General features: G+C 71.0%; 56 protein-coding genes, 1 tRNA gene and 1 pseudogene (1 of these 58 running past the window's edge). 38 read left to right on the top strand and 20 right to left on the bottom strand.

Annotation, left to right across the window (positions count from 1 at the left end):
* The 5 genes from ABZS51_RS25740 to ABZS51_RS25720 form a co-directional block, all read left to right on the top strand.
* Positions 1-128 carry the 3' portion of a SigE family RNA polymerase sigma factor gene (locus ABZS51_RS25740; RefSeq protein ID WP_355445802.1) on the top strand. The gene continues 415 nt to the left of window position 1, outside the view, so the window shows 128 of its 543 coding nt (coding positions 416-543); its start codon lies beyond the left edge, outside the window; it ends in the stop codon at positions 126-128.
* Complete coding sequence (locus ABZS51_RS25735; RefSeq protein WP_355445799.1) at positions 125-1144, top strand: permease-like cell division protein FtsX; 1020 nt, start codon at positions 125-127, stop codon at positions 1142-1144. Before ABZS51_RS25740 ends, ABZS51_RS25735 begins: the two co-directional genes overlap by 4 nt.
* A gap of 95 nt (positions 1145-1239) precedes the next feature.
* Complete coding sequence (ricT, locus tag ABZS51_RS25730) at positions 1240-2085, top strand: regulatory iron-sulfur-containing complex subunit RicT (protein WP_355445813.1); 846 nt, start codon at positions 1240-1242, stop codon at positions 2083-2085.
* Positions 2086-2190: 105 nt separating this feature from the next.
* A complete protein-coding gene (locus tag ABZS51_RS25725; protein WP_355445797.1) occupies positions 2191-3639 on the top strand; it encodes an alpha/beta hydrolase in 1449 nt (482 codons plus the stop codon).
* 86 nt (positions 3640-3725) lie between these two features.
* Positions 3726-3799: transfer RNA gene (locus ABZS51_RS25720), tRNA-Thr, on the top strand.
* 80 nt (positions 3800-3879) lie between these two features.
* Here ABZS51_RS25720 and ABZS51_RS25715 read toward each other — a convergent pair.
* The 5 genes from ABZS51_RS25715 to ABZS51_RS25695 form a co-directional block, all read right to left on the bottom strand.
* Positions 3880-4485: a GNAT family N-acetyltransferase gene (locus tag ABZS51_RS25715; protein WP_355445795.1), complete on the bottom strand. Its 606-nt coding sequence runs from the start codon at positions 4483-4485 to the stop codon at positions 3880-3882.
* A gap of 184 nt (positions 4486-4669) precedes the next feature.
* Positions 4670-4978 (bottom strand): hypothetical protein, encoded by a 309-nt coding sequence (locus tag ABZS51_RS25710; RefSeq protein ID WP_355445792.1) that lies wholly within the window; start codon positions 4976-4978, stop codon positions 4670-4672.
* A gap of 123 nt (positions 4979-5101) precedes the next feature.
* A complete protein-coding gene (locus tag ABZS51_RS25705) occupies positions 5102-5413 on the bottom strand; it encodes a hypothetical protein (RefSeq protein WP_355445789.1) in 312 nt (103 codons plus the stop codon).
* A 187-nt stretch (positions 5414-5600) separates the two neighbouring features.
* On the bottom strand, positions 5601-6782 hold the full coding sequence (locus tag ABZS51_RS25700) for an FAD-dependent oxidoreductase (protein ID WP_355445787.1): 1182 nt from the start codon (positions 6780-6782) through the stop codon (positions 5601-5603).
* 80 nt (positions 6783-6862) lie between these two features.
* Positions 6863-7807, bottom strand: a complete 945-nt coding sequence (locus ABZS51_RS25695; RefSeq protein WP_355445784.1) for an RNA polymerase sigma-70 factor — start codon at positions 7805-7807, stop codon at positions 6863-6865.
* 268 nt (positions 7808-8075) lie between these two features.
* Between ABZS51_RS25695 and ABZS51_RS25690 the strand changes: the two genes are divergently transcribed.
* The 4 genes from ABZS51_RS25690 to ABZS51_RS25675 all read left to right on the top strand — a co-directional run bounded on the left by ABZS51_RS25690 (position 8076) and on the right by ABZS51_RS25675 (position 12816).
* A complete protein-coding gene (locus ABZS51_RS25690) occupies positions 8076-8570 on the top strand; it encodes a SigE family RNA polymerase sigma factor (protein WP_355445781.1) in 495 nt (164 codons plus the stop codon).
* A complete protein-coding gene (locus ABZS51_RS25685; RefSeq protein ID WP_355445780.1) occupies positions 8563-9795 on the top strand; it encodes a hypothetical protein in 1233 nt (410 codons plus the stop codon). The genes ABZS51_RS25690 and ABZS51_RS25685 overlap by 8 nt, the downstream gene beginning before the upstream one ends.
* Complete coding sequence (locus tag ABZS51_RS25680; RefSeq protein WP_355445777.1) at positions 9792-10169, top strand: hypothetical protein; 378 nt, start codon at positions 9792-9794, stop codon at positions 10167-10169. The genes ABZS51_RS25685 and ABZS51_RS25680 overlap by 4 nt, the downstream gene beginning before the upstream one ends.
* Positions 10170-11079: 910 nt before the next feature.
* Entirely contained in the window at positions 11080-12816 is a 1737-nt protein-coding gene (locus ABZS51_RS25675) for a MinD/ParA family protein (protein WP_355445774.1), read from the top strand.
* A gap of 344 nt (positions 12817-13160) precedes the next feature.
* On the opposite strand, the gene ABZS51_RS25670 is transcribed toward ABZS51_RS25675, so the two are convergent.
* The 5 genes from ABZS51_RS25670 to ABZS51_RS25650 form a co-directional block, all read right to left on the bottom strand.
* Positions 13161-14873 (bottom strand): ABC transporter family substrate-binding protein, encoded by a 1713-nt coding sequence (locus tag ABZS51_RS25670; protein WP_355445771.1) that lies wholly within the window; start codon positions 14871-14873, stop codon positions 13161-13163.
* Positions 14870-16939, bottom strand: coding sequence for an ABC transporter ATP-binding protein (locus tag ABZS51_RS25665; RefSeq protein WP_355445768.1), 2070 nt, complete (start codon positions 16937-16939; stop codon positions 14870-14872). Before ABZS51_RS25665 ends, ABZS51_RS25670 begins: the two co-directional genes overlap by 4 nt.
* Complete coding sequence (locus tag ABZS51_RS25660) at positions 16936-17775, bottom strand: ABC transporter permease (RefSeq protein ID WP_355445765.1); 840 nt, start codon at positions 17773-17775, stop codon at positions 16936-16938. Before ABZS51_RS25660 ends, ABZS51_RS25665 begins: the two co-directional genes overlap by 4 nt.
* Entirely contained in the window at positions 17776-18753 is a 978-nt protein-coding gene (locus ABZS51_RS25655) for an ABC transporter permease (RefSeq protein WP_310708001.1), read from the bottom strand. It abuts the gene before it with no gap.
* A gap of 357 nt (positions 18754-19110) precedes the next feature.
* Positions 19111-19470 (bottom strand): helix-turn-helix domain-containing protein, encoded by a 360-nt coding sequence (locus ABZS51_RS25650; protein WP_355445762.1) that lies wholly within the window; start codon positions 19468-19470, stop codon positions 19111-19113.
* 102 nt (positions 19471-19572) lie between these two features.
* Between ABZS51_RS25650 and ABZS51_RS25645 the strand changes: the two genes are divergently transcribed.
* Positions 19573-20223 (top strand): NAD(P)H-binding protein, encoded by a 651-nt coding sequence (locus ABZS51_RS25645; protein WP_355445759.1) that lies wholly within the window; start codon positions 19573-19575, stop codon positions 20221-20223.
* Here ABZS51_RS25645 and ABZS51_RS25640 read toward each other — a convergent pair.
* Entirely contained in the window at positions 20217-21341 is a 1125-nt protein-coding gene (locus ABZS51_RS25640; RefSeq protein ID WP_355445756.1) for an epoxide hydrolase family protein, read from the bottom strand. The two genes, ABZS51_RS25645 and ABZS51_RS25640, sit on opposite strands and share 7 nt — an antisense overlap.
* Positions 21342-21484: 143 nt before the next feature.
* Between ABZS51_RS25640 and ABZS51_RS25635 the strand changes: the two genes are divergently transcribed.
* The 9 genes from ABZS51_RS25635 to ABZS51_RS25595 all read left to right on the top strand — a co-directional run bounded on the left by ABZS51_RS25635 (position 21485) and on the right by ABZS51_RS25595 (position 31548).
* Positions 21485-22030 carry a DUF305 domain-containing protein gene (locus tag ABZS51_RS25635; protein WP_355445753.1) on the top strand — a complete coding sequence of 182 codons (546 nt, stop codon included), beginning with the start codon at positions 21485-21487 and terminating at the stop codon, positions 22028-22030.
* Positions 22031-22112: 82 nt separating this feature from the next.
* Positions 22113-22823 (top strand): FCD domain-containing protein, encoded by a 711-nt coding sequence (locus tag ABZS51_RS25630; protein ID WP_310708006.1) that lies wholly within the window; start codon positions 22113-22115, stop codon positions 22821-22823.
* Between the two features lie 17 nt (positions 22824-22840).
* Positions 22841-24091 (top strand): ABC transporter substrate-binding protein, encoded by a 1251-nt coding sequence (locus ABZS51_RS25625; RefSeq protein WP_355445750.1) that lies wholly within the window; start codon positions 22841-22843, stop codon positions 24089-24091.
* A complete protein-coding gene (locus tag ABZS51_RS25620; RefSeq protein ID WP_355445747.1) occupies positions 24088-24933 on the top strand; it encodes a sugar ABC transporter permease in 846 nt (281 codons plus the stop codon). Before ABZS51_RS25625 ends, ABZS51_RS25620 begins: the two co-directional genes overlap by 4 nt.
* On the top strand, positions 24930-25739 hold the full coding sequence (locus ABZS51_RS25615; RefSeq protein WP_310708009.1) for a carbohydrate ABC transporter permease: 810 nt from the start codon (positions 24930-24932) through the stop codon (positions 25737-25739). The genes ABZS51_RS25620 and ABZS51_RS25615 overlap by 4 nt, the downstream gene beginning before the upstream one ends.
* On the top strand, positions 25732-28752 hold the full coding sequence (locus tag ABZS51_RS25610) for a hypothetical protein (RefSeq protein WP_355445744.1): 3021 nt from the start codon (positions 25732-25734) through the stop codon (positions 28750-28752). The genes ABZS51_RS25615 and ABZS51_RS25610 overlap by 8 nt, the downstream gene beginning before the upstream one ends.
* Positions 28749-29981, top strand: coding sequence for an enolase C-terminal domain-like protein (locus tag ABZS51_RS25605; RefSeq protein WP_355445741.1), 1233 nt, complete (start codon positions 28749-28751; stop codon positions 29979-29981). The genes ABZS51_RS25610 and ABZS51_RS25605 overlap by 4 nt, the downstream gene beginning before the upstream one ends.
* 122 nt (positions 29982-30103) lie before the next feature.
* Positions 30104-30535, top strand: coding sequence for a hypothetical protein (locus ABZS51_RS25600; RefSeq protein ID WP_355445738.1), 432 nt, complete (start codon positions 30104-30106; stop codon positions 30533-30535).
* Entirely contained in the window at positions 30532-31548 is a 1017-nt protein-coding gene (locus ABZS51_RS25595; RefSeq protein ID WP_355445735.1) for a hypothetical protein, read from the top strand. Before ABZS51_RS25600 ends, ABZS51_RS25595 begins: the two co-directional genes overlap by 4 nt.
* Before the next feature lie 36 nt (positions 31549-31584).
* Here the strand turns inward: ABZS51_RS25595 and ABZS51_RS25590 are convergent, their stop codons facing one another.
* The 3 genes from ABZS51_RS25590 to ABZS51_RS25580 are packed head-to-tail and all read right to left on the bottom strand — an operon-like array spanning position 31585 to position 34531.
* Positions 31585-32355 (bottom strand): SDR family oxidoreductase, encoded by a 771-nt coding sequence (locus tag ABZS51_RS25590; protein WP_310708014.1) that lies wholly within the window; start codon positions 32353-32355, stop codon positions 31585-31587.
* A complete protein-coding gene (locus tag ABZS51_RS25585; protein WP_355445731.1) occupies positions 32352-33362 on the bottom strand; it encodes a DUF4432 family protein in 1011 nt (336 codons plus the stop codon). The genes ABZS51_RS25590 and ABZS51_RS25585 overlap by 4 nt, the downstream gene beginning before the upstream one ends.
* Positions 33359-34531 carry a DUF4185 domain-containing protein gene (locus ABZS51_RS25580; RefSeq protein ID WP_355445728.1) on the bottom strand — a complete coding sequence of 391 codons (1173 nt, stop codon included), beginning with the start codon at positions 34529-34531 and terminating at the stop codon, positions 33359-33361. The genes ABZS51_RS25585 and ABZS51_RS25580 overlap by 4 nt, the downstream gene beginning before the upstream one ends.
* A 131-nt stretch (positions 34532-34662) precedes the next feature.
* Here ABZS51_RS25580 and ABZS51_RS25575 point away from each other — a divergent pair, with 131 nt between their 5' ends.
* Together ABZS51_RS25575 and ABZS51_RS25570 are read left to right on the top strand one after the other, a co-directional pair.
* Entirely contained in the window at positions 34663-35472 is an 810-nt protein-coding gene (locus ABZS51_RS25575) for a hypothetical protein (RefSeq protein ID WP_355445725.1), read from the top strand.
* 49 nt (positions 35473-35521) lie between these two features.
* Positions 35522-36181, top strand: a complete 660-nt coding sequence (locus ABZS51_RS25570) for a YoaK family protein (RefSeq protein ID WP_355445722.1) — start codon at positions 35522-35524, stop codon at positions 36179-36181.
* A 9-nt stretch (positions 36182-36190) separates the two neighbouring features.
* Here the strand turns inward: ABZS51_RS25570 and ABZS51_RS25565 are convergent, their stop codons facing one another.
* Complete coding sequence (locus ABZS51_RS25565) at positions 36191-36790, bottom strand: TetR/AcrR family transcriptional regulator (RefSeq protein ID WP_355445719.1); 600 nt, start codon at positions 36788-36790, stop codon at positions 36191-36193.
* A 49-nt stretch (positions 36791-36839) separates the two neighbouring features.
* Between ABZS51_RS25565 and ABZS51_RS25560 the strand changes: the two genes are divergently transcribed.
* From ABZS51_RS25560 to ABZS51_RS25535, 6 genes are all read left to right on the top strand, one after another.
* A complete protein-coding gene (locus tag ABZS51_RS25560; RefSeq protein ID WP_355445716.1) occupies positions 36840-37778 on the top strand; it encodes an alpha/beta hydrolase in 939 nt (312 codons plus the stop codon).
* 132 nt (positions 37779-37910) lie between these two features.
* A complete protein-coding gene (locus tag ABZS51_RS25555; RefSeq protein WP_355445713.1) occupies positions 37911-39521 on the top strand; it encodes an ATP-binding cassette domain-containing protein in 1611 nt (536 codons plus the stop codon).
* Between the two features lie 181 nt (positions 39522-39702).
* Entirely contained in the window at positions 39703-40386 is a 684-nt protein-coding gene (locus ABZS51_RS25550) for a hypothetical protein (protein WP_310708022.1), read from the top strand.
* A 185-nt stretch (positions 40387-40571) separates the two neighbouring features.
* Entirely contained in the window at positions 40572-42203 is a 1632-nt protein-coding gene (locus ABZS51_RS25545) for a sigma-70 family RNA polymerase sigma factor (RefSeq protein ID WP_355445709.1), read from the top strand.
* A gap of 8 nt (positions 42204-42211) precedes the next feature.
* On the top strand, positions 42212-42868 hold the full coding sequence (locus ABZS51_RS25540) for a hypothetical protein (protein WP_355445706.1): 657 nt from the start codon (positions 42212-42214) through the stop codon (positions 42866-42868).
* 82 nt (positions 42869-42950) lie between these two features.
* Positions 42951-44135, top strand: coding sequence for an NlpC/P60 family protein (locus ABZS51_RS25535; RefSeq protein ID WP_310708025.1), 1185 nt, complete (start codon positions 42951-42953; stop codon positions 44133-44135).
* A gap of 4 nt (positions 44136-44139) precedes the next feature.
* Here the strand turns inward: ABZS51_RS25535 and ABZS51_RS25530 are convergent, their stop codons facing one another.
* Positions 44140-44634 carry an inorganic diphosphatase gene (locus tag ABZS51_RS25530; RefSeq protein ID WP_310708026.1) on the bottom strand — a complete coding sequence of 165 codons (495 nt, stop codon included), beginning with the start codon at positions 44632-44634 and terminating at the stop codon, positions 44140-44142.
* A gap of 84 nt (positions 44635-44718) precedes the next feature.
* Between ABZS51_RS25530 and dacB the strand changes: the two genes are divergently transcribed.
* The 11 genes from dacB (at position 44719) to ABZS51_RS25475 (ending at position 54817) form a co-directional block, all read left to right on the top strand.
* Positions 44719-46140 carry a D-alanyl-D-alanine carboxypeptidase/D-alanyl-D-alanine-endopeptidase gene (dacB, locus tag ABZS51_RS25525; protein WP_355445702.1) on the top strand — a complete coding sequence of 474 codons (1422 nt, stop codon included), beginning with the start codon at positions 44719-44721 and terminating at the stop codon, positions 46138-46140.
* 77 nt (positions 46141-46217) lie between these two features.
* Positions 46218-47294, top strand: coding sequence for a zinc-dependent metalloprotease (locus ABZS51_RS25520; RefSeq protein ID WP_310708028.1), 1077 nt, complete (start codon positions 46218-46220; stop codon positions 47292-47294).
* Between the two features lie 14 nt (positions 47295-47308).
* Positions 47309-48301 carry a tRNA lysidine(34) synthetase TilS gene (tilS, locus tag ABZS51_RS25515; RefSeq protein ID WP_355445699.1) on the top strand — a complete coding sequence of 331 codons (993 nt, stop codon included), beginning with the start codon at positions 47309-47311 and terminating at the stop codon, positions 48299-48301.
* A gap of 10 nt (positions 48302-48311) precedes the next feature.
* Complete coding sequence (hpt, locus tag ABZS51_RS25510) at positions 48312-48863, top strand: hypoxanthine phosphoribosyltransferase (RefSeq protein ID WP_310708030.1); 552 nt, start codon at positions 48312-48314, stop codon at positions 48861-48863.
* Between the two features lie 243 nt (positions 48864-49106).
* Positions 49107-51101, top strand: coding sequence for an ATP-dependent zinc metalloprotease FtsH (gene ftsH, locus ABZS51_RS25505; RefSeq protein ID WP_310708031.1), 1995 nt, complete (start codon positions 49107-49109; stop codon positions 51099-51101).
* Entirely contained in the window at positions 51098-51679 is a 582-nt protein-coding gene (gene folE, locus ABZS51_RS25500) for a GTP cyclohydrolase I FolE (RefSeq protein WP_355445695.1), read from the top strand. The genes ftsH and folE overlap by 4 nt, the downstream gene beginning before the upstream one ends.
* Positions 51680-52203: 524 nt before the next feature.
* Positions 52204-53067 carry a dihydropteroate synthase gene (gene folP, locus ABZS51_RS25495; protein ID WP_310708033.1) on the top strand — a complete coding sequence of 288 codons (864 nt, stop codon included), beginning with the start codon at positions 52204-52206 and terminating at the stop codon, positions 53065-53067.
* The gene (locus tag ABZS51_RS25490) at positions 53064-53510 is read left to right on the top strand and encodes a nuclear transport factor 2 family protein (RefSeq protein WP_355445692.1); all 447 of its coding nucleotides are present in this window, start codon (positions 53064-53066) and stop codon (positions 53508-53510) included. The genes folP and ABZS51_RS25490 overlap by 4 nt, the downstream gene beginning before the upstream one ends.
* Positions 53500-53865 (top strand): dihydroneopterin aldolase, encoded by a 366-nt coding sequence (folB, locus tag ABZS51_RS25485; RefSeq protein ID WP_355445689.1) that lies wholly within the window; start codon positions 53500-53502, stop codon positions 53863-53865. The genes ABZS51_RS25490 and folB overlap by 11 nt, the downstream gene beginning before the upstream one ends.
* On the top strand, positions 53862-54365 hold the full coding sequence (folK, locus tag ABZS51_RS25480) for a 2-amino-4-hydroxy-6-hydroxymethyldihydropteridine diphosphokinase (RefSeq protein WP_355445686.1): 504 nt from the start codon (positions 53862-53864) through the stop codon (positions 54363-54365). The genes folB and folK overlap by 4 nt, the downstream gene beginning before the upstream one ends.
* Before the next feature lie 17 nt (positions 54366-54382).
* The gene (locus tag ABZS51_RS25475; protein WP_355445683.1) at positions 54383-54817 is read left to right on the top strand and encodes a DUF3180 domain-containing protein; all 435 of its coding nucleotides are present in this window, start codon (positions 54383-54385) and stop codon (positions 54815-54817) included.
* Here ABZS51_RS25475 and ABZS51_RS25470 read toward each other — a convergent pair.
* From ABZS51_RS25470 to ABZS51_RS25455, 4 genes and pseudogenes are all read right to left on the bottom strand, one after another.
* Positions 54802-55119 (bottom strand): type II toxin-antitoxin system PemK/MazF family toxin, encoded by a 318-nt coding sequence (locus tag ABZS51_RS25470; protein WP_355445680.1) that lies wholly within the window; start codon positions 55117-55119, stop codon positions 54802-54804. The two genes, ABZS51_RS25475 and ABZS51_RS25470, sit on opposite strands and share 16 nt — an antisense overlap.
* Entirely contained in the window at positions 55116-55313 is a 198-nt protein-coding gene (locus ABZS51_RS25465; RefSeq protein ID WP_355445677.1) for a hypothetical protein, read from the bottom strand. The genes ABZS51_RS25470 and ABZS51_RS25465 overlap by 4 nt, the downstream gene beginning before the upstream one ends.
* 3 nt (positions 55314-55316) lie before the next feature.
* Positions 55317-56453, bottom strand: coding sequence for an acyltransferase (locus ABZS51_RS25460; protein WP_355445675.1), 1137 nt, complete (start codon positions 56451-56453; stop codon positions 55317-55319).
* Positions 56450-56678 (bottom strand): annotated as a pseudogene (locus ABZS51_RS25455) (NADH-quinone oxidoreductase subunit D); the annotation flags it as partial. The pseudogene ABZS51_RS25455 and the gene ABZS51_RS25460, both read right to left, overlap by 4 nt.

Here is a 56678-nt window from a genome sequence, read left to right as displayed (position 1 = left end):
TGCGCTACTACCTGGACCTCACCGACCAGGAGATCGCCGAAACCATGGGGATCAGCGGCGGTACGGCGAGGTCCACGATCGCGCGAGGGCTGGCGGCTCTCGGCCGAGCTCTTGAGGAGGCATCATGAACAGCCCTGTGGAAGACCGCCTGCGCGAGGCACTCACCGAGGCGGGGGCCAAGGTCGACACCGGCGCGCTGCGGCCGCTGGTGGTGCCGGATCGGCGCCGGTTCCGGGTGGACGTGCGGCTGGCCGCCGCGGCGGCGGTCGTGGTCGCGGGGGCGGCGACCGTCGCGGGGTTCACGGCCTCGGGCGGCGACCAGCAGCGGGCGAGCGTGGCGGCGGCCCCGAAGGCTCCTGAACGTGTCGTGTCGGTGTTCCTGTGCGGGGTGAAGGGAGACCCCTGCCAGGGAGGCGCCGCCACCGGGCAGCAGAAGGCCGACCTGGCGACGTCGTTGCGCAGGGTCCCCGGCGTCGCGCGGGTCTCCTTCGAGGACCGTAAGAGTGCATACGAACGCTTTCGTAAGGCGTACACAGGTCAGCGGAAGATTCTGGAAGCGGTGAAGGCGGAGCAGGTGGCCGAGTCCTACCGCGTCGTGTTGCGGCCAGGAGCGCAGCCGCAGCCGGTGTATGCGGCAGCGAAGGGGCTGCCAGGCGTGGCGCTGGTCTCCGACCTGCACATGATCGGGGGCCTTTCGGAGGACTCCCTCAAGCAGACGCCCGACGTCACAGTGTTCCTCTGTGAGCCGTTCTCCGACACTCCTCCGTGCAAGAGGTACGAGGCACGCAGCGACACCTCCGGAATCAGCATCGAGGACATCACGAAGCTCAACCGGACGATCATGGCGATGCCCAGGGTGCGGGAGGTTCGTTTCGAATCCCAGGTGGAGGCCTATCAAGAGTTCAAGCGCGCCTATGCCGACAACAAGACTCTTCTGGACGCCACCAAGGTGGAGGACATGCCCCAGTCGTTCCGTGTCTACCTCAAACCGGACGCCGATTCCACAAAGGTGGCAGCCGCCCTGGCACGTCAGCCGGGTGTCTCCCAAACGATGGACGGCAGGTGTCAGGTCCTCCGGGTCACGCTAGCAAGGGACTATGGGATCACCACTCTCAAGGACACCTGCAGCTACGCCGGCGGCTGACACCCCTCACCATGAGCGGGCTCGCGCACGTAGTGTGGCAACCGAAGGCCGTAAGACCCCCGAGGCCGACAGGAGGCGAGCCGCAGCCCATGGGCATGATCATGGCCGTGAGCTTCACACGCTACGGGAGGCTCTACTACCTCGATCCGGGTGGGCACACGCCCAAGGTGGGCGACAAGGTGCTGGTGCCCACCGACGCGGGCCCCGAGGTGGCCGAGTGCGTGTGGGCGCCGCAGTACGTGAGCGAGGACATCGACGGATTGCCGGTGTGCGCGGGCATCGCGGGGGAGGAGCAGCTCACCCGCGACGAGACCAACAAACGCCGCCGGGCCGAGACGCGCAGCGTGGCCAAACGGCTGATCAAGCGGCACGCGCTGCCGATGAAGGTCGTGGGCGTCGACTACCTCGACGAGGACAACGTCTTCACGGTCTACTTCTCGGCCCCGCACCGGGTCGACTTCCGCGCGCTCGTCCGCGACCTGGCCCGCAACCTGCGGGCCAGGGTGGAGCTGCGGCAGATCGGCCCGCGCGACGAGGCGCGTCTGCAGGGCGGGATCGGCCCCTGCGGTCGCGACCTGTGCTGTGCCACGTTCCTCAAGGACTTCGAGCCGGTGTCGGTGCGCATGGCCAAGGACCAGGACCTCCCGGTCAACCCGCTGCGCATCGCGGGGGCGTGCGGGCGGCTCATGTGCTGCCTGAAGTACGAGCACCCGCTGTACATGGAGACCCGGCAGCGGATGCCCCGGGTCGGCAGCCGGGTCAGCACTCCGCAGGGCGAGGGAAGCGTGGTGGGGCACAACGTCCCGTCCGACACGGTGACGGTCCGCCTCGACGACGGGGGCCGCCGCTGCGCCTGCCCGTCGGCCTCGGTCTGCTCCCCCCGCCAGCAGCACGAGAAGATGTACAGCCCGGAACCGGGCACGCCCGCTCAGGAATTGTGACCACACCATGGCCGTGCTCGGTACGCACACGGACCTCAGGCAAGAGGGAAGGGGAGGCCCGGGCGCAGCGCGACGGCGGCGATGTCGGGCGTAAGATCGCCACCCATGTGGTCCCGTGCCCTGGCCGTTCTCGCCGCGGTCGCGCTGCTGGCCACCGGCTGCACCCGGGAGGAGCGGCCGGGGCCCGGGAGCGGCGGCCTGGCCTGGTCCGGCTGCGGTGACGGGTTCCAGTGCGCGAAGCTCGCGGTGCCGCTCGACCACGCTGACCCGGGCGGTGAGCGGATCCAGATCAGCGTCATCCGGCTGCCCGCCACCGGCGACCGTATCGGGTCGCTGGTGCTCAACCCGGGCGGACCCGGCGGATCCGGCGTGGACTACGCCAGGGCGGCGCAGTCCGTGGTGAGCGCCGACGTACGGGCGAGATTCGACATCGTCGGGTTCGACCCGCGCGGCGTGGGGGCGTCCGCGCCGATCGAGTGCCTGGACGACGACCGCCTCGACGCGTTCCTGGCGCTGGACGCCACCCCGGACGACGTGGCGGAGGAGGCGGCCCTGGAGCGCGGGTCGCGGGAGTTCGCCGAGGGTTGCCGGGCCGGGGCGGGCAAGCTGCTCCAGCATGTGGGCACGGTGGACGCGGCCCGCGACATGGAGGCGCTGCGCGAGGCGCTGGGCGACGAGAAGCTGACGTACCTCGGCAAGTCCTACGGCACGTTCCTGGGGGCGGTGTACGCGGACCTGTTCCCGGGGCGGGTGCGGGCGCTGGTCCTGGACGGAGCGGTGGATCCCGCCCTGTCGAGGTTCCGGTTCAACACCGACCAGGCGGCCGGGTTCGAGGTCGCGTTCCGGGCGTACGTGAACGACTGCCTCTCCCGCGGCGACTGCCCGTTCCGGAGCCGCGACGCCGACGGCGCCCTCGACGAGCTCGCGGCGCTGCTCCGCCGTACGGACAGGCGGCCACTGCCCGGAGGTGACCGTGAGGTCACCGAGACGCTGGCCCTGCTCGGCGCGCTGACGCCGCTCTACAACCGCGGAAGCTGGCCCACGCTGACCGAGACGCTCACCCAGGCGATGAAGGGCGACGGCACGATGCTGCTCCAGAACGCCGACCTGCTCCTCGGCAGGGGACCCGACGGTTACTCGAACCAGACCGAGGCCAACATGGCCGTCAACTGCATCGACGGCGCGTACCCGAAGGACGTCGCCTCCTACGCGAAGGCCGCCGCCGGCCTGGCCCGGACGGCGCCCCGCTTCGGCCCGTACATCGCCTGGAGCTCCCTGCCCTGCGCGTACTGGCCGGCCCACCCCACGTTCCAGAACCAGCCGCTCGTGGCCAAGGGCGCACCACCGATCCTGGTGGTCGGCACCGAACGCGACCCGGCCACCCCTTACGCCTGGGCCCGGTCCCTGGCCGGCGAGCTGCGGTCGGGGGTCCTGCTCACGTACGAAGGGGACGGACACACGGCCTACTTCAGCGGTGACACGTGCGTGGACACGGCCGTGGACCGCTACCTGATCACCGGCACGCCTCCGAAGGACGGCACCACGTGCCCGTAGCGGGCGGGGTTACGGTGGAAGATCGCGGGCCGGGCGGGAGCGAATACCCCTCGGGCTCCTGTAGACTTCTTCACGCTGCACGGCACGCCGCCTTAGCTCAGTCGGCCAGAGCACTTCACTCGTAATGAAGGGGTCTGGGGTTCGAATCCCCAAGGCGGCTCCCAGCTCAAAGGCCCCTCGCGATGATCGCGGGGGGCCTTCTGCTAACACCCTTGCCAACACGCTCGTCCAGGTCGGCGGTCAGCGGTCAGGCAGCGTGGGATGGGGAGCATCGGGAACGATGCCATGCATGTCGTTGGTGAGGGCCCATCGGTCATGGCCGCGCCACGCACCATCGATGAACAGGAGATCAGGGGAGTAACCCTCGTAGCGGAAGCCGTGGCGTTTGACCAGCTTGATGGATGCCTGGTTCTCGGGTCTGATCTGTGCTTCCAGCCGATGCAGCCGTAGCTCGTCGAACGCGTGGCGCAGCACCAGGCCAAGACCTTCTGACATGTATCCGCGGCCGGCATGGGGCGCGAAGGAAGCGTAGCCCAGCGAGCCGTTCTGGAAGCGTCCGCGAATGATGCTGTTGATGTTGACATTGCCTGCGATGGCGCCGGTGTCGCGCAGACAGATCAGTAAGCCTTCGGCGGATCGCCCCTCGTCGAATCGACCAAGGAACGCCTGGAACGCCGCCGGGGTCGCGGGCAGGTTCAGGCCGACGCCGGCACGGACCCGTTCAAGAAACTCGTCTTGATCGTGGCTGGTGATGCGGCGCAAGACCACGCGAGGTGAGCGCCCCAGGTCGACTCTGGGCGCCCCGGCAGTTTGCCTGTTCTCCTCAGTCCCGCCGCTTGCGATCACGGACGGAACGATATCGCGCGCCGGCACTTCGCCTATGGGTGTCGGCCTGCCGGCGGGACCTGACTCGATGTTCGCCGCCGTCGGGATGCCAAGCGTGCGTTGAGGCCCACTGCGGCGCTTGTTGCAGAAGGCCGCAACAAGGGGCTCTCACTGACAGCCGTCCTGCAGCGTCTTCGCGAAGACGTCAGCCGCAGCAGTCTCTGCCGAGCGGATCACGTGGGCAGACGCGCAGAGTGATCGCGGGGTCGGCGTGGCAGAGTGAGCCGCGACGGCGTGGTCGAGGACGGCCGGCCAGGAGCAGCGGGGTCGCGTAAACGCGGCGCAGGTCGTGCAGGTGGTGCAGGTGGTGCAGGTGGTGCAGGTGGTGCAGGTGGTGCAGGCGGATCATCGGTAGTGGGTCGGTGGCGGTCCCGTTGTGGGCCTCGATGAGCTTGCGTGGCAGGCCGGTGACGGTGGTGGGGTGGATCGGGCCGCCACGAGCAGTCGTGAACACCGTGTCGTCATTGCCCTTCCAGGAGTCGCCGACGCGGGTCTTGTCGGCTTCCTGCGCCTTCTGATGCTCGCGGAGTACGGGCGCCGGTGTAGGCGGCCAGGTGGAAGAAGGCGTGGAGCGGTGTCAACGGGCCGGCGAGAGGAACGTGCGGAGCTGGGCAGCCGTCCAGATCGTTCCGGGTTTGTCGATGTTCGCCCGTGGGCGCTCGGCCTTCTCCACGGGCGAGCTGCTGATGTATTCGTGGACGAGTACGACGTCGCGGAAGGCGCGACGGAGGATCGCACGGGTGTGGGTGACCGTTGAGACCGGCGTGAGCGCCTTGGACGGGCGGCCTTCCTTGCCGCGCGGGACTGAGCAGAAGTCCACCATGTTCCACTTCACCAGGTCATGGGTCGTCTCACGCTTCACGGACCGGTCGAGGTATGACCTGATCATGCGCCAGCCGCTTGTCCACATCCTGTGCACCGAGTTCGTGGAGCTTCCGCTCGCCCGGAGGCGGCATGACGTGGACGCGGCACGTGATCTGCACTGCTCGCATCAGCGGCACGGCACGCCCGAGCAGTTCGTTCGTACGCAGCGGCCGGGCGAACGGGCAACCACGCTCGCCCGGCAACGCTCTTCGTCATGACCGGGTGAGGGGTCGGGTCTCCACTGCGCCGGTGACCGCGAGGTGGCGGCGGCGGCTCGGCATCATCATGGTCGGGTGGTAGATGCTCCAGGCCGCGCTGGCGCAGATCATCTCCTTGATGCGGGCGGCGGTCCGGCCCGTGAAGACGGTGGACGTGACCTGGTCGTCGGGGGTCACGCGCTGGATGATTCCATCGCGGCGTCCGAGGCTGATGCACTGCAAGGAGTAGCCGATCGTGGTCTCGGGAACCTTGCGACCGGTCAGGCGCGCGGCGATGACGTCGGCTGCCAGCCACGCCATCGGGTTCGCCGAGGCGCAGGACATACGCAGCGGCTTGCCACCTGCTCCTTCGGCGAGCGCGGCGTCGCCGACGGCGTACACATCGGGGTGCGAGACCGACCGCATGCCGGCGTCGACGACGATCCGGCCTGTGCCGTCCACCTCAAGGGTGGTGGCGGCCGCGATCGGGTGCACGCTGAAACCCGCGGTCCACACGGTCACCTGGGCCCGGATCTTTCGGTCCGCACCGGTGACCACGCCGTCCGCTTCGACGCGCGTGATGTCGGCATGGTCGTGGACCGTGATGCCGAGCCGGTCCAAGGCGCCGCGCAGGTGGTGCTGGGCCTTGTCGCTGAGCCAGCCGCCGACGCGGCCGCGGGCGGCGATCGCGACCTCAAGGTCCGGGTGGGCTTCGGCGATCTCGGTGGCTGCCTCGATGCCGGTCAGGCCGCCGCCCACGATCAGCACGGTCTCACCGGGCTTCGCCTCGCTCAGGCGCGCCCGCAGTCGGAGAGCGGCCTGCTTGCCGGCCACGTTGTGGGTGTGCTCCGCGACACCAGGGACGCCGTGTTCGGCGGCGGCGCTGCCGAGGGCGTACACGAGGGTGTCATAGGCGAGGGTCTCACCGCCGAGGTCGACGGTCTTGCCTTCCACGTCGACAGCGGTGACCCGCGCGGTCCGGAGCTGTACGCCGTTGCCCGCGCAGAGGTCGCGCAGGGGGCGAGGCCGCAGATCCTGCCCGCTCGCGAGCTGGTGCATGCGCACCCTTTCGACGAACTCCGGGTCGCCGTTGACCAGGATGATCTCGACGTCGTCGCGGTGCAGCCGCTTGGCGAGGCGGCCGGCGGTGTTGGCTCCGGCGTACCCGGCTCCCAGGACGACGATGCGGTGCTTCATGGCTGGCTCCTATCTGGTTGCTTGCACCTCCTGAACAGGACAGGCGCGCGATCCCTGACAGGTAACGAGTGTGATCTGGGTCACCAATGCGCCACCAGCGCGCGATGGGGTCCAGCGGCCGCCCACTGGCGCGCGATGCGCTGCAGCTTGTCGGGGTTGACCTGGATGTGGACCGAGGCGAGGCCGTCGGGGGTCGCATCGAGGCAGAGCACGCCGATGACCTGCTCGTCGACCTCGACCAGCACGGCAGGACCGCCGTTGACGACGACGGCGTAGAAGGCGGGGCTGCCACTGACCAGGGCGCGCTTGGCATCGCTCGGCTGGAACACAGCACGCAGGTACTTCGCGATGTCCATCGCCCCGAGGACCGGGGTCCTGCGGGCATGAACCTTGCCGCCGCCGTCGGCCATGCTGACCGCGTCGTCGGTGAGCAGCCGGATCAGTGGCTTGGTGTCGCCGCTGAGGGCCGCGGCGAGAAACTCCTCGACGATCCTCCGGGCGGCGCCCGCATCGATCTCCGTGCGGGATCGTTCGACCGCCAGATGCTGCCTGGCGCGCCGGTAGATCTGCTGGCAGTTCGACTCGGTGATGTCCAGGATCTCGCTGATCTCGCGGTGCCCGTACCCGAACGCCTCGCGCAGCACATACACCACGCGCTCATTGGGGGACAGCCGCTCCATCAGGGTGAGCATCGCCATGGAGACCGACTCACGCTGCTCGAAAGTGTCGGCCGGGCCGAGCATCCGATCGCCGTCCAGCACCGGCTCAGGGAGCCACTGCCCCACGTAGGTCTCCCGCCTGGCCCGCGCCGAGGTGAGCTGGTTGAGGCAGAGATTGGTGAGCACCTTCGTCAGCCACGCTTCGGGCGTCTCGATCCGTTCCCGGTCAGCCGCATGCCAGCGCAGGTACGTGTCCTGCACCGCGTCCTCCGCATCACCGGCCGATCCCAGCAGCCGGTAGGCGATCGCCTCCAAACGGCCCCTTGAGCTCTCGAACAGATCGGCCTCGTGCATGCGGAGCGACATTGCCCCATGATCGGGCATAAGCGCAGGCCGCGTCCACATTTGTCCACCGTGATTCGGTGGCGGCGGGCGGTCTCGGTGTCGGACAGGCGGCGGGCGGCGTCCAGCACGATCCGCGCGTGATCCCGGAGGAGTACCGCGCCGGAGTCGTCTTGGCCAAGGGCAGGGTCGGGCCCCGAGTAGGCGCCGGGGTGACGCCGGGCCGCGGTATTTTCCGCGGGTCACTCAACCATTCGGCGGGCTGCCGTGTCCTGGGAGGCTGGAGGTACGAGTGGACGACCCGACGTTTGAGAGTTTCGCGGCGCAGCGGCTGCCGGCGCTCTACCGCTACGCCATGGTCCTGACCCAGAACAGGCACGACGCCGAGGACCTGGTGCAGGAGGCGCTCACCCGTACCGGTCTCCGGTGGCACGCGATCAGGCGCAAGGACGACCCGGAAGGGTACGTCCGCACGGCCATGGTCCGCATCATGGCCAATCGCTGGCGGCGGCCCAAGCGCGAGGTGAGCATGGCGGCTCCGCCCGAGGCCATGGCGGAGGACCTGGAGCTGCAGCGCCTCCTTGACGACGACGGCCTGCGCTCCAGGGTCGCCGCGTTACCTCCGCGCATGCGAGCCGTGCTGGTGCTGCGTTACGTCGAGGCCCGTGGCGACGAGGAGATCGCCCGGTTGCTCGGCTGCAGCCGCGGGACCGTCAAGAGCCAGGCTTCGCGGGGGCTCGCCCGACTGCGTGAGGCCGTCAAGACCGAGGAGATCGAGCATGGATGACCTGGAGCGCCGCCTCGCCGCCCTGCTCAGCGAGCCGTCCGCGGACGATCCGCCGCCCGGCCTGGCCGATCGGATCCACCGGGCCGTGGCCACGCGCCGCAGGAACCGGCGGGCGCTGGTGCTGGCCGCCGCGGCCGGGGCGACGGCCGTGCTGGTCGCCGTGCCCCTGGCCGTACGCGGCGGGAACGGTGACGCCACGGCGACGGCGAGGCTGAGCCCGGCCCCCGCATCGACCCCGGCGTCGATCAGTGATCGGACCGCCTCCTCCGAGCCGACCGTGACCGTGACGCCGACTCCGGACCAGGTGAACCTCACCGCCCCTGCCGGCGTCCTCCTCGAGAAGGCCCTGCGCGAGCTCATGAACGTGACCAGCGTCGTGGACGTCGGGGGCCGTACCGAGCGGGGCGAGCGGTTCGTGCCCGCGGCGCTGGGCAGCGACGGGACGGTCCTCGGCTCGACGCCCGACGGGCAGGTGGCGGAGGTGGGCGCGAGCGGCGGCACGCCCAGGGAGCTCGGCTTCGCGGCGCGGTCGGGGCTGGGGACGGCCACGGGCTTCCGTACCTGGACGGAGGGCTCGGCGGCCGACCAGCGGTGCCGCACGGCGGACGGGACCACGCGCACGATCAGCCCGCAGGGCACGGACCCCCGCGCGCAGGTCTGGGTGGACGGCGGCGTGATCGTCGGCAGCGACGTCATGCGGCAGCCCTGGGTGGCCAAGGGCTGCGCGGGGGTGGGCACGGTCGTCAGGGACGGGAACCCGTCCAGCGGAGAGGCTGTGGCGTTCTCCTACCCCTACCTGTTCACCGCCGAGGCGGCGAACGACAAGGTGCTGCGCATCGTCGACGTCGAGACGGGGAGGGTGGCGGCCGAGCATCCGCTGCCGGAGGGGGTCCGCGCGCAGAGCATGGCCGAGCCGGACCAGGAGTGGTACGCGGCGGCGTCCGGGAAGTGGTTCGCCTGGGTGGCCGGCGACACGCTGCGGTGGGTGCCGCGTGACTCCTGGGGACCGGTGTCCGAGCTGCCCGGAGTTCCGACGCCGGAGAAGGGCGTCTCACCGTGGATGACGGCGGGCAACCGGCTCGTCACGTACAACACCGGGGCCTACTCGCTCCTGCTCGACCCGGTCACCGGCCGGCGCTCCAAGAGCCCGGACGTCATGCTGGCGGCGGGCGACTGGCTGCTGTGGAGGAACGGCGACGGCTACCGCCTGGCCAACCTCCGTTGAGGTCTCCCACGGGCGTCCTGCTGCTGCTCGTCGCGACCCCGTCGGCCGTGAACCTGGCCGGCGGGGGCCCCATCTGGATCTGGACGCCGTCGCTGCCCGCGCCCCTGCTGCGCCTGGTCGCGGAGGCGGGGCTGCTGGACGCCTGGCTGGTCGCCGACCTGCTCGCCGCCGTGGGGATACTCGGCGGGCTCGCGGTGGCGGCCACGGCCGCGCGGGACCTGGCCGTGGCCGCGACACTGCTCGCCCTGGTGGCCGCCGTCAGCCTCGCCGCCGCGGCGGCGGCCGGGGCCTGGCTCCCCCTGGTGTACGCCCTCGCCTACACGGCCGGGCTCATGCTGGTGCTGCGGGCCGGCAACCACCGGCGAGGCGGGTAGCAATCCGGGAACGCGAGGACCCGGGATCAACGGGGCCTCTCAGCTGGGAGCCGCCGCCCCGGCAGTTTGCCTGTTTTCCTCACCCCGCCGCCCTCAATCACCGACGGAACGATATCGCGTGACGGCACTCGGCCTAGGGGCGTTGGCCTGCCGGCGGGGCATGGCTCGATGTTCGCCGCCGTCGGGATGCCATCCAGGCGTACGTTGAGGCCCACTGCGGTACTTGTCGCAGAAAGCCGCAGCAAGGGCTCTTACTGACAGCCGTTCTGCAGCGTCTTCACGAAGACGTCACCCGCAGCAGTCTCTGCCGAGCGGATCGCGTGGGCGTAGACGCGCGGAGTGATCGCGGGGTCGGCCTGGCCGAGGCGGGCCGCGATCATCCAGGAGGGCCTTTCGTAGGCGAGGCGGCGAAGAAATCCCCACCGTCCTGGCCGGACGGATCCCTCCGCTACAGCTCCTCGTGCGGGCCCTGTACCGGATGGAGATCGACGGCGGCGGCCTCGAACGCCGTCGCTCACCGGATCGAGGCTCGATGGGCGACGCGTCAGAGTCTGGTTGCTGGCCGGTGCTGGCCGGTCCGGGGGTCGATGACCCGCTTCGGTGGAAGAAGCACCACGCGAACCCGGGCTTGAGTTCTTAGAGATCGCTCGTGGATCGTCGACAACGTTGAAGATGACTTGACCAGCCGCGCCGCGTAACCGACCCCACCCCGCGGAATAAACCCCGAAGAAAACGCACAAACAGCCCGAGGCGCCCAGAAGTGTCATGGGGGGCCTTATGGGCGTGCGGCAGCGAAAATGGCAGTCCTTGGCCGACGGTTGAAGCGCGGGGCTTTCTTACTTTGCGAACTCGTGTGCAGTGCATATTCAGCCGATGAAGCAGGGCCCGAAGCGCGGAAAGGAAATATGCAATGGCTGACCAAGAAAATCGGCGAGACGCGAGTTTGCTCGGGGAAGAAGATTATCACCTTCTTTTGGAAGCGGTACGCCTCGTTCCCGGACTCGAGACTGCGGCGCAGTTCACCAAGCTGGCGATGCGGAATCTCACGTTCCCGCTGAATTCCCCCGAAGACTTGCGGCCATTGTTCGATGGGGCGGAAGGCGTCGTCTCCGGCGCTAAGCAGCAGATCCCGCTGTCGCGCCTGTACCAGTATCTCCCCACTCAGATGTTCCCGATCGCCAGTTCGCAGGAACTCATCAGTATCGCGCTCAAGCCGGGCCCTCGTCCGGACACGGCGGAGACACCCGACCGTGACGGGTCAGGCGCGTTCGTCGAACGCGACGCCCGCGCGGTTCATAAGGACACCGCCGGCGAGCCGTACGAGCAGTTCCATGCGGAGGGTGAAGCTGCGGGACCCTCGACCGAGCGCTTCGAACGCGAACTCATTCCGTTCCGAGAGCTGGGCACGGAAGCCACGGAGGACATCGACGGCCTCGACGATGGCGACGGCCGGTCCGGGTACGGTAACCCGAACGGAGGCGGGGAGCACGGCGCGCACCCCGCCCTCCATGCCGCCGCTCAGTTCGAGACCGATGAGGCAGTCCGGCAGGGTTCCGAGCAGCACATGCAAGCCGTCGACAGCAGCGATCTTCCCGCGCCGGACCAGGACGACGTGAACAAGCCGGAGTGGGTGCCCCAGCCCGTACAGGACGGACCTCAGGAGCCGGCCTCGCGGTCCACCTTCAGCCGGCCGCCGACGTCCGGCCAGCGCGCGACGTCGGCTGAGGAACTCGACGCCACATCACTGCTCAAGAGCCGAAGCACCGCGCCGAGGAGAGGCTGGCGCAAGCTCGTCTACAAAGTGTCGGGGGGGTTGATCAAGCCGGTTGAGTCCGCTGAGGCACGGCATCGTCGCGAGCTCATCTCCCGTGCCCGTACCCCGGTCGCCACGGGTCACCATCGGGTGGCCGTGCTCAGCCTGAAGGGCGGTGTCGGAAAGACCACCACCTCGTTCGGCCTCGGCGCCACGCTGGCCCAGGTGCGCGGCGACAGGGTGATCGCGGTCGACGCCAATCCCGATCGCGGGACCCTCTCGGACAAGGTCCAGCTCGAAACCCCCGCCACGGTACGCGATCTGCTCCATGAGCGCGAGCAGATCAAGCGCTACGTCGACATCCGTACCCTCACCTCGCAGGCCCCGTCGCGCCTGGAGATCCTCGCCTCCGACCGTGATCCTTCGGTGTCAGAGGCATTCACCGCGTCCGACTACCAAGCGGTGGCGGAGGTACTCGAGCAGTTCTACTCGATCTGCATCACCGACTGCGGCACCGGCCTGCTGCACTCGGCCATGTCCGGTGTCCTGGGCCTTGCCGACCAGTTGGTCCTGGTCACGTCGCCGGCGGTGGACTGCGCCCGCGCCACGTCCGCGACGCTCGACTGGCTGATAACCCATCACCACGAGAGGCTGGTCCGCTCCGCCACGGTGGTGCTGTGCAGTGTCCGTCCCCGGTCGAAGTCCACCGTGGACCTGGACCAGCTGGAGTCCCACTTCGCGGCGCGCTGCCGCGCGGTGGTCCGCATCCCGTACGACCCCCACCTCGAAGAGGGAGCGGAGATCGACCTCGAAAAGCTGCACACCCGAACGCGGGAGTCGTTCCTACTCCTGGCCGCGTCGGTGGGTGACGGTTTCGTCGGTCCGCAGTCCTGAACGCGCCGGGTGTCCCGCCGGACACGTCGCGCCCGTTACGCCAAAGCCTGCCGGTCGTCGGGATTGACCCGGACGACTCGGCAGGCACGAGCGGGTCAGTCGGCCGGGCCGAACCCGGCCTCCAGCACTTCCATGAACAGGCCGATCGGGTCGTTCCAGTCGCCGTTGACGTAGTGGACGACCATGCGCTGCCCGTCGCGCGTGCCGTACGCGAAGGAGAACGAGCCGTGGCCGAGCGCTGGAGGCAGGTTCTCTCTGGTGACGGACCCACGGACAACCCCCGGAAACGGGATGACCCCGGCCGCCGAAGCGGGCCGGGGTCGTCGCGTGCCGTTCGAGACGGATCAGCCGGTGAAGCCGATGGTGGTGTAATCCAGTGACTGGTAGCCCTTGGCGCCCCAGTTCGCCAGGGTCTTCTTGGTCGCCTGGATGTCGGGGCGCTGGTACAGCGGGATCGTGTGCACCATGTCCCAGATCAGCTTGTCGGCGGCGTTGCCCTTCTCGATGGCCTTGGCCGGGTCCATCTCGCCCACGGCGGCGTCGATGGCGGCGTCGAGGGTCGGGTCGCTGCCCTTCGGGAAGTTGCTCTCGGAGCCGGTCTTGTAGATCTGCGGCAGGGAGCCGATGGGCAGCGGCGTGCCGATCCACGAGAACGGAACCAGGTCGAAGTCGCCCTTGATGATGTAGTCGGTGAAGAACTTGTCATCGGGGACCGGGCGGATCGTCAGCTTGATCCCGGCCTCCTTGAGCATGGCCTGGGTGAGCTCGCCCTCCGTCTTGGCGTACGGCAGGCCCGCCGGGACGGTGAAGCTCAGCGCGAACTCCTTGCCGTCCTTCTTGCGGTAGTCGCCCTCCTGCTTCCAGCCGGCCGCGTCGAGCAGCTGCTTGGCCTTGTCCAGGTTGTACTTGCCGAGGTCGCCGGAGTTGTCGACGTAGCCCTTGTGGTTGTTCATGAAGACGTGGTTGCCGAGCGTCTGCAGCGGCCAGTCCATGTCCTTGAGGTCGGACTGGGTGATCACGTCACGGTTGATCGCGTACGCGACGGCCTGGCGGACCGACTTGTCCTTCAGGAACGCGCTCTGGTTGTTGACCGTGATGTGCCGCCAGTTCGGGCTGAGCGCCTTGCGGATGTCCACGTTCGGGACTTCCTTGGCCCGCTTGAGGTCGGCGGGGCTGCCCGGCGGGATCTCCACGCCGTCGAGCTCGCCGTTGGCGAAGGCGTTGACCTGCGCGGCGGGCGTCTCGATGGTGCGGAAAATGATCTTTTCGAGCTTGGGCTTCCTGCCCCACCACTTGTCGTCGCGGACGACGGTGAGGGTCTTGGTGCCCTCGTCGATCTTCTCGACCTTGAAGGGCCCGCCGGTGACCGGGATCTTCTGCAGGTAGTTCTTCTCCTCGGCCTCCGGCGTCTCGTTGGCCGAGGCGGGGTAGAGGTGTGGCCCGCGCGAGAGCAGGCCCTTCCAGTCCGGGTACTGCTTGGCGAAGGTCATGACGGCGACCTTGTCCGAGGAGCCCTTGGTGACGGACTCGATCCGGTCCCAGCCGTCGGTGGAGGCCGGCTTGTACTTCTTGTTCTTGCCGTTGTTGGCCTTCCACATGGCCTCGACGTCCTTCCACCCCATCGGGGTGCCGTCGGACCACGTGGCCTTCTCGTTGAAGGTCCAGGTGACGACCTGCTTGCCGGAGGACGTGTCCAGCTTTACGTCGCTCAGGTAGTCCGGGTTCGGCGTGAAGTTCGCCTCGGAGTCGGACACCATCGGCTGTGGCATGATCGTATCGAGCATGTCGGTGGTGTCGATCTGGTTGCCGTCGACGTGGCTGCCGTTCCACTGGCTCGGCCACTGTCCGACCGCGAGGGTCAGGGTGCCGCCGTCCTTGACCTGCTCGTAGGGAACCGGGTTGATGCTGATGGCCGGGGTCTCGGCCATCTGCTTCTGAGCTTGCTGCGACTGCTCGGCGTTCGGCTTCTTGGCGTCGCCGCCGCTGCCGCCGCCGCAGGCCGCGACGGCCATGGCGAGGAGCGCAAGTCCCGCTGCCGCCCGGTATCCAACCTTCACTGTTCCTCCTGGTGTTCCGAGGCCGTGATGACCTCGATCTCCTCCGCGAAATGGCAGGCGGCGCCGTGATCCTTGGCGCTCGCGAGCCGGGCAACCGAGGGCTCCTCGTCCACACACCGCCGCTGCTCCGCCTCGCTCAGGCGGGCGAACTTCGGGCAGCGGGTGCGGAACCGGCATCCCGACGGGGGATCGGCCGGGCTGGGCAGGTCGCCTTCGAGCAGGATCCGCTTGCGGCTGCGCTCCAACTCGGGGTCGGGCAGCGGGATCGCCGAGAGCAGCGCCTGCGTGTAGGGGTGGGCGGGCCGGTCGTAGACGTTCTCGACGGCGCCGATCTCGGCGATCCGTCCCAGGTACATGACCGCGACCCGGTCGGCGAGGTGCCGCACCACGGCCAGGTCGTGCGCCACGAACAGGTACGACAGCCCGAGCCGGTTCTTCAGCTCCTCCAGCAGGTTGATGACGCCGGCCTGGATGGAGACGTCGAGCGCGGAGACCGGCTCGTCCAGCACGATGAGCTTGGGCTCCAGCGCGAGGGCGCGGGCGATGCCGATGCGCTGCCGCTGACCGCCGGAGAACTGCTGCGGGTAGCGCTGGGCGTGGTCGGGCGCCAGCCCGACGAGCTCCAGCAGCTCCGCGACGCGCTGGGACACGTTCTTGCGCCCGTGGGCGCGCAGCGGCTCGGCGATGATGTCGCCGACCGGCATGCGCGGGTCGAGCGCGGCCATCGGGTCCTGGAAGACGATCTGGAGGTCGCCGCGGAGCGCCTTGCGCGCGGACTTGTCCAGCGTCGAGCTGTCCTTGCCCAGGACGACGACCCGGCCGCGCTGCGGGGCCGCCAGCTGCATGATCTGTTGCAGGGTGGTCGTCTTGCCGCAGCCCGACTCGCCGACCAGGGCCAGCGTCTCGCCCTCGGCGATGTCGAAGCTGATGCCGTCCACGGCGTGGACGGTGCCGACACGGCGCTTGAACACCGCGCCCTTCATCAGCGGGTAGTGCCGGATGAGGTCGTCGAGCTCCAGGACGGTCGCTCGCTGCTCGCGCGGCACGCGCGCCACGTCGCTCGGCGGGATGACCGGCACGGGGAAGACGTCGGCGCCGGTCATGCCCTTGTGCTCGATCTCGCGCGAGCGGATGCAGGCCACGTGCCGCCCGCCGCCGATCGCGGTGAGCGGCGGCTCCTCGTCGTCGCACGCGTCGATGTGCATGGGGCAGCGCGGCGCGAACGGGCAGCCGGGCGGCAGCGCCGCCGGCGAGGGCGGGTTGCCCTCGATGGGGACGAGCGTGTCCTGCTCGCCGTCGACACGGGGGATCGACGCGAGCAGGCCCATCGTGTACGGCATGCGCGGCCGGTAGTAGATGTCGTCCACGACGCCCTGCTCGACGGGCCGGCCCGCGTACATGACGAGCACCCGGTCGGCCATGCCCGCGATGACGCCCAGGTCGTGGGTGATCATCACGATGCCGGCGCCCGTCTCGGCCTGGGCGGTCTTGAGCACCTCCAGGACCTGCGCCTGGATCGTGACGTCGAGGGCCGTGGTGGGCTCGTCGCAGATGAGCAGGTCGGGGTCGTTGGCGATGGCCATGGCGATCATCGCGCGCTGCCGCATGCCGCCGGAGAACTCGTGCGGGAACGCCTTGGCCCGCACGGCCGGATGCGGGATGCCGACCAGGTCGAGCAGCTCGACGGCGCGCTTGGCGGCCTTGTCCTTGCCCAGCTTCTGGTGGACCCGGACGGCCTCGGCGATCTGGTCGCCGATCGTGTAGACGGGGGTGAACGCCGAGAGCGGGTCCTGGAAGATCATGCTGATGGCCTTGCCGCGGACCCGGGTCAGCTCGCCCTCGCCCATGCCGAGCAGCTCCTGGCCGTGCAGCTTGACCGAGCCGCTGACGACGGCGTTCTGCGGCAGCAGGCCCATGACGGCCAGCGAGGTCACGGACTTGCCGGAGCCTGACTCGCCGACGATGCCGAGCACCTCGCCGCGGGCGACGTCGTAGCTGACGCCGCGCACGGCCTGGATCTCGCCGGGGAAGGTGACGGTGAGGTCGCGGACCTCCAAGATGCTCATGAGTTGCTCCCGGGATCGAGCGCGTCGCGCAGTCCGTCGCCGATCAGGTTGATGCTGAGCACCAGGAGCACCAGCAGGCCGGCGGGGAAGGCGAACAGCCAGGGGTAGCCGGTGGCGTTGCGGGCGCCCTCGGCGATGAGGGTGCCGAGCGACACGTCGGGCGGCTGGATGCCGAAGCCGAAGAACGACAGGGCGGCCTCACCGATGACGGCGCCGCTGACGTTGAGCGTGGCGTCGATGATCAGCAGGGACGACAGGTTGGGCACGATGTGCCGCAGGATGATCTTCCAGCGGGGGATGCCCATGTAGAGCGCGGCCTGGACGTACTCCCGCTCGCGCAGCGAGAGCGTCATGCTGCGCACGACCCTGGAGGTGATCATCCAGGCGAACGCCGCCAGCAGCACCACGAACCAGAGCCACGAGGCGCCCCGGAGCCGGGGGGAGATGATGGCGATGATGAGGAAGCTGGGCAGGACGAGGAGCAGGTCCACGCCCCACATCAGCACCTTGTCCAGCCAGCCACCGAAATATCCGGCGAAGGCGCCGACCAGCGCGGCCAGGCCCGTGGCGAACAGCGCGACCAGCAGGCCGATGACGATCGACTTCTGCATGCCGCGCAGCGTCACCGCGTACATGTCCTGGCCGATCGAGGTGGTGCCCCACCAGTGGTCGGACGAGGGCCCGGACATGAAGGCCAGGAAGTCCTTGTCCGTCCAGTCGTAGGCGCCGACGTAGGGGCCGAGGTAGGCCAGCGCGATGAGCAGGATCAGGGCGATGCCGCCATAGCGGGCCTGCCGATTGCGCAGGAGCCGCCGGAGTACGACCTTGGAACGCACCTAGCTCACCCGCACCCGAGGATCGAGGGCCGCCACCAGCAGGTCCGACAGGAACGCGGCGAACAGCACGCAGACCGCGGTGAACAGGCTCACCGCGGCGACGGAGTTGACGTCGTTCTGGTTGATCGCGTCGATCAGCCAGGCGCCCATGCCGTGCCAGGAGAAGATCTTCTCGGTGAAGATCGCCCCGGTGAGCATGGTGCCGAACGCGAACGCGAAGTACGTGGCCGACGGGATCAGCGCGGTCCGCAGCGCGTGCTTGAACAGCGCCGTCCTGCGCCTCAGCCCCTTGGCCATGGCCGTGCGGACGAAGTCCTGGTTCAGCACGTCGAGCATCATGTTGCGCTGGATGCGGCTGTAGAAGGCGACCGAGCCGAGCGTGAGCGAGATGGTCGGCAGGATCAGGTGGTTCAGCCGGTTGAGGAACAGGTCCAGGCCCGCCAGCCTCGGGTTGTACTCGCCGGTGTACTCGATCAGCGTGAAGCCGAGCCCGCGGTTCAGGCTGTACGTGGCGATCGCCAGCAGCGTGGCCAGCAGGAACACCGGGATCGCCATGACCACGAACGAGCTGACGCCGATGGCCCGGTCGCTGAATCTGTACTGCCGCACGGCGGAGTAGGCCCCCACCCCGACCCCCAGCGCGAACCCGAGCAGCGTGCCGATGAGCAGCAGCCGCAGGCTCACCATGATCCGGCGGCCCATCTCCTCGTTGACCGAGCCGCCGTTCCAGGTCTTGCCGAAGTCGCCGGTCACGACGCCTCCGGCCCAGGTCAGGTACCGCTCGAAGACCGGGGTCTTGTCGTTGAGGTTGTAGGCGTCGAGGGTCGCGTCGATGACCTCCTCGGCGACCGGCGGCTGGCGGCCCTCGTACGCGCCACGAGGGTTCATGGTCGTGGCGGCGAGCATGTACGCCAGACTGGCCGCCAGGGCAATCAAGATCAGATTGGTTGCCAGCCGGCGGAGCAGGAACTTGCCCATTTCCCTCCGTACGCCGTGCACGGGGGTCGAAGTCCGAGCCGGAGGGCCCCCGCAACGAAAAGCTGTCGTGCGCCACTGGGCCCACTAGATGTGGGGACGACACGCAAGCCGCAGAATATCCACGCAAACCTCGCACTTAGCAAAACGTCGGCATAACAGTCAGGTCACTACACAAAGTCGCGACATGATCTCTCTGCGCCGGGAAGCGCCGTGAGCTGCGGCGAAGCGCCGTTTGATGGTTCTTTCCTGGGCCCGCGAGGGAGGTGAGTGTCACAAAATCCGGACAAACCTGACGGCGACGCAGAGTAAGCGGAACGTTGACGAACGCCTACCTTGCGAGGCTGTGAGGACGCTCGGTCAGGCCAGATGGCGATCGCGGGCGTCGAGGAGCGTCGCCATGTGCTCCTGTGCCCAGGAGCACATCGCCGCCATCGGCTCCAGCACGGTACGGCCGAACGGGGTCAGCTCGTACTCGACGCGGGGCGGGATCTCGGCGTACGCGGTGCGCGTGACGAGCCCGTCGCGCTCCATCGCCCGCAGCGTCGCGGTCAGCACCTTGGGCGTGATGCCGCGCAGCGGCACCTGCAGCTCGGAGAAGCGGCGGGGACCGTCCTCCAGGCATCGGATGATCTTACCGGTCCACTTGTCGCCGATCTGGATCAGCGGCGTGACGTTCGCGCACTGGGCGAACATGTCCGGATGGAGGGCGTCGGTCACTTTGCCGAGCGTACGTAACTATCGTTGCGGGAACCAAGGGGGCGGCCGTTAACGTCCGCACAGCGCCGATGACCCGATCGGCCTGTGCGAACGGAGAGTGCCATGAGCGAGATCGTCGTGTTCGGCGCGGGTGGCCGCGCGGGGCGGGCCACGGTGGCCGAGGCGGCCGGTCGGGGCCATCGGGTCACCGCGGTGGTCCGCGACCCGGCCCGCCACCCCGACCTCGGCGGTGACGGTGTGACGGTGGTCGCCGGCGACGTCACCCGTGCGGAGGATGTCGCGCGGCTGGCGGCGGGCCACGACGCGGCCGTGAACGCCGCGATCCGCCTCGACGTGCCGTCGGTGGAGTTCCTCCCGGCCGCGACCGTCGCGCTGATCGACGGCCTGACCCGGGCCGGAGTGAAGCGGGTGGTGCTGGTCGGCATCGGCAGCACGCTGGAGAGCGCCCCCGGCGAGCTCGTCCTCGACGCGCCCGGCTTCCCGGCGGAGTACCGGGCGTTCGCGCTCGGTCACCTCGCCGCGGTGGAGGCGCTGCGCGACGCCGACCCCGCCCTGGACTGGGTGGTGCTCGCCCCGCCGCCCACCATGCTGGACCCCGACGCCCCGCGCACCGGGCAGTACCGGATCGGCGGCTCGGCGGTGCTCCCCGACGCGGGTGAGCGGCTGTTCGCGTACGCCGATCTGGCGGTGGCGCTGGTCGACGAGGTCGAGAACCCCCGGTACCACCGCGCGCTGACGGCCGTCGGTTACTGAAGGGCCCGTGCGAAGGCCCGGACGTCCTCGACCAGGAGGTCCGGCGCCTGCAGGGAGGCGAAGTGACCGCCCCGGTCGTACTCGGTCCACCTGACGATCGCGTACTGCCGCTCGGCGAGCGTGCGGATGGTGCTGTCGCCGGGGAAGAGCGCGACGGCGGTCGGCGCCTCCGGGCGCGGGCCGCCGCCGAAGGCCGCGCCGGCCTCCTTGTAGAGGCGCATCGACGACCCGGCGGTGCGGGTCAGCCAGAACGTGGTGACGTTCGTCAGGATCGCGTCGCGGTCGACCGGGGTCTGCACGGCGCGGGCGGGGTCGTAGTCGACGAACCATTCGAGGTTCCAGGCGAGCAGGCCGAGGGGCGAGTCGGTGAGGGCGTAGGCGAGGGTCTGCGGCCGGGTCGACTGGATGGTGGCGTACCCGGACCGCTCGCGCCACTTCTCGGCGGTGGCCCGGGCCTTGGCCAGCTCCTCCTGGGTGAGTCCGGACGTTCCAGGGGCGGGCGTGGAGGCGGTCACCATGGCGTTGAGGTGGACGCCCATGACGTGCTCGGGCGCGACCCTGGCCACCTCGGGGGAGATCAGGGACCCGAAGTCGCCGCCCTGCACGATGTAGCGGTCATAGCCGAGCCGGCGCATCAGCTCGGCCCAGGCGCGGGCGATCCGGGTGACGTCCCAGCCGCGCTCGCGGGTGGGGCCGGAGAAGCCGAAGCCGGGCAGGGAGGGCAGCACCAGGTGGAAGGCGGGCGCGCCGCCCTGGCCGGGCTCGGTCAGCGGGCGGACGATGTCCAGGAAGTCGGCGACGGTGCTCGGCCAGCCGTGGGTGACGAGCAGCGGCACGGCCTCCGGGTCGGGGGAGCGTACGTGGACGAAGTGGACGTTGTGCCCGTCGATCTCGGTGGTGTACTGCGGCAGCTCGTTCAGCCGCCGCTCCTGCCTCCGCCAGTCGTACCCGTCACGCCAGTACCCGGCCAGCTCCCGCAGGTGGCCGGGGGCGACGCCGTAGTCCCAGTCGGCGTCCGGGAGCTCGTCGGGCCAGCGGGCCGCGTCGAGCCGGCGCGCGAGCTCGTCGAGGCCGGACTGGGGGACGTCGATGCGGAACGGCGTCAGGTCGTGGTCCATGGCGCCGAGGTTAGGAGGGAACGCGGCTGATTCTCTTCCGCATTGCGCGCGTACCTCGGACGGGCCTTGTCACCGGCTGGCTGCGATGGTCAACTCTAAGGAAGCTTTACTTATTTATTCCCCCGTTCCCAGGGAGCGCACAGATGAGGAGCCTGGCCTCGGCGCTCGCCCCGCTGCTCGCCGCGCTCGTCGTGCTGGGCCCCGCGGGCTGCGGGAGCGCGCCGCCCGCCGGTGACCCGGTGAACGCCCAGGACGTGATGTTCACGCAGATGATGATCCCGCATCACCGGCAGGGCATCGAGATCGCCAGGCTGGGCGCCGCCCGCGGCCGGACGCCGGAGCTGCGCACGCTGGCGTCGGCGGTCGCGGCCACGCAGCAGGACGAGGTCGAGATGATGCTGCGCTGGCTGCACGCCTGGGAGCAGCCGCTCGCCGCGCCCTCCGGGGCGCACGACTATCACGGCGGGCTGCCCGAGACCGACCGCCGGCAGATCGCGGCGCTGGAGGGGTCGCGCGCGTTCGAGCGGGACTTCCTCACCCTGCTCATCGCCCACCAGGACGACGCGGTCCGGATGGCCGGGGTGGAGGTGGCCGGTGGGGCGGACCCCGAGGTCAAGCGCTGGGCCGAGCGGGTGAGCGAGTCCCGCCGGGCCCAGATCGCCCAGATGAGGGACCTGCTCCGCCGCTGACCCGGTTCGCGAAGTCACGGCGTGGGTACGAAGCGAAAATCCTCATAGACTCCAGTGCCGTTAAGTGATTAGATCACTTGATATGTCCGAGGTTGTGCGGCCGACCCTGTCCGACGCTCTGACCGAGCGCATGCTGGAGCTCATCCACACCGGCGGGCTCCGGCCGGGCGACCGGCTGCCTTCGACCAGGGAGCTGTCCCAGCGCTTCGCCGTCACCACCCCGACACTGCGTGAGGCGCTTCGCAGGCTTGAGGCCACCGGGGCCGTCGAGATGCGGCACGGCTCCGGCATCTACGTCGGAGCCGACATCGAGCGGGTCGTCCTGCCCAACCCCAACATGCGCGAGCTGGACGGCGAGCAGCTCGTGGAGCTGCTCGGCGCCCGCGTCGTCATCGAGCCGCCGCTGGCCGCCATGGCGGCCCGGCGGGCGGCGAGCGGTCGCGGCGGCCAGCTGGCCGTGCTGGAGCGCGTGCTGGACGAGGCCGCCCGGCATCTGCGCGGTGAGGACGCCGAGCTGCACGAGACCAACATGACCTTCCACCGGGCGACCGCGCGGCTGGCCGGCAACAGCGTGCTGCACGAGGTCGTCGACTCGCTGCTCACGGTCCACGGGGCCGAGCAGCGGGCGATCCTGCAGATCTTCGACGACCGCCGCCGGGACTACGAGGAGCACCGGGCGATCCTGGAGGCCATCGTCGCCGGCGACGCCGCGGCGGCCGAGGAGCGCATGCGGGCCCACCTCGTCGACGTCAAGACCGTAGTTGAGCAGAGGTTGCACCACCCCCCCAAGTGAAACAAGGAGGCCGGGGCATGATCCGGTCACGCATGGCCACGCTCGGCGTAGCCGCCCTCTTCCTCGCCGCCTGTGGCGGCACCGGCGCCGGGACCCAGCAGAAGAAGAGCGAGCTGACGCTGTACAACGACAAGGGCGCCTGGAGCAAGTACTTCGACGAGATGGGCGCGCTGTCGAAGCAGAAGATCGGCCTGGGCATGAAGCCGACGGGCTACACCGACTCGGCGCAGTACCAGGCGTTCATCAAGGCGTCGTTCCGCACCAACGTCAAGCCGGACCTGTTCACCTGGCAGACCGGGGGGACGCTGGAGGAGATCGTCAAGCAGAAGCAGGTGGCCGACACCACGGCCGTCTGGCAGGAGGCGATCAAGGCCGGCGACCTGTCGCAGGACCTCGCGCCGTACTACACGATCGACGGCAAGCAGTACTGCGTGCCGATGAACGTCGCCTACTGGGGGATGTTCTACAACAAGAAGCTCTTCGACCAGCACGGCCTCAAGCCGCCGACCACGTGGGACGAGCTGGTCGGTGCCGCCGCCACGCTGAAGAAGGCCGGGGTCACGCCCTTCTACCACACCAGCGTGCTGTTCTCCTTCGTCTGGTTCGAGCAGCTCATGGCCGGCAGCGACCCCGATCTGTACGACCGCCTGTCCACCGGCAAGGCCAAGTACACCGACCCCGGTGTGGTCCAGGTGATGGAGAAGTGGAAGCAGCTCATCGACGCCGGATACTTCGTGAACCCCGGTGACAAGACGGACCCGGGCGACGTGATGAAGAACGGCAAGGCCGCGATGATCTCGTTCGGCACCTGGTTCAACACCAGCATGACCCAGCGGAGCATGAAGGCGGGCACCGACTACGGCTTCTTCGTGATCCCCAACGTCAACCCCTCCCTCCCCAAGACCTCCGTGATCTTCGAGAGCGGCCCGCTCTGCTCGCTGACCAAGGCCGCCGACCCCGACGCCAGCACGAAGTACCTCAGGTGGTGGACCACCGCCGAGGCCCAGCAGAAGTGGGCCGGCAGCCGCGGCGACGTGAGCGCCAACCCCAAGGTCGTGATCGACGACGCGGCGCTCGGGCAGATCACCAAGGACGCGGGCAGCGGCAAGTACCGCCTGGTCAACCGCTACTTCGAGGCCACGCCGCCGCCCGTCCTGACCGCCGCCCTCGACGGCTTCGGCAAGTTCGTCACCGAGCCCGGCACCTACAAGGAGGTGCTGGAAACGATCCAGAAGGAGGCCGACGAGTACTGGAGCACCCACCAGTGACCACCCGTGCTCCCATTCTCGGGCGGTTCCGGCACGGGTACGTGGCGCCCGCGGCCCTGCTGGTCGCGGGGCTGCTCTACGCCCCGTTCGTGTGGACCGCGTACCTGAGCCTCACCCGCTACGACGGCCTGGCGCCGCCCGAGTGGGTCGGCGCGGCCAACTTCGCCAAGCTCTTCGACGACCCCGCGCTGCTGACCTCGCTGCGCAACACGCTGCTGTGGGTGCTCGGCACGATGGTGCTGCCGGTCGGCCTCGGCCTGCTGGTGGCCGTCCTGTCCTACGACATCAGGGGCGGCGCGTGGTACCGGGTGCCGTTCATGCTCCCGTACGCGCTCAGCGGCGCCGGGCTCGCCCTGGTGTGGAGCCCGATCCTGTCCCACGGCGGCGTCGCCAACCTGCTGCTCGGCGTGGACACGGCGTTCCTGCAGCAGGCGCCGGCCAACACGCTGGCCATGCTGCTCGTGTGGACCTGGCAGCAGCTCGGCGTCAACACGCTGCTGTTCGTGGTGGGCCTCCAGTCGATCCCCAAGGAGCCGATCGAGGCGGCCCGGCTCGACGGCGCGTCGGGATGGCGGCTGTTCCGGCACATCACCTGGCCGCTGATGCGCCCGCTGACCGCCGTGGTCGTGGGGCTGGCGCTGGTGGCGAGCCTGAAGACGTTCGACATCGTCTGGGTGATGACCCAGGGCGGGCCGGGGCGCAACTCCGAGACGCTCGCGGTGACCATGTACAAGGAGACGTTCGTGGCCAGCGACTACGGCTACGGCTCCGCGGTGGCGGTCATGCTGACCGTCGTCACCGGCCTGGCCTCGTACCTCTACCTGAAAAGGCAGGTCCGATGATCCGGCGGGCGGTGCTCATCGTGCTGGGGCTGATCTGGCTGGGCCCCACCTACCTGCTGCTGGTCAACGCCTCCCGCCCGGCCGCGTCGTACGACCCGGCGACGGCCTGGGCGCCGCCGGGCGACTTCGCGCTGTTCGCCAACTTCGCGGCCGCGCTCGACAAGGCGGACCTGGGCGCGAGCCTGGCCAGCACCGCGCTCTACAGCGTGGTGTCGCCGCTGCTCGGCGTCGTCATCGGGGCGCTGGCCGGGTACACCATCGTGGTGCTCCGGTTGCGTCACGGGTTCTGGTGGTTCCTGCTCATCTTCGGTGGGACGGTGTTCCCGTCGCAGATGCTGCTGGTGCCGCTCTTCGTCGGCTACAGCGACGCCGGCCTGTACGACAGCCGGGCCGGCATGATCCTCATCTACACGGCCATCAACGTCCCCCTGGCCGCGTTCGTGCTGCGCAACTACTACAGCGGCGTGGCGTTCTCGATCTTCGAGGCCGCCCGGATGGACGGCGCGTCCACCTTCCGCATCTTCTGGCGCGTCTACCTGCCGATCTCGACCAGCGCGCTCGCCGCCGTGTTCATCCTCGAGTTCACCTTCATCTGGAACGATCTGATCTTCGGTCTGACCCTGTCCACGACCGAGAGCGTGCGGCCCGTGATGACCGCGCTCGCCGGCCTGATGACGGACGTCTACGCGGGCACCCCCGTGCCCGTGGGGCTGGCCGCGGGCCTCATGTGCTCGCTGCCGACGGTCGTGCTGTTCCTCGCCACCCAGCGCCTCTTCGCCCGAGGCCTGTCCCTAGGGAGTGTCTGAATTGACCAGCCGGTTGCTGCAGCGGAGCCTGGGCTCCCCGGACTACGACGGGATCAGGCAGGCGCTGCGCAACGACACCTCGACCCCCGTCATCGAGCTGCGGGGGCTGGAGGTGCGGGTCGCGGTCCTGCCGCTGTTCACGCACGACGGCCGCCAGGCGGTCCGGGTGTCGAGCACGCGGCCGCTGACGCACGTGCTGGTCGGGGCCGACAGCGCCACCGGCTCCGACGTCACGCTGCTCGTGCCCGAGGTGTCCGCGCCGCGCACGTTCACGCTGGAGTCACGCGACGACGAGGGGCTCGTCGGGTCCGCGCTGATCACCGTGACGCCGCAGCGCAAGTGGAGCGTGTTCGTCGTCCACCACTCCCATCTGGACATCGGCTACACCGACCCGCAGGGCACGGTGCTCCGCCACCACCTCGAATACCTCGACGCGGCGGTCCGCCTGGCCGGCGAGACCGCCTCCTGGCCCGACGACGCGAAGTTCCGCTGGACGGTCGAGTCGTCGATGCCGGCGCTGAAGTGGCTCGCCGCCCGGCCCGCCGAGCAGGTCGAGGCGTTCGCCGCGCTGGCCCGCGAGGGGATCATCGAGGTGACCGCCCTGCCGTTCCAGCTCCACACCGAGGCGTGCTCGACCGAGGAGCTCTACCGGCAGCTCCGCTTCACCTCCGAGCTGCACGACCGGTACGGCTTCGCCACGCGCTCGGCCATGCACACCGACGTCCCCGGCGCCGTCGTCGGCCTGGTCGACGCGCTCAACGCGGCGGGGGTGCGCTACCTCGCCGCGGCCCACAACTGGGCCGGGCGGTCCGTGCCGTACCTGCACGGCGGCGACAAGCTGACCCGGCCGTTCCGGTGGCGGGCGCCCAGCGGCAACGAGCTGCTGGTCTGGTTCACCGACACCCCCCACGGCATGGCCTACATGGAGGGCAACACGGTCGGGCTGACCGACTCCTACGAGCTGGCCGACGACCTGCTGCCGCGCTACCTGGCCGCGCTGGCCTCGCGCGGGTACCCGTACGGGCCGGGCACGTTCGGCTGGCAGGGGCCGGACGCGCCCCGGGAGCCGTACGAGCTGGACGTGCTGCACCTGCGCGTGCAGGGCGCGCACGCCGACAACGCCGGCCCGTCGATCGTGCCCGCCGCGATCGCGCGGACCTGGAACGAGAACTGGGCGTACCCGCGCCTGCGCTCGGCCGTCAACAGCGACTTCTTCGAGCACGTCGAGGAGCGCTACCTCGACCGGCTGGCCGTCCACGAGGGCGACTGGACCGACTGGTGGGCCGACGGGCTCGGCTCGGGCGCGCGCCCGCTCGGCTACGTGCGGCGGGCGCAGTCGGCGCTGCGCGCCGCCGAGACCCTGCACACGCTCGCCGGGGCGGACGCCACCGCGAGCATCGACGAGGCGTACGACAAGGTGGCGCTGTTCAACGAGCACACCTGGGGCGCCGCGAACCCGTGGGAGGACGCCGAGGAGGCGGGCGACTCCGGCGGCCTGCAGTGGACCCGCAAGTCGTCGGGCGCCTACGACGCCCAGGACGACGCGGCCGACCTGCTGCACGCCGCCGTCCGCCGCTTCGGCGCGGCCCTGTCCGGCGAGGGCGACCTCCCGGACGGCACCCTGGCGTCGTTCGCGGTGTTCAACCCGGCGACGCGGGCCCGCACCGACCTCGTCCGGGCGTTCCTGCCGCGCGACGTGGTCGCGGCCGACGTGCCGATCGCGCTGGTGGACTCCCGGACCGGCGAGACGCTCGCCCACCACGAGGAGTACGTCCACCCCGACGACTGGCCCACCCGGCCGATCGGGCGGCACCTGCACGCGGTGGTGCCCGACGTCCCCGGCCACGGCTACGCCCGGATCGACGTGGTCAGGAGCGAGAGCCAGGCGGCCGAGCCGGTCGAGCCCGACCTGGGCGGGGTCATCGAGAACGAGTTCTACCGGGTGACGTACGACGTCCGCGAGGGCTACATCGGCTCGATCTTCGACAAGGTCGCCGGCCGGGAGCTGGTCAACCGGGACGCGGCTGCCGGGTTCGGCCAGTACGTCTACGACCGCTACGCCACCGCCCCGCACTTCAACCACCTGTCCGGGCACGTGGGCGCGCACGACCGCACCCTGCTCGGCGACCGTGCCATCGGCCGGAACGCCACCGTCGTCAAGGCCCAGCGCACCGCCGTGACCGAGCGGCTGGTCGTGGAGCTCCAGGGCAAGGGCGTGGACTGGCTGCGCACGACGATCGAGCTGCACCGCGGCGTCCCCCGGCTGGACCTGACCTACCAACTGGCCAAGCAGGGCACCCCGGCGAAGGAGGCGGTCTTCCTGGCCTTCCCGTTCGCCGCCGGCAAGGCGACCGCCTGGGAGCTGACCGGCGGCGTCGGCGGGCCGGACGTGCCGCAGGTGCCCGGCTCGGCCGCGTACATGCTGCCCATCCGGCACTGGATCGCCTTCGACGACCCCGAGCTGACCGTCGCCTGGGCCACGCTGGAGGCGCCGCTGGTGCAGCTCGGCACCATCCACATGCCGTACGCGCCGTTCCCGCCGACGCTGGAGCAGGAGGACGGCACGGTGTACTCCTGGGCGCTCAACAACATCTGGGACACCAACTTCCCGGCGCAGCAGCAGGGCGAGACCACGTTCCGCTACGCGGTCATGTCCGAGGCGGGCGCCGAGGGCAGGCGGCTGGGCGCGCTCGCGGCCTCCGGGCTGACCGAGCCGTTCGCGGGCGTGCTGGTCACCGGCCCGTCGGGCGACACCGTCCGGTCGTACGCGTCGGTGGACCATCCCGACGTGCTGGTCACCTCGATCGGGCAGGCGGGGGCCGAGCGGGTCGTCCGGCTCCAGTCGCTGGCCGCCGAGCCGGTCGAGGTCACGCTCACCCTGCCCGGGCTGCGCTCCGCCCGGGTCAGCGCCGGGCTGGAGCGCGGGCGCGAACCCGCCGAGGTGGCGGGCGAATCGGTCAAGGTACGGCTGCCCGCGTGCGGGGTGGCCGCGGTCTGGGGGACGTGCGCGTGAAGATCGTTGACATCCGGGCCACCACGGTCGCCGTACCGCTGGAGGCGCCGCTGCGGCACAGCAACGGCGCCCACTGGGGGCGGTTCGTCCGGACGCTCGTCGAGGTCGAGGCCGACGACGGGCTCGTCGGCCTGGGCGAGATGGGCGGGGGAGGCGAGAGCGCCGAGGCGGCCTTCCGGGCGCTCCTCCCGTACCTGAAGGGTCACGACCCCTTCCAGCTCGAAGCGCTCCGCTTCAAGATCGCGAATCCGACGGCGTCGCTCTACAACAACCGCACCCAGCTCCTCGCCGCCATCGAGTTCGCCTGCCTCGACCTCGTCGGGCAGCGGCTCGGCGTGCCGGTCAGCGAGCTGCTGGGCGGCCGCATCCGCGACGCCGTGCCGTTCGCGTCGTACCTGTTCTTCCGGTACGCGGCCGAGGGACACCCCGAGATCCGCACGCCCGGCCAGCTCGTCGCGCACGCGCGGGATCTGAAGGAGGCCCACGGGTTCACCGTCCACAAGCTCAAGGGCGGCGTGTTCCCGCCGGACCACGAGCTGGAGTGCTACCGGGCGCTGGCCGACGCCTTCCCCGGCGACCGGCTGCGCTACGACCCCAACGCGGTGCTGTCGCTGGCCGAGGGGCTGCGCTTCGGCCGGGCCATCGAGGGGCTGAACAACGACTACCTGGAGGACCCCGTCTGGGGCCTGGAGGGGCTGCGGGCCGTGCGCGAGCAGGTCCGGGTGCCGCTCGCCACGAACACCGTCGTCGTCAACTTCGAGCAGCTCGCCTCCAACGTGCTGCGCCGCGCCGCCGACGTGGTCCTGCTCGACACCACCTTCTGGGGCGGCATCCGGCCGTGCGTGAAGGCGGCCGGGGTGTGCGAGACGTTCCAGCTCGGCATCGCCGTCCACTCCTCCGGCGAGCTGGGCGTCCAGCTCGCCACCATGCTGCACCTCGGCGCGGTGCTGCCCAACCTCACGTACGCGGCCGACGCCCACTACCACCAGCTCCGCGACGACGTCATCGAGGGCGGCCCGCTGCCCTACGCGGACGGCGCCATCGCGGTGCCCACCGGGCCGGGGCTCGGCGTGCGGCTGGACCGGGAGAAGATGCAGCGCTACGCCGAGCTCTACCGCGAGCTGGGCGGCTACCCCTACGACCGGGACCCGGGCCGGCCCGGCTGGTACGCCCAGGTGCCCAACGACCGCTTCGCCGACCCGGACGCCTCCCTGGAGGTTCCCCTCTAGCCTCTCGCTCCCATGGCCGTCTCCCTTGCACGGTCCGGCATGTCATAGCGGGCCGTGTGCTACAGGTCACGATAAGTTACCGATCAAGGAGACTCACCTTCGAGGCCCTCGGGGAGACAGCTGTGGGGACGATCACTCGCGTGGCCGGTGCCCTGGCCGCGGCCACGACGTTCACCCTCGCGCTGCCGGCGGCGTCCGCGCTGGCGGGCCCGGACGGAGGCTGCGGCAAGAGGGTGGTGTGCCTGTACGCGTACTACGGCTACAACTACGACGGGGCCTACCCGCGCGACCTGTGGCGCGACTTCGCCGCCGACGAGCCGTACCTCGGCGACGACCTGTGGTCCGAGGGCAAGAAGGGGCTGGAGAGCGGGCGGCGGGTGGACGACGACAGCAGCTCTGTCAAGAACCACACCGGCTGCGACGTCGTCCTCTGGCAGAACCCCTTCTACACCGGCGCCCACAGCACGTTCGCGGACGGCCGCGCCGACCCCTTCCTGGGCGGCAGCGAGGTCGGCAACAACACCGCGAGCTCCCTCAGCATCTGGTGCGTGTGACCGGATGGGGCGGGGCCGGTTTCCGGATCGGGCCTCCGGAGACCGGCCGCCGCGGACCCTCCCGCGCCCCGGCGGCCCTCGGCGCGCTCCTGAGCGCCGTGGCCTGCACGACCGTGGCCTGCGCCGCCGCCCCGGCGCCGCCACCTGGTGTGCCCGTGGCGGATCGGCCGGTAACGGATGAGCCGGTCACGGATGAGCCGGTCGCGGGCGCTGACGGGCCGGCGCACCCGGTGACCCGGGTCGCCGACCTCGTGCTGCCGTTCGACGCCTACCGCCCCACGCCGGGCCAGCGAGCCCTGATGGCGCGCGCCCGCGCCGCGCTCCTCGCCCGCTGCATGCACCGCCGTGGTCACGCCGTCTCACCGCCCCGCCCGGACGCCGCCGCCGTCGCCGCCGCGGACCCGGGCAACAGCCGCCGGTACGGCGTCGCGGACCCCGGCCGGGCCCGCCGCCGCGGCTACCACCTGCCCCCCTCCGCGCCGTCCGGCACCGCCTGGGACTCCGGCCTGAGCCGCTCCGCCCGCCGCGACCTCGACGGCGCCCCCGGCCGGCCGGGCTGCGCCGACCGCGCCACGGCCCGGCTGTCCGGGCCCGCACCGGCGAACCCCGCCACGGCGGACGCCGGACCCGCGGACTGGCAGTGGCTGGCCCGCCAGGACGCGCGGACGGTCGAGCAGGCCGCCCGGCACCCCGCCGTCATCGAGGCCGCCGCCCGCTGGAGGGCCTGCATGGAGCGCGCCGGCCATCCCTACCCGTCACCGGAGGCCGCCATCGCCGACCCCCGCTGGGACCTGCGCTCCGACGCCGTCACGGCACCGGAGCGGCGGACCGCCACGGCCGACACGGCCTGCAAGTGGTCCTCGGGGCTGGTGAGCGCCTGGTACGCCGCCGACGCCGCGGCGCAGCGCGCCGTCATCGCGGCCGAGCCCGCCCGGTTCACGGCCCTCCGCGACGACCTGCGCGCCCGCCTGGCCCGTGCCGCCGGCCCGGCCGGCGCGGTCTTAGAACGCTGACGCCCGCGCCGCCGGGGCGGCGGCGCGCGGGCGTGGTCAGTCAGGAAGGGCGGCCGGGTTCCGCGCCAGCAGGCCGCCGTCCACCCGGTGCTCCGCGCCGGTGATGAACGACGAACGGGGGCTCGCCAGGAACGCCACCAGCTCGGCCACCTCCTCAGCCCGCGCCACCCGGCCGAGAGGGTGGGCCCGGCCCCACTGGGCCACCTGCTCCTCCTGCGACAGCGGCCCACGCCACAGGTCGGCCGCCCAGCGCAGCATCGGCGTGTCCACCGAGCCGGGGCACACCACGTTCGCCCGGATGCCGTCGGCCGCGTGGTCGAGCGCCATCGCCCTGGTCAGGCCGTTCAGAGCGGCCTTGCTCGCGGTGTAGGCGGCCACCTGCGCCTGCGAGGCGAACGCCTGCACCGACGACATCACCACGATCGACCCGCCGCCGCGCGCCCGCAGCCGGGGGACGGCCGCCTTGCAGGTGAGGTAGACGCCCTTGAGGTTGATGTCCAGGACCTCGTCCCAGACGTCCTCCGGGGTGTCCTCGACCGTGCCGTACCTCTGCACGCCCGCGCACGTCACCACGATGTCCAGCCCGCCGTACCTGGCGACCGCCAGGTCCACCAGGTCACGCATGTCGCCGGCCCGGCGCACGTCGGCGACGACGCCCGTCACGTGCTCGGTGTCGAGTGCCGCGTCCTTGTCCGCGCCGCAGAACACCACGGACGCGCCGCCGTCGGCCAGCCGGTCCACCACCGCGCGCCCGATTCCCATCGAGCCGCCGGTGACCAAGGCCACCTTCCCGTTGAACTCGCTCACGCGAGGACCTCCACCCGCATCGTCAGCGTTCTCGTCTCACGTGGCCCCAGGGTGAGCGCCGTGCCGTTGGCCACGGCCCGCTCCAGCCCGTCGGTCGGCATGCCGGCGAACGGCTCCAGTCCGACGGTGTAGGCGCGTCCCCACCAGGGGTAGCCGGCCGAAGCGCCGACCTCCTGCCACATCCACAGGTACGGCAGGACCTCCGCGTCCCACTCGACGCGCAGCCCCACCTCGCCGGCGATCTCGTACCATCCTTCGGCGAACCCCGTCAGGTACACGATGTCGCTGGGCGCCCCGCGCTCCGGCACCACGCTCAGGTCGGTCTCGCCGCCGCCGTCGGCCGGCACGACCGGCCACGTCCACGGCCCTCCCGCCTTGACCCGGCGTCCGAGGGGGTTGATGGCGGTGTCGTGCGGGATCACGGTGACGCCGTCCGGCAGCCGGATCCGCGCGCCCGGCCGCAGGAACGGCCGGCCGTACACGATGTGCTGTCCCCACATCGCGTGCAGCTCCACATCGGACTCGTTGGTCACGCGCCCCTCGGTCTCCAGCGCGGCCGTCCCGGCCCGCAGCCGGAACGTCTTCTCCACCAGGTACGGCAGGCGCCGGGTCCGCACGCTCAGCCGCACCGCGACCTCCTCCTCGGAGTCGGCCGTGATCTCGCAGTCCCAGGGCAGGCCGGCCACCTCGCCGTGCTGGGCCAGCCGCGCCCCCCGGTACTCGCAGGGCGCGCCGCCGTTGGGGAAGACCTCCTGCCATCCGCCCTCGTAGTGGTCGACGAACTGGGCGACGTCGTCGGCGGCACCCTGGAGGTGGTGGGCCGGGTCGCGCAGGCCCTGCGGCGAGAGCCAGACGAAGTCGGTGTCGGTGGGCTTGTGCAGGAACTCCACCACGTCACCGCCCTTGCCGGGCACCACGGTCACGCGGAGCCGCTCGTTCTCCAGCACGACCGCCCGCAGCCCGTCGAGGATGACGGACCGCAGGCGCGCCGCCCAGTTGCGTCTCACCCGAAGCTCACGTCGATGAAGCGGGGCCGGTAGATCGACGAGTCGCGGTAGTGGTCGGTGTTCACGAAGCTGTTGACGTTGTAGGACACGACCAGTCCCTTACCCGAGACCTCGGGGTGGGCGTGGGCGTTGTAGGTGAAGATGTTCCCGCCGGTCTCGGGGGTCGTGTAGACGTGCTGCTTGCCGGTGAACGGCCCGACCGGCGAGCACGAGGAGTAGGCCACGATGTTCGCGCTCAGCGCCTCGGTCGTGTCGTGGGTGATGAGCACGTAGCCGTCGCCGACCTTGGTGACGCTGTACTCGTTGGCCACGCCGCTCATGACGCGGGCCGAGTCGCTCTCGTCGGCCGACCAGCTGCCGTCGGCCTTCAGGTACTCCCAGGCGCCGAGCAGGCTCTGCCCCTTGACCCGGGCGACGTGCATGTACTTGGGCGAGCCGAGGTCCTCCACGCCGTAGACGTAGGTGTAGCCGCCGTCCTTGAGGGTGGCCGAGGCCCACGCGACCCCGTGCCCGGAGGGCAGGTCGTGGACGCTGAGCGGGCGGTCCAGCCGGCCGGGGGCGAACCTGGCGACCACGTTGCGGTGCCAGCGCCAGTCCCACGCGCCGGTGCCGTAGCGCTCGTACTCCTGGTAGGTCACCTCGACGACGCCCCCGGCCAGGGTGGCGTCACCGGCCCAGTACCAGTGCTTCTCGTCGCGTGGCGGCATCACCGCGACGGGCTTGTCGGGGGTGCCGGCGTGGATCGTGGACAGCCGGCCGCCGTTCTCGACGGCGAAGCTGTTGTTGAGGAAGACGGTGGTGCCGCCCTCCTCGACCACCGGCGGCCGGGAGCCGTCGGAGTTGATCCTGCCGAGGAACGTGTCGGAGAAGATCCACAGCTCGCGCCCGCCGGGCAGGCGCAGCGAGTAGGTGCCGTCGGCGCCGGTCCAGTCGTCGAGCCGGCTGTTGTCGTTGCCGTACGCGGTGAACAGGCTCGTGAGCCGGGCGTCGATCGAGGCGCCCTTGACGGACGGCGCGCACGCGGCGGCGGCGCCGAGCGGGGCGGCGGACCGCTCGGCGGAGACCGTCGGCACCGGTTTCGGCGGTGCGGCCGTGGCCTGGGAGGGCAGTGCGGTGAGGCCGAGGATCGTGGCGGCCAGGGGGACAAGGGCAGTGCGGAATCGCGTCATGGCACGTCCTTAGGGGGGATTCCCTACAGTTCTAGTCATTAGATCACTTGCTGTCCAGACCCATGGTGAAGATCCGCTACTGTCGCATCTTCACGCCGTGCGGCCCGTCCAGCCGGAGGAACGACCCCCCGATGTCCCCAGCCACGGCTCGCCGGTCACGGCTCGGCCGCCGTCTTGGCGCGGTCGTCCTGGCCGCCGTGCCCACCCTCGTCCTCGCCCTGCCCCGCGAACCGTTCGGCTGGTTCGCGTACCGGCCGCTGGTGACGAGCGTCGCCGCCGCCGTCGCGGGGGAGGCCGTCGTCTGGGCGGACATGCTGTTGCCGGTGGCGCTGGCCCTGCTGGTGCTGTGGGCGCCCGCGTGGACCCGCCTGCTCGGGCTCCCGCTCACGCTGCTCGTCATCGCGGCCGACGTGGTGATCCCGCTGCGCTACCCGTGGACCCCCTCCCATCCGAGCCGGGGGATCGAACTCGCGGCCCTCGCCGCCGCGGCGCTCCTCCTCGCCGTCGCCCGGCCCGGGGCCGGTGCGGCGGATCGCAGAGCCGCGGCCGGATGGACGGTCGCGCTCGTCGTCGCGCTGTGGCCGGTGCTCCGGATGCGCCTCGCGCTCGCCGACCCGGCCACCCGGTGCGGCGAGTACGTCCACGCGACGACGGCGATCGACGACCTGTCCTTCTTCAAGATGCTGGCCATGGGCACCTTCGGCGTGAACGTCTGCCTGCTCGCCGTCACCGCGGTCGCCGCCGCGGGTCTCGGCGCGCGTGGAGCCCGGGTGCTGACCCTCGTCACCGTGGCGGGGCTGACGTTCCTCGTCCAGCCGATCACCGGCTACGAGTTCCCGGCGACCTGCCTGCTCGACCTGAGCCGCTGGCCGTACCTGGTCGCGGCCCTGTTCCTCCTGCTCGCGCGCGTCCCGGGACCGGTGCGGCGGCTTCGTCCGTGACCGGTGCGGCGGATATGAAGGGGACATGCCCTTCGCGTATGAAGGGGACATGCCCTTCGCGACGGGGAGGCGGCCCGAGCGGCTGACCGTGATCCTGGTCCTGCTGACGGGGGTCACGGGCGTGGTCGAGGCGGTGAGCTTCCTCGGGCTCGGTCATGTGTTCACCGCGGTGATGACCGGCAACGTGCTGTTCGCCGGGTTCGGTCTGGCGGGCGGCTCCATCCAGGCGGCCGGGCCGCTCGCGGCCCTCGCGGCGTTCGCGGCCGGCGCCGGCGGCGGGCACTGGATGCACGGCGTGCTGCTCAGGTGGCGGGGGCGGCGGTGGCTGGCGTTCGCGCTCGCCGGCGAGGGTGTGCTCATCCTGGTGGCGGCGCTGCTCGCGCTGCTCCTGGGCGACCGCCTGCGGCAGGATCCGCAGCGCTTCGCCGTCATCGTCCCCCTGGCCCTGGCGATGGGCTCGCGCAACGCCACGGTGCTGCGGGTGGCGGCCCACGACCTGCCGACGACCGTGGTGACCCGGTCGCTGGCGGGGCTGTTCATGCTGTCGTCGCTGGAGACCGCGGGCCGGCGCTTCGCCACGGTCGCCGCGACCTTCGCCGGCGCCGTCCTGGGCACGCTGCTGCTGGGCGTGCATCCGGCCGTCCCCCTGCTGGTCGCCGCCGCCGTCGAGGTGGCAGCCGGCGCCATCTGCCCTCCCGCGAAGGCCTGACTCCTCTTCTCACGGCGCGAAGAGGCGGTTCAGGTGGGCCGTCAGCAGGCCCACGGCCTCCTGCCCGTCGTACTGCCCGGCCAGCACGCTGGACTGGAGCCCCGTCACCAGGGCGAGCGCGATGGCCGCCGCGACCTTCGGATCCGCGCTCCCGGCGACCTGGCCGGCCTCCTGGGCCTCCCGGATCTGGCGGGCCACCAGGTCGCGCAGCGCGTTCGCGTACGTCAGGCCGTCGGGGGCGAGCTCCGGCCGGGTCAGCGTGAGCGTGTAGTGGGCCTGGTAAGCCAGCACGATCCTCCGGCTCTCGTCGTCGGTGGGGATCAGCGCCGTCAGCGCGCCGTACAGGAACGTGCGCGGTGTCATCGGCTCGCCGAGCGCCGCCACGGCCCGGGTCACCCGCTGCGCGATCAGCCCGCCCAGATGCGTGAGCACGCCGCGCAGCAGCTCCTCCTTGGTGTGGAAGTAGTACTGCACCAGCCGCAGCGAGACGCCGGCCTCGGCCGCCACCTCCCGCATGCTGGCCGCCTCCAGGCCGCGCGACGCGGCGATCCGGACCACCGCCGCGGCGATCTGGCTCCGGCGCTCCTCATGGTCCACTCGCTTCGGCACCTTTTCATGATACACCTGTATCAACAAAGACCGTCGAATGGAGTGCACGATGGCAGATCGCCCCCGGATCGGCCGGTTCCGCAACGAGAAGGCGGAGGAGCGCTACTTCGCCGGCTACGACGCGGCCATCCGCGACTGGCCGGAGCCGCTGGAGCAGCTCGACGTCCCCACCGCCTACGGCACCACCCGCCTCTACCGCACCGGCGTGGCGGACGGCCTGCCGGTGGTCTTCCTGCCCGGCCACGGCGGCAACTCGCTGGGCTGGATCCACACCAGCGGCCCGGTCGGCGCCGCCCATCCCGTCTACCTCGTGGACCCGGTCGGGGCGGCCGGGCGCAGCGTCCAGACCCGGCCCTTCGACGGCCCCGGCGACCTGACCGGCTGGCTCGCCGACGTCCTCGACGGCATCGGTGCGCCCGCCGCGTACCTCGTGGGCTTCTCCTACGGCGGCTGGCAGGCGCTGCACGCGGCCATCCGCATGCCCGAGCGGGTGGCCGGGACGACGCTGCTCGACCCGGCCGCCTTCCGGGTGGCCGGCCTGCGCCACTACGCCTGGGGCTTCGCCTGCGGGCTCGGCCTCCACGCGCCGCCGTGGATCAGGCGACCCCTGGCCCGCCTGATCCACACCGACTCGATCAACCGGGCGGACGAGCTGCTCATGGTGGCCATCTCGGGCGCGTACCTGTACGAGCAGGGGCTGCCCCCGATGGTGCCCATGACGGACGAGGAGCTGGCCGCCGTCACCGTGCCCAGCCGGTTCGTGTTCGGCGCGCACAGCACCATGCAGGACTCGGCCGCGGAGGCCCGGCGGCTGGCCCGGCTCGTCCCGTCCGCCGAGGTGGAGCTGGTGCCCGGCAGCGGGCACTCGGTCGCGTTCGACGTGCCCGACCTCGTCAACGCGCGCATCCTGGAGCACGCGGGCCGCGTGGCCCGTCAGATCGCAGGTGGGGAGAAGGCCGCGCCGCTCCGGGACCTGGGAGAGGTCTGACCTCGTCCGGTCACCGAGTCGGCCGTGTGGTCCGGCTCGGGGCGAACGGGCGAGGCCGTGGCAGCGGAAATCGAAGTGTCCGAGAGGCCGGCCGGCGGGTACCCTGCGCGAGGACCTAGGAAGGGAATCGCAGTGGGCCACGTGGAGATCGGGCATCTGACGTACGTCCTGCCGGACGGGCGGCCGCTGCTCAACGACGTGTCCTTCCGCGTCGGCGAGGGCGTCAAGGCCGCGCTCGTCGGCCCCAACGGCGCCGGCAAGACCACCCTGCTGCGGATCGTCGCCGGAGACCTCCAGCCCGTCGAGGGCGGCGTGACGAGCTCCGGCGGGCTCGGCGTGATGCGCCAGTTCGTGGGCAGCGTGAGGGACGGCAGCACCGTCCACGACCTGCTGCTCAGCGTCGCGCCGCCGGCGGTGCGCCAGGCCGCCGAGCGGCTGGAGGCGGCGGAGCTGGTCATGATGGAGCGCGACGACGAGAAGACGCAGATCCGCTACGCGCAGGCGATCACCGACTACACCGACGCGGGCGGCTACGACATCGAGGTCCTCTGGGACACCTGCACCGTCGCCGCGCTCGGCGTCCCGTACGACGACGTGAAGTACCGCGACGTGTCGACCCTGTCGGGCGGCGAGCAGAAGCGGCTCGTCCTGGAGGCGCTGCTGCGGGGCCCCGACCAGACGCTCCTGCTGGACGAGCCCGACAACTACCTCGACGTGCCCGGCAAGGAGTGGCTGGAGCGGCAGCTCAGGGAGACCCCCAAGACGGTCCTCCTGGTCAGCCACGACCGCCAGCTCCTCGCCAACGCCGCCGACCGCATCGTCACCGTCGAGGCCGGCAACATCTGGATCCACGGCGGCGGCTTCGCCACCTACGGCGAGGCGCGCAAGGCCCGCAACGAGCGCCTCGACGAGCTGCGCAGGCGCTGGGACGAGGAGCACGCCAAGCTCAAGGCCCTGGTCAACATGCTGAAGAACAAGGCACGCTACAACGACGGCATGGCCGCCCCCTACCACGCGGCACAGACGCGGCTGCGCAGGTTCGTGGAGGCCGGGCCGCCCGAGGTGCCGCCCGCCGAGCAGAACATCAGCATGCGGCTCAAGGGCGGCCGCACCGGCAAGCGGGCGGTGATCTGCGAGGGGCTGGAGCTGACCGGCCTGATGCGGCCGTTCGACCTGGAGGTCTGGTACGGCGAGCGCGTCGCGGTCCTCGGCTCCAACGGCTCGGGCAAGTCCCACTTCCTGCGGCTGCTCGCGGGCGAGCCGGTACGGCACGCCGGCACGGGCCGGCTCGGCGCCCGTGTCGTACCCGGCCACTTCGCCCAGACCCACGCCCGGCCCGACCTGCTCGGCCGCCCGCCGGTCGAGATCGTCATGACCGAGCACGCCAAGGACAAGAGTCAGGCCATGAAGGCGCTGGCCCGCTACGAGCTGGCCGGAATGGTCGCCGAGCAGCGCTTCGACACGCTCTCCGGCGGCCAGCAGGCGCGGCTGCAGATCCTGTTGCTGGAGCTGTCCGGCGCCACGCTGCTCCTGCTCGACGAGCCGACCGACAACCTCGACCTGGCCAGTGCCGAGGCGCTGCAGGCGGGGCTCGACGCCTTCGACGGCACGGTCCTCGCGGTCACCCACGACCGCTGGTTCGCCGCCGACTTCGACCGTTTCCTGGTCTTCGGCTCCGACGGCACCGTCTACGAGTCGCCACACCCGGTATGGGACGAGACCAGGGTCGTGCGGGCGCGTTAAAGAGTTGGTACGGCAGGCGCGTGTCCCCTGCCAGCCGTACCCATGAAGCGGCTATCACGGCAAAGTGATCCCGCGTAGCCGAACCGTCAGCCTTCTCGCACTCGGGGCGATCTGCCTCGCCGGGTGTTCGACAGAGGTCTCCTCAGAACCCAAGCTCAAGCCGCTCACGCTCAAGGAGCAGGTGTCGCACGTCTCGAAGTCGTCCGACGGGTACGTCGTCAACTGGGCGGGAGTCCTCGCCAACGACAACCCGTGGCACTTCGGCGAGCACGTGGTCGCCACGATCGTCGGCCGGGACGCCGCCGGGCATGAGGTGGTCAGGATGGACCAGCCGCTCGACGCCGTGCCGCCCAACGGTGACCTGGCCTTCACCGGCCACGCCAACGCCGAGCACAAGCCGGCGAAGGTGTCCATCGAGTACCGGCCCGCCCAGTGGCGGATCGCCGCCCGCGTCCCGTCGGCCTTCCGGCCGTTCCCGGTGACGCGGATCCAGACCCTGCCGCAGAAGGACGGCTCGGTGGTGATCACCGGTTACGTGGGCAACCCGTACCGGCTCCCGGCGGGCAGCCTGGTGGTCAACGCGCTGCTGCGTGGCCGGGACGGCAAGCTGCTCGGGGGAGGCAGCACGTTCGTCGACGACGTCAAGCCGGGCCGCTCGCCGCGCTTCGTGCTGACCGTGGAGGGGCTGCCCGACAAGAGCACGGTGACCGAGGCCGAGGTGACGGCCCGCACGTGGGGCTCGACGGCGCGGCCGTACGAGGAGCTGGCACTGGGCGGTGCGGTGCCGCTGCACACGATCAAGCCGTCCATGCCGCCGTTCGCCGTGGACCGGGGCAGCTCGGTCGATACCGAGCACAAGGAGTGATCGCCGCCGCGTCCGTCTCCTCCCGGGACGCGGCAGGCGGGTAATACGAAATTTACTCTAAAAAGGCTAATGAATACTTCTGGCAGGGCAATTCCGGTGCCGTTCTGACGACCAAGGTGAACGAGCGGCGCCGTACGCGCCGAAAGGGTAGAACTACAAGTTACTAATCCATTACATTCGGTCATATGAATGACCGCGTCCTGGTCGAAGCGCTCCGCGCCGGAGACCCGGATGCCCTCGCCGCGCTCTACGACGCGTACGCCGAGGGCATCTATAGATACTGCTGGTCCCTTCTTCCGCACTCCGACAGCGCCCAGGTGGCGCTCCGCGACACCCTGATCTCGGCCGCGGCGCACGCCGGCTCCCTTTCCGATCCGGGGCGGCTGCGGACGTGGCTCTACGCGCTGGCCCACGCCGAGTGCCTGCGCCGGCGGCTGGCCGCCCACCGGCCCGCCGCCGGCGACTCCGCTACGGGGCCTGCGACGGGGCCTGCGACGGGCCTTTCGACGGGCCCGGAGGCATGGCCCGAGGCGCTCGTTCCCGTCGCCGGTCCGCCGGTCGAGGAGCTCTTCGCGCCCGGCCCGCCCGGCGATCCGGCCGACGCCGACCTGCGCGTCATGGCGGCCAACGCGGTCCGCGACCTGCCCCTCGCCGACCGGGCGGTGCTGGAGCTGACGACCCGGCACGGCCTGACGCTCACCGAGGTGGCCGCGGTGCTCGGCGTGCGCCCGCGCCAGGTCGAGGCCGCTCACGCGCAGGCCCGCGAGCGGCTGCGGGACGCGATCACGGCCGAGGTCCTGGCCCGCAAGGGACCCTACGACTGCGCCAGGCGGGCCCGGATCCTGACCGGGTTCGCCGGTGAGCTGACGCCCGAGATGCGCGACCAGCTCGTCCGGCACCTGCCCCGGTGCGAGACCTGCGCGCCGCACCGCACCCGCCCGGTGTCGGAGGCCAAGGTCTTCGACCTGGTGCCGCCGGTGCCGCTGCCCGACGCGCTCCGGGTCAGGGTGCTGAGCTGCTTCGCCGACCCTGAGCTGCTGCCGTACCGGCGTTACGTCGCGAGGCGATCGGGGGCACTCGGCCCCGACGGGTTTCCCGTACCCGGTGACAGGCGGCCTCGCCGGTGGCCTCAGGCGGTGGCTGGCACGCTGGCGGCGGTCGCGTCCATGGTGGCGATAGCGGCCGTCTTCCACCAGTTCGACGGCGACCTGCATCGGCAGGGCGGCGGCACACCCGTCGCCCTGCCCGCGACGGCCGAGCCGCCCGGCGCCCGGCTGCCGTGGGGCCCCGCGCCGGGCGACCCCGCGGTCGACGTCGAGCCCATCGTCGAGCCGATCGTGGACTCGCGGGCGACGTTCCCGTACGGGATGTTCCACTCGGTCACGCCGGTCGCGCCGCCGCCGACCGCGGGCGCCGTCCCCACCCAGGGCTCCCTGCCGGGCACCACCGCCGCCACGCACGCGCCCGCGACGCCCCCGTCGTCCCCGGTCCGCCCGACCGGCACCCCCGGCACCCCGGGCACCCCTGGCGGCCCCGTCACGCCGCCGGGCGTCCCGGCCACCCCGAGGACCCCGGCGAATAGTCCCGGCACCCCAAGCAATCCGGGCACTCCAGGCACCCCCGGCGACCCGAGCGACGGAGGGCCCAGGGAGCACCAGAGCCACGGCCCCGGCGCCACCCCCTGTCCCCCGGGGCATCCCACCGGGAAGCCCACCGGGAAGCCGGCCCCCACCCCGATGCCCGCCCCCACCCCGCCCCCCACCCCGGTCCCGACCGCCGAGCAGCCCCCCACGCCGTCCCTCACGGCCGCCCCCTGAGAACGTTCGTGCAGGCCTACCAGCTCCGCGAGGACCCGCACCTCGGCTGCCGGGTCTGCCCGCTGCCCGTCCGTCCGGAGCTGGCCGACCTGGTGACCAGGAGCCACCGGACGGCCTGGCCCACCTGGCTCGACCGGGGGCCGCGCATGCTCCGCGACGTCCTGGAGCTCTGCCGCCTGCGCACCGCGCGCGGCCTGGCCGTCCTGTCCTGGCTGGCCGCCGACCAGCCACAGGACGAGCTCGACTGGTTCTGGGCCTCCCGCAGGCTGACCGGCCCGCGCCAGGAGCGCATGTACGCGGCCGCCGCCGACGTGCCCGACCCGGTGCTCGCCCTGGTGCTGGCCAACTGGACGTGGGCGCTCGGCAGCCTCCACGGCGGCCGGATCACCGCCCCGTACCTGGCCGGAGCCGCGTACCCCAGTGACGGCTTCCAGGCCGCCGACGCCACCATGACGCTCTACCAGACCTACGACCGGCACCCCGAGACACGCCCGGCGATCACCGCGGCCTGGGCGGCGGCCCGGGTCGGCGCGGACTGGTGCCAGGCCGCCGCCCTGCGCGCCCGCTACGGCACCCAGACGCCCGTCTTCACCTACCCGCGCGGCGCGCCCCCGCCGCCGCTCGGCGTCCGCCCCTGGATGCAGCGCCTGTTCCGCCTCGACTGAACACGCTCCGTGAGTTACGTGTGTGCGCAGAGTAACCTCTGGGAAAGGTGGTGCGTAATGCCACCAAAGAGGAGGGGGAACCATGCGCTCCGTCAGGGCGGGCCTCGCCGCCTGCCTGGTCGTCGCCCTGTGCCCGCCGGCCGGCCCGGCCGCCGCGCTCTCCGCGCCGGCCCGCCTCTCCGCTCATTCCGGCGCGCCGGTCGCCGCCGCGCGCCCGCCGTCCACGCGGCAGGTCCACCGCGCCCGCCGGGCCGTACGGCAGCGCAGCAAGGAGCTCGGTGTCGCCAGCGCCGCCCTCGTCCACGCCCGCTCACGCCTCGACGAGCTGACCGCGAGCGTCGAGCGGCTGGTGGAGGCGTACAACGGCGAGATGGTCCGGATGCGCCAGGCGAACCAGGCGTACGACGAGGCGCGGGCGCGGCTCGCCTCGGCCGACGCGGAGGTCGAGTCGGGACGGCGGGCCGTCGCCGTGCTCGCCGCCGAGAGCTACGGCGGCTTCGACCTGAGCAGGCCCCTGCTCCTCCTGATGAGTGACACCGGCGACTACGACGGCTACCTGCACCGGGCCAGCGTGCTGGAGGAGATCAGCGGCGAACGCGCCCTCGTGCTCGACCGGATGCGCGACGCCCAGGCGGTCGCCGGCATCATGCGCGCCCAGGCCGCCGACGCCTACGCCGAGCAGCAGGCGGCGTCACGGCGCGCCGAGCAGGCCAAGATCGCGGCCGATCGGGCCGTGGCCCGGCAGCGTGAGGAGACCAGGAGCCTGCGCCGGGAGCTCCACGGGCTGGAGCGCCGGGTCGACGCGGCCCGGAGCAGGGCCGACCGGCTGGCCAGGGAGCGCGAGGCGGCCCGCCAGGCCCGGCTCGCCGGCCTCAGCGGCGGTCTGGTCGCGAAGGGCTCGGCCGGCGGCGACCTGGCTGCCAACTGGGCGCTCACCCAGCTCGGCAAGCCGTACGTCTGGGCGGCCGCGGGGCCGTCGACCTACGACTGCTCCGGCCTGACCATGCGGGCCTGGGAGCAGGTGGGAGTGCGGCTGGACCACTGGACGGGCACCCAGTGGACCTCCGGACCGCACGTCCCGCTCGACCAGCTCCACCGCGGCGACCTGCTGTTCTTCGGCTACGAGAGCGAAGATCCCGGCACCATCCACCACGTGGGCATCTACGTGGGCGACGGCATGATGGTCCACGCCCCGCAGACCGGCGACGTGGTGCGGGTCGCCTCGATGTGGCGGCCGGACCTGGTGGGCGCCACCAGGCCGGCCTGAGGAATCAGTGAGCGTGGCCCTCTTCGCGCGCCCGCTCGAAGGAGCGCTTGATCTCGACCTCGGCCTCCATGCGGCCGACCCAGTTGGCGCCCTCGACCGACTTGCCGGGCTCCAGGTCCTTGTAGACCTCGAAGAAGTGCTGGATCTCCAGCCGGTCGAACTCGGGCACGTGATGGATGTCGCGGATGTGCTCCATGCGCGGGTCGGTGGACGGGACGCAGAGGACCTTGTCGTCACCGCCCTTCTCGTCGGTCATCCGGAACATGCCGACGGCGCGGCAGGTGATGTAGCAGCCCGGGAACGTCGGCTCCTGCAGCAGCACCAGCGCGTCGAGCGGGTCGCCGTCCTCGCCGAGCGTGTGCTCGATGAAGCCGTAGTCGGCGGGGTACTGCGTGGAGGTGAACAGGAGCCGGTCAAGCCTGATCTTCCCGGTCTCGTGGTCCACTTCATACTTGTTCCGTTGTCCCTTGGGAATCTCAACGACAACGTCGAACTCCACCGCGGTTCCTCCGCTCATACCCCCCGGCACCCCCGGGTGGGCGTTAATGTCTCGTAGGCGAACACCAGGAGAGAGGTCAGGGACGTGGCGCGGCACGAGCGGTGGGTGATGCTGACCACGCTCGCCCTGCTCCAGGTCCTGACGATCGTCATCGGCGTCTACGCCGTGACGAGCGACCTGAACCTGGACGCCCTGACGAGGCAGTCGTCACCGGACGAGCCGACGGCGTCTCCTGAGGGGTCTCCCGCCGCCCCCGTGGTCACCGCGGGCCCGGTACTGCCCGGGCTGCCGGCGAGGGCCGGAGACGGACCTCTCCCGACTAAGAGTACTTTGACCCGCCAGCTCACCGACGCGCTGGGGGACAAACAGCTGGGGGCCCGGGTGGGCGCCGTCGTCCTGGACGCGGCCACCGGGGAGCGCATCTTCGCCGCCGGCGCGGACACGGCCATCACCCCCGCCTCCACCACGAAGCTGGTCACCAGCACCGCCGCGCTCGCCTCGCTCGGTCCCGACGCCCGCCTGGCCACGCGCGTCGTGCAGGGCGCGTCGCCCGGCGCGGTCGTGCTGGTCGGCGGCGGCGACCCCACGCTGGCGGGCCCCTCGGCCAGGCCGGGCTCCTACCCCAGGCAGGCGTCGCTGGCCACGCTCGCCGCGCGCACCGCCGCCGCGCTCAAGGCCAAGGGCGTCACCAAGGTCACGCTCTCGTACGACGCGTCGCTCTACACCGGCTCGGGCGTCTGCTCCTGCTGGAAGCCGAACTACATCCCCGACGGCGAGGTCGCGCCCGTGTCCGCGCTGGCGATGGACGAGGGCCGCCGCACCCCCAGCCAGTCCACGCCGCGCGTCTCCGACCCGCCGCGCTACGCCGCCGCCGCGTTCGCCCGGCTCCTCGGCCGCCAGGGCATCGGCGTGGCGCGGTCCGTACGCCCGGCCAAGGCCGCCGCCGGCGCGGCCGAGCTGGCCCGCGTCGAGTCGCCGCCCCTCTACGCCCTGGTCGAGCACACCCTGACCTTCAGCGACGACGACCTGGCCGAGGCGCTGGCCCGCCAGGTGGCGATCAAGGAGGGGCAGCCCGCCTCCTTCGAGGGCGGCGCCGCCGCGACCCTGCAGGTGCTCAAGCGGCTCGGCCTCTCGAACGGCGTCCAGATCCGCGACGGCAGCGGCCTGTCGCCGTTCAACCGCATCAGCGCCGACGCGCTGGCCCGCGTCATCGCCACCGCGAGCGGCGCCACCCACCCGGAGCTGCGCGCGATCGCCTCCGGCATGCCGGTCGCCGGCTTCTCCGGCACGCTCGGCAACGGCAGGCGCTTCACCGAGGCCGACAGCAGGGGCCAGGTCGGGCTGGTCCGCGCCAAGACGGGCACGCTCAACAACGTCAACACGCTGGCGGGGATGGCGACCACCAAGGACGGCCGGCTCGTCACGTTCGCCTTCATGGCCGACCGCGTCCCCCTCAACGCCGAGCCGGTCCTCGACCGCCTCGCCGCCATCGTCTCCCGTTCCTGACGCCGAAATGGTCGCTCCTCAGTCCAGACACCGGCGCTTCTTCGCGGGTTGGGAGAGGACCACGTACGGTGGACGGTATGCAGGTGATCGACTGGGATCTGGCCGTCTCGACCGGCACGCGCCTGGTGCGCCCCGGTCCCCAAGTGACCCGTGAGGAGGCCAGGCAGGCCGTCACCGAGCTCCGTACTCTCTCGCGGGAGGCCGAGGGCCACGTGCGGGAGTTCACCAAGATCCACGCCGACGCCGCGCCGCAGACGGCGACCGTCGTGGACCGGCCCGGCTGGATCAGGGCCAACGTCGAGGGCTTCCGCGTCGTGCTGGAGCCGCTCACCCAGCGGATCGGCGGCGGCGCCAATCCGCCGCCACCCATCGTCGCCGCCGTGGGCTCCCGCATCACCGGCGTCGAGGTGGGCGCCGTGCTGGCCTTCCTCGCCTCGCGCGTGCTGGGCCAGTACGAGCTGTTCCTGCCGCCGGACCCGTCGGGCCGGGAGCCGGCGGGCCGCCTGACGCTGGTGGCGCCCAACATCGTCCACGCCGAGCGGGAGATGAACGTCGACCCGCACGACTTCCGCCTGTGGGTGTGCCTGCACGAGGAGACGCACCGGGTGCAGTTCACCGGCGTGCCCTGGCTGCGCGAGTACATCCGCTCGCAGATGACCGAGTTCCTGCTCGCCTCCGACCTCGATCTCACCACGGTCCTCGAACGGCTGCGCAGTGCGGCCGACACCGTGGCCGACGTGGTGCGGGGCGGCGAGGGCAACCTCATCGACGTCATCCAGACGCCCGCCCAGAAGGAGATCCTCGACCGGCTGACGGCCGTGATGACGCTGGTGGAGGGGCACGGCGACTATGTGATGGACGCCGTGGGCCCCTCCGTGGTGCCGTCGGTGGCCGACATCCGGGCCAAGTTCGCCCAGCGGCGCGAGGGCGGCTCCAAGCTCGACCGGACGATCCGCCGCCTGCTCGGCATCGAGCTCAAGATGAAGCAGTACGCCGAGGGCTCGGCGTTCGTGCGCACGGTGGTGGGCAAGGTGGGCATGGACGGGTTCAACCGGATCTGGACCTCTCCCGAGACGCTGCCGACGACGCAGGAGATCTCCGACCCGGACGCCTGGATCCGCCGCGTCATCGGCGCTCCGGCGCTCCCGGCCTGACCGAGCCGTCTCCGGTGGGTCCGCATCCGGCCGTGGCCGACGTCCGGCGGGCCGTGCGGGAGGCCCTGGCCGGCCTGCCGCCGGACGGGCCGGTGCTCGTGGCGTGCAGCGGCGGCGCCGACTCGCTGGCGCTGGCCGCTGCGCTCGGCTTCGTCGCGCCCCGGGCCGGTCTGGAGGCCGGGCTGCTCACGGTGGACCACGGGCTGCAGGCGGGCTCGGCCGAGCGGGCCGGGGAGGTCGCCGCCCTCGCCGGGTCGCTGGGGCTGGGCGTGGCCGAGGTCCTCACCGTCGAGGTGGGGACCGAGGGCGGGCCGGAGGCCGCCGCCAGGGACGCGCGCTACCGGGCCCTGGCCGGGGCCGCCGACCGGCTCGGCGCGCAGGCCGTACTCCTGGGGCACACCCGTGACGACCAGGCCGAGACCGTGCTGCTCGGGCTGGCCAGGGGGAGCGGGCTGCGGTCGATCTCGGGGATGGCCGCGCGCAGCGGCCGTTACCTCAGGCCGTTGCTGGAGATCCCTCGCGCGACGACGGTCGCCGCGTGCCGCGCGCTCGGGCTCAGCCCGTGGGACGATCCACACAACGCCGACCCTCGCTTCACCCGGGTGCGGGTGCGCGCCCGGGTCCTGCCGCTGCTGGAGTCGGAGCTCGGGCCGGGGGTGGCCGAGGCGCTCGCCCGGACCGCCGCGCTGGCCCGGGAGGACGCCGACGCCCTCGACCTGTGGGCCGGGAAGGCTTATCAGGATTGCGCTCTTAGCGATATCGGCGGATCTGTGACCCTGTCCGTCCCGGCGCTGGAAGCCCTCCCGGGGGCGGTGCGCGGGCGGGTGCTGCGCCGCGCTGCGGTCGCCGCCGGGACGCCCGCTGGAGCGCTGTCGGCGGCGCACGTACGCGCCGTGGAACGCCTGGTCACGCACTGGCGCGGGCAGAAGCCGGTGGACCTGCCCGGGGGTCGGGCCGCGGTGAGGCGGTATGGCACCCTGATACTCGCCATCAGTCCCATCCCGTAAGGAACCACAGGTGGACGCTGCCGACATGGGCCAGGACCTGGAGAAAGTCCTCATTCCGGAGGACGAGCTCCAGGCGAAGATCAAAGAGCTCGCCGAGCGGATCGACCAGGACTACGCGGGCAAGGACGTGCTGCTCGTGGGGGTGCTCAAGGGCGCCGTCATGGTGATGGCCGACCTGGCCAGGGCATTGCACGTGCCCGTGCAGATGGACTGGATGGCGGTGTCGTCCTACGGCGCGGGCACCAGGTCATCGGGTGTCGTACGGGTGCTGAAGGACCTGGACACCGACATCATGGGCCGCCACGTGCTGATCGTCGAGGACATCATCGACTCCGGCCTGACCCTCCACTGGCTGCTGGAGAACCTGAAGTCGCGCGATCCCGCGTCGCTGGAGATCTGCGCCGCGCTGCGCAAGCCCGACGCGGTCAAGGTGCCGATCGACGTGAAGTACGTGGGTTTCGACATTCCCAACGAGTTCGTCATCGGATATGGCCTCGACTACGCGGAGCGTTACCGCAATCTCCCCTTCATCGGGACGCTTGCTCCCCATGTTTACGAGTAGCAATCCGATGAGCCGCCGGGAACACCACGCGACCTGACGTACGTTGGTAGGGCAAGACCGGTGTAGCGGGCGGTCCCTCCGCGCGCTGTGCCGGTGTACCTTCTGACTCCTGAAGGGTGACCGCGTGTCCTCTTCGGGTAGTCGGAAGAATCTCGCGGTGTCGGATGCCGCGGCCCCGGGACCTGTTCCGGGGTTCAAGGCCATGGTCAGGAAGGGACGGGCCCGCAAGGGGTTCCGCATCGGATGGATCTCAAGCGATTTACACGTGGGCCACTGCTGTGGATCCTGGGCATCGTCGTGCTACTCCTGCTCGTCACCCAGCTCTGGAGCGGCGGCGGAAACTTCAAGCAGGCCGACACGTCCACGGTCCTTCAGCAGATTCGCGCCGGAAATGTTAGTAACGCGAAGATTGTCGATAAAGACCAGCGGATCGAGCTGACGCTCTTCAGCCCGATCACGGTCCGGCCGGGCGACACCCCGACCAAGACGATCCAGTCTGACTGGGTGGGCGGCTACGGCCCCAAACTGACCGAGGAGCTGCAGGCCCAGGTTCAGGCCGGCAAGACCAAGAGCTACACCACAGAGGTGCCGCAGGAGAACTTCCTCGTCAGCATCCTGGTGAGCTTCCTGCCGCTCGTCATCATCGTCCTCATCTTCCTGTTCGTCATGAACCAGATGCAGGGCGGCGGCTCGCGGGTGATGAGCTTCGGCAAGTCCAAGGCCAAGCTGATCACCAAGGACACCCCGAAGACCACCTTCGCCGACGTCGCGGGAGCCGACGAGGCCATCGAGGAGCTCCAGGAGATCAAGGAGTTCCTGCAGGCCCCGGCCAAGTTCCAGGCGATCGGCGCCAAGATCCCCAAGGGCGTGCTGCTGTACGGCCCGCCCGGCACCGGCAAGACCCTGCTGGCCCGCGCGGTCGCGGGCGAAGCCGGGGTGCCGTTCTACTCGATCTCCGGCTCCGACTTCGTCGAGATGTTCGTCGGAGTCGGCGCCTCGCGGGTCCGTGACCTGTTCGAGCAGGCCAAGGCCAACGCCCCGTCGATCATCTTCATCGACGAGATCGACGCCGTCGGCCGCCACCGCGGCGCCGGCCTGGGCGGCGGTCACGACGAGCGCGAGCAGACCCTCAACCAGCTGCTCGTCGAGATGGACGGCTTCGACGTCAAGGGCGGCGTGATCCTCATCGCCGCGACGAACCGGCCCGACATCCTCGACCCGGCGCTGCTGCGCCCGGGCCGCTTCGACCGCCAGGTCACCGTCGACCGGCCCGACCTGGAGGGCCGCAAGGGCATCCTGCGGGTCCACGGCCGCGGCAAGCCGTTCGCGCCGGACGTCGACCTCGACGTCATCGCCCGCCGCACGCCGGGCTTCACCGGCGCCGACCTGGCCAACGTGATCAACGAGGCCGCGCTGCTCACCGCACGCGCCGACCAGAAGCTGATCACGATGGAGGTCCTCGAAGAGGCGATCGACCGCGTCATGGCAGGGCCCGAGCGCAAGACCCGGGTCATGTCCGACAAGGAAAAGAAGATGATCGCCTACCACGAGGGCGGTCACGCGCTGGTGGCGCACGCGCTGCCGAACTCCGACCCGGTTCACAAGATCACGATTTTGTCCCGGGGCCGCGCGCTCGGTTACACGATGACGCTGCCCATGGAGGACAAGTTCCTCGCCACCCGCTCCGAGATGATGGACCAGCTCGCGATGCTGCTCGGCGGCCGCGCGGCGGAGGAGCTCGTGTTCCACGAGCCCACCACCGGCGCCTCCAACGACATCGAGAAGGCCACGGCCGTCGCCCGGCGCATGGTGACCGAGTACGGCATGAGCGAGCAGCTCGGCGCCCGCAAGTTCGGCACCGGGCAGGCCGAGGTGTTCCTGGGCCGCGAGATGGGCCACGAGCGCGACTACTCCGAGAAGATCGCTTCGACGATCGACGAGGAGGTCCGCCGCATGATCGAGACGGCGCACGACCAGGCGTGGGACATCCTGGTCGAGTACCGCGACGTGCTCGACAACCTCGTGCTGGAGCTGATGGAGAAGGAGACGCTCTCCCGCGACCAGGTGCTCCAGATCTTCGCGCCGGTCGTGGTCAGGGCGCACCGCCCCTCCTACGCCGGCTACGGCAAGCGGCTCCCGTCCGACCGCCCGCCCATCCTGACCCCGAAGGAGCAGTCGGCCAACGGCTCGCTCACCCCGGGCCACCAGGACGCGCTGCCCTCGGGAGACGGTGCGTGAAGTCGCACGACGTAGACCTGGGCCGGATCGAGAAGGCCGTCCGCGAGATCCTCTACGCCATCGGCGAGGACCCGGACCGTGACGGCCTGCTCGACACCCCGGCCCGGGTCGCCCGGGCCTACGCCGAGCAGTTCTCAGGCCTGGGCCAGACCCCCGAGGACGTGCTGAACAAGGTCTTCGACGTCGACCACGACGAGATGGTGCTGGTCAAGGACATCGAGGTCTACTCCACCTGCGAGCACCACCTGGTGCCGTTCCACGGCTCCGCCCACGTGGGCTACATCCCGAACGACCGCGGGCAGGTGACGGGCCTGTCCAAGCTGGCGCGCCTGGTCGACGTGTACGCCCGGCGCCCGCAGGTGCAGGAGCGGATGACGTCGCAGATCGCGGACGCGCTGATGCGGGTGCTGGAGCCGCGCGGGGTGATCGTGGTGGTGGAGTGCGAGCACCTGTGCATGACGATGCGGGGGGTGCGCAAGCCGGGCGCCAAGACCGTCACCTCGGCGGTCCGCGGCGACTTCCGCACCAGCGACAAGACCCGCGCGGAGGCGATGGCCCTCATCCTCGGCCGCCTCTGACGCGGCGAGGACGAGTCCCTGTTACGGCGAAGCCACCTGGGCCCCAGTCGCCGTACGTGGCTGAGGGCCTCCAGGGAGACGCCCGCTGAGCCCGCACGTGGCCGGCCGCCGCCACGCGCGCGACGCCGGCCACGGCCTCCCTCACGGCCGCCCGGTTCCCTCACGGCCGCCAGTTGCGTCACGGCCGCCCGGTTCCCTCAGGCCCTTTGGTGATGTGGGCCGCTCCACCCGACCCCGAAGGTGGCTCCTCCAGCCCGAGCCCGCCCACGGAGGTCTCCGACGGCCCGGCACCACCTCCCGCAAGCCCTCGACCGGTGGCATCTCCGGCCCGGCGAGACAGACGTTCTCGTCACCTCCGCCGGGTGCCCGAGAGGTGTGTCGTGGCCGTGGGGGCTTGCCGGGAGGGGCGTAAAAAGGGGCCAAAAACGAGAGGACCGGCGGCAAGTGGGCCTGGGTGGGATTCGTTATCCACAATGGGGTACCCATGACATCAACAGGTCTGGGCAAGCGCCTAGGCTTGGGCCATGACAAGCGGGCCGACAAGCGTGCCAGGACTGGCAGCAGAGGAGCGGTGCCTCGTCATGGGCGTGGTCAACGTGACGCCCGACTCCTTCTCCGACGGCGGTCTGTGGTTCGACGAGGAGGTGGCCATCCGGCACGGGCTGGAGCTGGTCGAGGAGGGGGCCGACATCGTCGACGTGGGCGGTGAGTCGACCCGGCCCGGCGCGGCGCGGGTGTCCCTGGAGGAGGAGCTGGCGCGGGTGGTGCCGGTCATCAGGGAGCTCAGCGCCCGGGGCGTGGCCGTCAGCGTCGACACGATGCGGGCCGAGGTCGCCAGGGCGGCCGTGGAGGCCGGGGCGCGCCTCGTCAACGACGTGAGCGGCGGTCTGGCAGACCCCGAGATGCCGCGCGTGGTGGCCGACACCGGCGTCCCCTACGTGGTGATGCACTGGCGCGGCCACAGCGCCGACATGCAGAGCAGGGCCGTCTACTCCGACGTGGTGACCGAGGTGCGCGAGGAGCTCGCCAAGCGGGTGGACCTGGTGCTGGCCGAGGGCGTGTCGGAGGAGCAGGTCGTGCTCGACCCCGGCCTCGGCTTCGCGAAGAACGCCGCCCACAACTGGGCGGTGCTGGCCGGCATGCCGCGCCTGGCGGAGCTGGGCTTTCCGCTGCTCATCGGCGCCTCGCGCAAGAGGTTCCTGGGGCGGCTGCTCGCCGGCGACGACGGCGCCCCGCGCCCGTTCAGCCGTAGTGACGACGCCACGGTGGCCGTGACGGCGCTGGCCGCACGCGCCGGCGCCTGGTGCGTCAGGGTTCACAAGGTGGCGCCCAACGCCGACGCCGTCCGCGTGGCAGCCGCATGGGAGAGAGCCGGAGCCGATACATGAGCGTCGACACTGCCGCCATCGAGACCGTCAACCAGGACTTCTACACCGCGATCGAGGACGCCGACCTCGACCGGATGACGGAGATCTGGGCCGAGGACTCCGCGGACGAGCAGGTCAGCTGCGTCCACCCGGGTTGGTCGCTGCTGACGGGGCGGTCCGAGGTGCTGCGCTCCTGGGCGCTCATCATGGCCAACACCACCTACATCCAGTTCGTGCTGACCGACGTGAGCACGACCGTGCTGGGTGACGTGGCGGTCCTCACGTGCGTGGAGAACATCCTCACGGCCGGCGACGAAGGTGAGTCGAGCTTCGCCGCGGGCAAGGTTGTGGCGAGCAACGTCTATGTCCGTACCTCTCAGGGCTGGCGGCTGTGGATGCACCACGGCTCGCCGGTGCTCCAGGGTGATGACGACGAGGAGGAGGACGGCGAGCTTGAGCGCTGACCGGATCGCGCTGAAGGGCCTGCGCGCCCGGGGGCGGCACGGGGTGCTGCCCGCCGAGCGGGAGCTGGGGCAGGAGTTCGTGGTCGACGCGACGCTGTTCCTGGACACCCGGCCCGCCGCGGCGGCCGACGACCTCACCCTCACGGTCCATTACGGCGAGCTGGCCCAGGCGCTGGTCAAGGTCGTGGAGGGCGAGCCGGTGCAACTGATCGAGACACTGGCGCAGCGCCTGGCCGACGTGTGCCTGGCCGACGACCGGGTGCGCTCGGTCGAGGTGAGCGTGCACAAGCCGGCCGCGCCGATCCCCGCGCCCTTCGACGATGTGATCGTGACGATCGAGCGGAGTCGCCCATGAGATGTGTCCTCTCCCTCGGCAGCAACCTCGGCCGGCGCTTCGACACGTTGCAGGGGGCCGTCGACACGCTGTTCGACGCTCCGGGGCTGGAGTTCGTCGCGGCGTCACCGGTGTACGAGACGGACCCGGTGGGCGGTCCGCCGGGGCAGCGCCCGTACCTCAACGCGATCGTGATCGCCGAGACGTCGCTGCCGCCGCGCGCGCTGCTGGAGCGGGCGCAGAGCGTCGAGAACGCCTTCGGACGGGAGCGGCTGGAGCGGTGGGGCCCCCGCACCCTGGACATCGATCTCGTCGTGGTGGGCGAGACAGTCTCCGACGAGCCCGACCTGACGCTGCCGCATCCGCGGGCCCATGAGCGGGCGTTCGTGCTGGTGCCGTGGTGGCGGGCCGACCCCGAGGCCGTGCTGCCCGGTCACGGCGCGGTGGCCGACCTGCTCTCGGGCGTCGACCAGCGGGGCGTGCGGCTGCGCGACGAGCTCAAGCTGCAGAGGCCCGATTGAGGCCGACCCGTCCCGGCGTGCTCGTCGGTCTCGTCGTCGTCGTCGCCCTGCTCACCTGGATGGTGGTCAGGCAGTTCTATGCCGAGCTGCCCATCGTGCCGTGGACCGCGATCCCCACCGTGCTGCTGCTGGCCCTCGGCGAGGCGTACAGCGCGTGGATGACCAAGGCCCGCATCGACCACAAGCCGGGCACCAAGCCGGTCGAGCCTCTGGCGGTGGCGCGGCTGGTCGCGCTGGCCAAGGCGTCGTCCTACGCCGGCGCGGTGTTCGGCGGGGTGTTCGCCGGGTTCGCGCTGCACACGGTCCAGCTCCTGACGCGGGAGACGCCGCGCACGGAGTTCTTCATCGCGACGGGTTCGTTCCTGGCGTTCGTCGCGCTGATCTGCGCGGCCCTGTTCCTGGAGCACTCCTGCCGCATCCCGGACGGCCCGGAGGATCAGAGCCCGAGGTAGAGCCCGAGGGCGTGCCCCACTTCGCCGATCTCGTCCCTGCCCAGGTAGTAGACCGGCTCGCCATGGACGAACGAGGTGTCGATCGTGCGGATCTGGTCCACGAGGAGGCGGGTCCGGCGTCCGCCGAACTCCACTTCTGGCCTGAAGACCGAAGGCTGCGCGCTGGTGGAGGTCGGGATGACGGTGGCGACGGTCCATGACATCCCGGCCGGGCTGATCACGAGGCCGAAGCGCCGCCCTCGCTGCTCATGGCCTCTCTTGGCGTCTCCCAGATCGACACGGTAGATCGCGCCGCGGATCACCAGGCGTCCTCTTCGACGGACAGATCCTCGTCGGCGAGTCGTTCCGCGTCGGCGCGTGCCTGCTGGAGCCAGACCTCCCGCTCCAGGAGGCGGAGGGCGCGACGGATCACGTCGCTGGTCCGCTCGCCCTCTTCCATGGCGGCCTTGATGATGCGTTCGTCCTCAGGGGTGGCCCGGAAGCCGATGTTGGTCACGCCTCAAGAATGCCGCCGTGTTGAACTTTTGTCCTGCGATTGTTCGGCGCGGGGACGGCGGTTGTAGAGGAGGAGGACCGGGAGGGTGCAGACCAGCGGTCCCAGGATGGCGATCGGGCGTTCCAGCCACCACTTGAGGTCCGGCGGCACCTTGGCGCCCAGCGTCCCGAACAGCCACCACGACACCCCCAGCGCGATCGCCATCCCGGTGGTGTGGAAGAGGAACAGCGGCAGCGCGAAGCGGTTGATCGTGGCGTTGACGTGCCGCCAGCCCGGCCGCTCCAGCACCCGCTCCATCGACGGCCGCAACACCTCGACCAGTCCGATCTGGAAGATCAGCAGGGCGACGATGACGAACGTGGGCGGCGCCATGTTCGACCACTTGTCGCCCGGCACGCCGACCATGGACCCGGGGTAGATGCCGGAGTAGACCAGGCCGAACAGGGCGAACAGCCCCGTCCACAGCACACCCACGTCGTAGCGGCGGGGCAGGATGACGATCCGGTCGTAGAAGAACCCGGCCTGGTGGGCGAGCCCCCAGACCACGATCATGTTGAGCCAGCCCGCCCACTCCACGCCGTACCGGAAGCGGACCACGTCCACGATCAGCGCGGCGCCGCCGAGCCAGATCAGCGCCAGCACGTCGTAGCGCTGGTGCAGCCACAGCGCCACCGGCAGCAGCGCGATGAGCACCAGGTAGACGCCGAGGAACCACAGCGGGCTGAGCACGAGCAGCACGACCCGCCACATCCAGTCGACGCCGAACGCCCACGTCACGACGGCGCCGGCGACCGTCCAGACGCCCGACAGGATCAGCGCCGGGACGGCCAGCGCGCGGATGCGCCGCCACACGAACGCCCCGATGCCGACGCCGCGCTGCCTGGCCCGGTTCCAGGACAGCAGGTGGACGTGCCCGCCGATGTAGAAGAACAGCGGCAGCACCTGGAGCAGCCAGGTCAGGATCCACAGCCCCGAGGTGAACCCGAGCGGGCTGGTGGGCTCAGGCCCGCCGGGCTCCCACTGCAGGATCGTGAACGCCCAGTGCCACAGCACGACGACGATGAGACTGAGCGCGCGCAGAAAGTCGACGTACTTGTCGCGGGGGGCGGCCGGGGGAGCCGGGGATTCGGGGGTGGTCACTTGTCGATGTCGCCCACGACGAAGAACATCGAGCCGAGGATGGCCACCATGTCGGCGACGAGCTGGCCGGGCAGCATCTCACGCAGCACCTGGATGTTGTTGTACGAGGCGGAGCGGAGCTTGAGCCGCCACGGCGTCTTGTCGCCCCTGGAGACGAGGTAGTAGCCGTTGATGCCCAGGGGGTTCTCCGTCCAGGCGTACGTGTGGCCCTCGGGGACCTTCAGC

It is taken from the genome of Nonomuraea sp. NPDC005501 (assembly GCF_040605905.1).
In the GTDB taxonomy this organism is placed as follows: Bacteria; Actinomycetota; Actinomycetes; order Streptosporangiales; family Streptosporangiaceae; genus Nonomuraea.
This window is presented reverse-complemented; position numbering and strand designations above follow the sequence as displayed.

What these genes read in the sequence shown, in the direction of transcription:
- ABZS51_RS25615 (WP_310708009.1), top strand. Translation starts at nt 24,930, where the DNA reads ATGATCCGGCGGGCGGTGCTCATCGTGCTGGGGCTGATCTGGCTGGGC.
- ABZS51_RS25545 (WP_355445709.1), top strand. Translation starts at nt 40,572, where the DNA reads ATGAATGACCGCGTCCTGGTCGAAGCGCTCCGCGCCGGAGACCCGGAT.
- ABZS51_RS25580 (WP_355445728.1), bottom strand. Translation starts at nt 34,531, where the DNA reads ATGACGCGATTCCGCACTGCCCTTGTCCCCCTGGCCGCCACGATCCTC.
- ABZS51_RS25695 (WP_355445784.1), bottom strand. Translation starts at nt 7,807, where the DNA reads ATGTCGCTCCGCATGCACGAGGCCGATCTGTTCGAGAGCTCAAGGGGC.
- ABZS51_RS25635 (WP_355445753.1), top strand. Translation starts at nt 21,485, where the DNA reads ATGAGGAGCCTGGCCTCGGCGCTCGCCCCGCTGCTCGCCGCGCTCGTC.
- ABZS51_RS25520 (WP_310708028.1), top strand. Translation starts at nt 46,218, where the DNA reads ATGCAGGTGATCGACTGGGATCTGGCCGTCTCGACCGGCACGCGCCTG.
- ABZS51_RS25625 (WP_355445750.1), top strand. Translation starts at nt 22,841, where the DNA reads ATGATCCGGTCACGCATGGCCACGCTCGGCGTAGCCGCCCTCTTCCTC.
- ABZS51_RS25560 (WP_355445716.1), top strand. Translation starts at nt 36,840, where the DNA reads ATGGCAGATCGCCCCCGGATCGGCCGGTTCCGCAACGAGAAGGCGGAG.
- ABZS51_RS25665 (WP_355445768.1), bottom strand. Translation starts at nt 16,939, where the DNA reads ATGAGCATCTTGGAGGTCCGCGACCTCACCGTCACCTTCCCCGGCGAG.
- ABZS51_RS25535 (WP_310708025.1), top strand. Translation starts at nt 42,951, where the DNA reads ATGCGCTCCGTCAGGGCGGGCCTCGCCGCCTGCCTGGTCGTCGCCCTG.
- ABZS51_RS25675 (WP_355445774.1), top strand. Translation starts at nt 11,080, where the DNA reads ATGGCTGACCAAGAAAATCGGCGAGACGCGAGTTTGCTCGGGGAAGAA.
- folK (WP_355445686.1), top strand. Translation starts at nt 53,862, where the DNA reads ATGAGATGTGTCCTCTCCCTCGGCAGCAACCTCGGCCGGCGCTTCGAC.
- ABZS51_RS25735 (WP_355445799.1), top strand. Translation starts at nt 125, where the DNA reads ATGAACAGCCCTGTGGAAGACCGCCTGCGCGAGGCACTCACCGAGGCG.
- ricT (WP_355445813.1), top strand. Translation starts at nt 1,240, where the DNA reads ATGATCATGGCCGTGAGCTTCACACGCTACGGGAGGCTCTACTACCTC.
- ABZS51_RS25630 (WP_310708006.1), top strand. Translation starts at nt 22,113, where the DNA reads ATGTCCGAGGTTGTGCGGCCGACCCTGTCCGACGCTCTGACCGAGCGC.
- ABZS51_RS25685 (WP_355445780.1), top strand. Translation starts at nt 8,563, where the DNA reads ATGGATGACCTGGAGCGCCGCCTCGCCGCCCTGCTCAGCGAGCCGTCC.
- ABZS51_RS25570 (WP_355445722.1), top strand. Translation starts at nt 35,522, where the DNA reads ATGCCCTTCGCGACGGGGAGGCGGCCCGAGCGGCTGACCGTGATCCTG.
- ABZS51_RS25575 (WP_355445725.1), top strand. Translation starts at nt 34,663, where the DNA reads ATGTCCCCAGCCACGGCTCGCCGGTCACGGCTCGGCCGCCGTCTTGGC.
- ABZS51_RS25645 (WP_355445759.1), top strand. Translation starts at nt 19,573, where the DNA reads ATGAGCGAGATCGTCGTGTTCGGCGCGGGTGGCCGCGCGGGGCGGGCC.
- ABZS51_RS25725 (WP_355445797.1), top strand. Translation starts at nt 2,191, where the DNA reads ATGTGGTCCCGTGCCCTGGCCGTTCTCGCCGCGGTCGCGCTGCTGGCC.
- folP (WP_310708033.1), top strand. Translation starts at nt 52,204, where the DNA reads ATGACAAGCGGGCCGACAAGCGTGCCAGGACTGGCAGCAGAGGAGCGG.
- ftsH (WP_310708031.1), top strand. Translation starts at nt 49,107, where the DNA reads ATGGATCTCAAGCGATTTACACGTGGGCCACTGCTGTGGATCCTGGGC.
- ABZS51_RS25700 (WP_355445787.1), bottom strand. Translation starts at nt 6,782, where the DNA reads ATGAAGCACCGCATCGTCGTCCTGGGAGCCGGGTACGCCGGAGCCAAC.
- ABZS51_RS25655 (WP_310708001.1), bottom strand. Translation starts at nt 18,753, where the DNA reads ATGGGCAAGTTCCTGCTCCGCCGGCTGGCAACCAATCTGATCTTGATT.
- ABZS51_RS25705 (WP_355445789.1), bottom strand. Translation starts at nt 5,413, where the DNA reads ATGATCAGGTCATACCTCGACCGGTCCGTGAAGCGTGAGACGACCCAT.
- ABZS51_RS25490 (WP_355445692.1), top strand. Translation starts at nt 53,064, where the DNA reads ATGAGCGTCGACACTGCCGCCATCGAGACCGTCAACCAGGACTTCTAC.
- ABZS51_RS25640 (WP_355445756.1), bottom strand. Translation starts at nt 21,341, where the DNA reads ATGGACCACGACCTGACGCCGTTCCGCATCGACGTCCCCCAGTCCGGC.